The organism is Candidatus Schekmanbacteria bacterium RIFCSPLOWO2_02_FULL_38_14 (assembly GCA_001790855.1).
Lineage (GTDB): Bacteria > Schekmanbacteria > GWA2-38-11 > GWA2-38-11 > GWA2-38-11 > 2-02-FULL-38-14-A.
In genome coordinates, this window is record MGDH01000021.1 from 7,260 (window position 1) to 64,930 (window position 57,671).

Sequence of the window (57,671 nt, forward strand, 5' to 3'; positions counted from 1 at the left end):
TATCTTCTTCTCTGAACCAAAGGCTCATGTTAGTTTGCCTAAAAATATATATAAAAATTTATCAGAAAGTTAGAAGCTTGACAACTTAAATGTTTGTTTTTTAGGAAAGGATAAAAAAAACCGCACCCGGAAGGGTGCGGTTTCATGATTAACTAATGAGGAATTAAGCTATAAAATTACTTGCTGGATTTCTTTCTAAATAATGACATCCCTATAAGGGCAGTTCCTAAAAGCAGCAGAGTTGAAGGTTCTGGGACTGGATTCTCATTAGTGCTTTCAATGAAGTCCATAGTCATATCAGCAGAAGCCCCCCCCATAATTAAAAGGCTGATAGCCCCAACATTGGCAAAGTCAGCTGCCGAGGTACCTCCCGTAGTAAAACTGGAAAACAGGGCATTTAAAGTTAGTGGAATAGCATGTGGGGTACGGGTAAATGTGAAATAAGACCATTGGGTAGCACTTGTATAAACGCTTAGTGTTATTGGACTGGAATATAAATCATCATCATAGAGTACTCGCATGGCTATGTTATCATTAGCTCCGCTTTCCGTAAGGTCTGCCCCTCCAAGGCCTGTATAATCTATAGCTGGAAGTCCATCACCACCATCCCATACAATCTGGGCGGAGCCGGTAGTCGCTGAATCAAGATTAAATTTCAGGCTGAATGATGAAGGAGGGACATTAGATGTTAATGAACCGGCGACACCACTACTTACTGTCAATTCCATATCCCGCTCGCCTCCAATACCCCCACTTACACTTGAGCTAGTATAACCAGGACTTGGTAGTGAAAGTGTCTGAGATGTGGTAAACGAATCTATAAGAAGTGCCTGTGTATTGTTGGCAAGTATCACAGTAAATGCTGCTAAAAATATAATAACCTTTAGATATTTCATCACAAACTCCTTAGTTTAAAAAATTAAAATTACTCTAAACATCTTTAATTTTTGTTAATGCAATTTTTATGCCATTCTAAAATAGCATTCTATTTTTTCTTCTAACCCATTGTAATAATTTATAAAAATTCTTTTTGATACTTGTATTCGGTTAAAGTTATTTTTTCTTTTTTAAGTAAAAAATGTTCAAAAACCCGACGTTTTTTCTATAAAAATCTAACTCATTGAAATATAAGTCTAAAAAGTGTTCAAAATCCCGACACTTCTAAGAATGACTTATCAGAATAGGACAGGTTGTTGAATAGTTATACAATTGCCCTTAATCCCAGAACATTCTCTGCAATAATAAGCTTTTGAATCTGCGAGGTTCCTTCATAAATTGTAGCTACTCTTGCATCACGGTAATACCTTTCAACAGGGAAATCATCACAATAACCGTATCCGCCGTGAATCTGGATGGCATCGTGGGAAGCCCTGACTGCTGCTTCTGTGCAGAAGTATTTTGCGATTGAGGTCTCAACAGTATTTCTGATTTTTTTATTCTTCAAATCTCCAGCCCTGTAAACAAGAAGCCGACCTGCATCCCTGTCAACCGCCATCTTTGCAATCATATCCTGAACAAGCTGGAACTCCCCGATTGGCTTGCCGAATGCTTTTCTTTCTCTTGCATAGGTTGTGCAGGCATCGATGCAACCCTGAATTATTCCAACACACCCTGCTGCAACGCTGTACCTGCCGTTATCAAGGCAAGCCATTGCAATTTTAAATCCCTCTCCTACTTCTCCAAAAAGGCAGTTTTCAGGGATTTCAACGTCTTCAAGAAAAAGGGCTGCGGTATTGCTTGCCCTGAGTCCCATTTTCCCTGTGATTTCGTTTGATGAGAAACCCCTGGTTTTTGTATCAACGATGAATGCGGCAATCCCTTTATGTTTTTTGGCTTTGTCTGTTTGTGCAAAAAGAATGGCTATGTCTGCTATTCCGCCATTTGAAATCCACATCTTGCTGCCATTCAAAATCCATTTTCCGTTTTTATACCTTGCTGTTGTTGTTTGTTTTGAAGCATCACTTCCTGCGTCAGGTTCAGTCAGGGCAAAGCAGCCTATAATTTCTCCTTTACAAAGAGCGGGGATATATTTTTTCTTCTGCTCTTCAGTTCCCCATTCAAGTATACCAAGCTCAATCAGGGAGATTTGAACAGATATTGTAGTCCTTATTGACGAGTCAACCCTGCCTATCTCCTCGCTCATTACTGCATAGCTGATATAATCAAAACCGCTTCCTCCGTATTCCTGCGGCACAGGTCCTCCGAGAAATCCAAGAGAAGCCATCTTTTTTAAAATATCCTCAGGGAAATGGCAATTCCTGTCATTTTCTTTTGCGTGGGGAGCTATTTCTTCATCAGCAAACTTTTTAGCCATCTTCCTTATCATTAACTGTTCTTCAGTGAAATCGAAGTTCATAAAAAATCCCTCCTTTAATGAACAGCTGAAGTAATGTCAAATTCTAAAACTCAAAGTTCAAATAACTAAAAATTTTGATATTTGAGTTTTGACATTCATTTGACATTTTGATTTTGACCTTTGCATTTTATTCAATATAACATATATATCTAAATAAATAATACCAAACATTTTGCACTTCCGCCAGCCTTTATGAATTCAGAAAGATTGGTTTCAAATACCCTGTATTTTAATTTCAGCAGCTTGTTCTTCAAGCCATCACAGCCGGAGTTTAAAACAACATCCCTTCCTATGCATATTGCATTACACCCAAATTTTAATGCCTCGGTTTTTTTTACGGCTATGCTTTTCTTGATATAATTTTTAATTATTTTCCTTCCAAACAAGTCAAATGCATATGGATAATATGCTATCTCACCATTGGAGAGAGGAAGAAAACAGGTGTCCAAGTGATAGAATTTCTGGTTTACCAACTCAAGCGAAAGGATTCTTTTATTTATAATTTTTGAGATTCTTGTATGTGCATTTATGTCAGACCTTATAATATACCCTGCATAAAAATTTTCTCCGCATAGAAGAAGGTCTCCCTCTCCTTCAAAATTCGTTTCTTCAGGCAGTTCCTCTATCCTGTAACCGTTTTTCTTGAACCATTTTTCAAAAAACCCTGACTCCCCCTTCCTCTGTTTGAATCTGAAATTGCTTTTTATGAATGTATTGTTGAATACAAATCCGGCATTTGCAGTAAATACCATGTCAGGGTAATTTTTCTGAGGTTCAATTAATTTTATTTCAATGCCTATTTTCCTATTGATAAGGTTATATAAATCTTCCCATTGCTTCCTTGAGAGTTTCTTGTCAGAATCTTTTTTAACATCCATCCACGGATTAATTTCATACCTGATGCCGTAATAGTCAGGAGGGCACATTAATATAGATTTCTTTATCATTGTTTATATTGTGGCTTTTGTGAAATGTAGAAACAGGTCTTCAGACCTGTTAAAAAAAACAGATTTACAGAAATGTTATTGCGAGGAGCTATTTCGCGACGAAGCAATCTCTGCTTAGGGTTATAAGTTTTAAGTAGTAAGTTTTAATTGAGATTGCTTCGCTTCGCTCGCAATGACAGACATGAAATTGTCGGTCATCCTGTGAAGGTCTGTTTCTACAAATTATTTTTTTCAGGAAATTTATAATCTCCTGTTTAACAGCGTTTCTATATCTGGAACAGGTAATTAGTTAACTCCCTTAAAAAAAGTTCTGCATCGGTTACAAGACCAATAGCCTGAAAACTCCCCCTGTCAGCAAGCTTTGTTACCATTTCGGGATTTATGTCAACACATACTGTAGTAACAGATGAAGGAAGAATATTGCCTATTGCTATGGAGTGAAGCATTGATGCAATCATTATTGAAAGAGAAACATCTTTTATTTTGTTGCGCATCAGCGCCTGTGCTTCATTTGTATCTGTAATTACTTCAGGCAAAGGCCCATCATCTCGGATTGAACCTGCAAGAACGAAATCGACACCATTTTTTATGCAGGAATACAGGATTCCTTCCCGCAGTATTCCCTTCTCAACAGCTTTTTTTATTCCACCAGCTTTTCTTATGGTGTTTATTGTCCTGAGATGATGTTCATGACCTCTTTTGGTCTGAACGCCCTCTTTTAAAGAGACACCAAGGGATGTCCCGAACAGCGAGGCTTCAATATCGTGGGTTGCAAACCCGTTTCCGGAAAACAGGATGTCAATAAACCCTTCATTAATTAAGATTTCTAAATATTTTCTTGCTCCGGTATGGATAATTGCAGGTCCGCAGACAAAAAGGATTTTTCCTTTCCTCTTGCTTTTTATCTCTTTCATATTCTCTGCTATGTTTTTAATGATAAGCCATTTTGATTTCTCAGGAGATATTGAACTGCCCATAAACTCAAAGACACCCTTATGCTTGATTCTTTTTCCTGGGTCAACCCTTACTCCATCATGACCTAAAACTATTTTATCTCCTCTTTTTACTTCATTCATTTTTATACAATATGCCTTCTTAAAGTCATTTGTGACTGCGATACCGCTGTCCATGCAGATATTTTCTACCTGAAGCCATTTCCCTTTAATATAAATTTCTGCTGGAAGATTGGTGGTTATGTGAAAGTTATCAGGAAAGATTCCATCATTTTCTGTTTCTTTTAATTTGACCTCTGTCTGCCTGACCGGAGCAGCGCCGAGCTTAAGGATTCTTGACATTATGTTTTCAATGATTGGTTTTGATGGGGCTGTTACTTTTATTCTGGCGTAACTCGGGTCTTTTTTTGTCCTTCCTATTTTTATTTCCTCTGATTCGTAGTTTCCGCCGTGGTCCAGAATTTCATCAAAAATTTTGGGAAGGGTTAATGAATCAATGATGTGTCCTTTTATTTCAATAAGCTCTGAAAACTTTTTCATAAATTTTAAAAAATATGTTTGACGTTTGAATTAAATGCGAATTTTTTGTAAAGACAAGCTAAACAGTCTGACCGAGAATGGTCATTGCGAGGAGCAAAGCGGTTGCGAGGCAAAGCCGAAGCAAACCCGGAGCAGATTCCTTCGCTTCGCTCGGAACAAGCTCCGCAATCTGACCCGAAGGGTCATTACGAGAGCCGATTTATCGGCTCGTGGTAATCTCATTAGATTGCTTCGCTTAAGCTCGCAACGACTTCGTCGGATTGCCACGCTCCCTTCGGTCGCTCGCAATGACAAAAGGGAATTCTCAGTCAGCCTGTTAAGCTGCGTTAGCAAAAAGTTAAAATATATTTAATTATATATTAGTTATTGAAATTATAAAAGAGAAATATTTTGTTGTGAAGTTTTTTCATTGACGAAAAATATTGCCTGTGATAGCTGATTAAAAATAGTTTGAATGGAGGGAAAAGAGAGTTGATTGACGGAGTAAAAGTAAAAAAATTAAAGGTCATTCCTGATGAAAGAGGCAGGCTGATGGAAATTCTGCGCTGCGATGATGAATGTTTTATAAAGTTTGGACAGGTGTATATGACCACAGCATATCCAAACGTGGTAAAGGCATGGCATTATCATAAAAATCAGGCGGATAATTTTGTTGTTGTAAAAGGGATGATGAAACTGGTTTTATTCGACCAGAGAAGTGATTCTCCAACCCATAAAGAGATAAACGAATTTTTCATTGGTGAACATAACCCAATGCTTGTACAGATTCCAAATTTGGTTGTTCACGGGTTTAAATGCATAGGGGAAACTGAAGCGCTTGTTCTCAACTGCCCTACAGAAAAATATGATTATAAAAATCCTGATGAGCACAGGATTGATCCATACAATAATGATATTCCTTATAACTGGAATGTTAAGGAAGGGTAAGGACGGGAATCAGTTATGCTTGATTTTTTAAAACCAATAGAGGAAGACCTTGAGTTTGTTGAAAGAGAGACATATGAAAGACTCAAAAACAATGTTTCTCTGATTTCAAACATAGGCATGCATATCGCAAAAAGCGGTGGCAAGAGGTTGAGGCCCGCACTCGTGCTCCTTTCAGCAAAACTATGCGGTTACACAGGAGAAAGGAGTATTGATATAGCTTGTGTGGTTGAATTTATCCATACTGCAACCCTTCTTCATGATGATGTGGTGGATGAAGCAGATATAAGAAGAGGGAGCCCTTCTGCGAATTCTAAATGGGGAAGCGAGGCAAGCATACTTGTTGGAGACTATCTATTTTCCAAGGCATTTTCGCTTCTGGTCAGGAGTTCAGACTTAAGAATAATGGAGTCGCTTTCAGGGGCTTCAATAAAAATGGCAGAGGGAGAGGTTCTGCAGTTATCAAAACGCCATGATATAAACATCTCCAAGGAATGCTACATTGATATAATAACACGAAAGACAGCAGAATTGATTTCTTCCTGCTGTGAGGTTGGCGCTATTATTGCAAAAGCCAAAACAGAGGAAGAAGAGGCACTGGCATCTTACGGGAGAAATATTGGCATAGCTTTTCAGCTTGTTGATGATACTCTGGACTTTATAGCAAAAAGGGAGAAGCTCGGGAAGCCCCTTGGCAATGATTTGAAAGAGGGGAAGATCACAATGCCTCTTTTGAAGGTGGTAGAAAGCGAGTCAGAAGAAAATATAGAGAAAATAAAAAAGATTTTATCCCATTCAGGTTTAAATGGAAATGGCGTTGTGTTTATATTGGACCTTGTAAAAAAGCATAACGGAATTGAATATGCGCTTGACATGGCGGCAGATTACAGCCGGAAAGCAAAAGAAAACCTTGCAATATTTCCATTCTCAAAAGAAAAAGGGCTTTTACTTGAACTGGCTGATTATATAGTAAAAAGGGACCACTAAGGATTATTTCTGGTAAAGTGCTAATTGTCTAACAATCTCTTTAATATGATTTAAGCCATTCATAAAATTACATTGAAAATTTCAAATATCAAATTCCAAACAAATTTAAATTAACAAAATTCAAAGTTTGAAACAATTTGGAGCATTCAAGTAGTGAAAATCCCCCCATCCCCCCTTTGACAAAGGGGGGTTAGGGGGGATTTAGATGACTCAATGGAATTGTCGGACAGCCTGCAAACTGCGTGGAGATTTAATTTAAATATTATTTAAAATTTATTATTATTATGAATACTATTCAGATTAAGGCAGTGGTTGACTCGAAAAATATTGTTTTTCTTCACTGGATAATAGAGTCATATGATGGTATTGCAATAATGAGTATTATGGACTCAAAGCAGGGATTGGTTGAATTTCATATTTCACCGGATTTAACTGAAACATTCAAAAAGCTCATAACCTCGCTTGATTTTAAGGTGGAAATGCTGGAATCATCTGGATAAAAGAATTCAATGTTTAAGTGGCACATTGAATATTCTCAATAAAAAAGGCATTTGCAAAAGGACCCTATAGAAAAATAATAAGGAGATTGCTGAAAAATGATGTCAGAAATATTTTCTAAAATAGACTGCGGAAGAGTTTTAAGAGAAGCACTTTTAGGTGGCGGAGAATTTGCTGATGTCTTTCTGGAAATGAAACAGACAACTTCTATAATCATGGAAGATAATAAGATAGAAGAAGTTCTGACAGGATTTGAGCAGGGCGCCGGAATACGTGTTATTTCTGACTTTAAGACATTTTATGCTTACACAAATAATTTGACTGAAAAAGACCTTTTTCAGGTTGCTTCAGCTCTTAAGCAGGCAGTAAGTTCCGGGAAAAGCGATATTGTAGTTGATTTAAGCAGATCGGTTGTAAATGGCATGGGAGAAATAGAAAAACATCCTGAATCAATAACCACAGACAGAAAAGTAGAGATTGTGAAAAACGCAAACGAATGGATTCCGAAAGGCGAGAAAAGAATCCGTCAGGCAAAGATAGTATATGGTGATTCAATTCAGCAAATGGGAATAGCAAATTCTGAAGGGATGGCTGTAACTGATGAACGGGTAAATACAATCTTTCTTGTCCAGATTGTTGCTGGCAAAGACGGGATAATTCAGACAGGGTATGAGCCTGCAGGAGGGAGCATAGGCTTTGAGCTTTTTGATTCTGTATCAACAAAAGATATTGCGAGAAAAGCCCTCGAAAGGGCTTTTATGATGCTTGAAGCTCAAAAGGCACCCGGAGGGGAGATGCCTGTGGTTATTTCAAGTGAAGCCGGTGGAACAATGGTTCATGAGGCAGTCGGACATGGGCTTGAGGGTGATTTCAACCATGAAAGGATTTCAGTCTATTCGGGTAAAACCGGTTCTCTGATAGCCTCTCCACTTGTGACAGTTGTGGATGATTCAACAATTCCTAAAAAAAGGGGCTCTTTCAGGTTTGACGATGAGGGTGTTAGGGCGCAGAGGACAATGCTGATTGAGAACGGAGTTTTGAAAAATTTTTTATACGACAGGTTAACAGCCATGAAGGATGGAAAGACTTCTACAGGGAATGGCAGGAGACAATCCTTCCGCTATAAACCCATACCGCGGATGACCAATACCCTTATTGTTCCTGGCAGGCACAATCCAGAAGAGATAATTTCCAGTACTGAAAACGGTTTGTTTGTCAGAAAAATGGGTGGTGGACAGGTAAACCCCACAAATGGGGAATTCGTCTTTGAGGTTAGCGAGGGATATTTGATTGAAAACGGCAGAGTTACTAACCCGGTTAGAGGAGCTACTCTGGCAGGCAATGGCCCCCAGGTGCTCAGGGACATAGATATGGTTGGCAATGACCTCGGGTTTGCTATAGGCACCTGTGGCAAGGATGGACAGGGAGCTCCTGTCGCAGATGCCCAGCCTACACTTAGGATAAAGAAACTTGTAGTAGGGGGTGAAGGAAAGCCTCCGTGGAAAAGCTAAAAATGCACAACCTACGCATTGCCCGCAGTTTGCTGCAGGGAGCTTCAAATTCTAAAACCACAAACAAATTATTATTTATTTTCAGACAAGAAACAATCTTTATCCCTCCTCCAATATCCTTGACAAAGAGCCTGCGAATCACTTAAAATTTAATATTCAGAAGGCGAAAGTATAAATTTGAAGCCCTTAGAAGTAAGAAATTAAATTCCAAATCCGAAATCATAAGCTATATTAAACGAGAAAACTCAAAGATAAAATGATAGGAGTAAGATGGCAAGGTTTGGAGAACTCTTAATCGAAGCAGGTCTGATTAACAATGAACAGTTGGAAGAGGCATTAAAGAGCCAGAAAGAGCTTGGCGGAAGACTGGGTTCCATATTAGTTAAAAGGGGGCTGATTTCTGAGGATACTGTTACCTCTTTCCTGAGCCAGCAGTACGGAGTTCCGTCAATCAACCTTGATGATTTTGAAATAGACCCTGCAATCTGTAAGCTCATACCTGTGAAAACTGCATTGAAATATGAAGTAATCCCAATAAGCAGAGTTGGTTCAACGCTCACTGTTGCAATGGTTGACCCGTCAAATGTTTTTGCAATAGATGATATCAAGTTTATGACAGGATACAATGTGGAACCAGTAGTTGCTCCTGAGACTGCAATTAAGGAGGCAATAAAGCGCTATTATCACGTTGGCGTTGGAGTTGATAAGGGCAAGGATGAGCCTGAATCTGCACAGCTTGATGCAAAGGATTATGAGATAGAAGATAGTGATGCAATGGATGGGCTTGAAGGAATCGATGAAGGTCCTGTAGTAGATGTTGATGATTTTGACCAGCTGGTTTCAGGGGCAGTGGATACAGTGGAAGTTGTTCAGGAGCAGGAAGATGAAAATGCTTTAAAAGATGTAGATGCCCCAGTAGTAAAGCTGGTTAATGGCATTCTCATAAAAGCCATTAAAATGAAGGTTTCAGATGTCCACATAGAACCATATGAAAAGGTTTTCAGGGTCCGCTACAGAATGGATGGAGTATTGCATAAGGCAATGGGTTTACCATTGAGGATAAAGAATGCCATTACATCAAGAATTAAGATAATGGCTAGGCTTGATATTTCTGAGAGGAGATTGCCGCAGGATGGAAGAATAAAACTTAAGCTTGGAAAAAACAAGGAGATGGATTTTCGTGTTTCGGTGCTGCCAACTCTTTTTGGCGAGAAAGTAGTTTTAAGGCTTCTTGACCAGTCAAATCTGCAGCTTGATATGACAAAGCTTGGTTTTGACAAGGAGCCCCTCAGTGAGTTTCAGGAGGCAATTCACCTTCCCTACGGAATGGTTTTGGTTACAGGTCCGACAGGTAGCGGCAAAACAACAACCCTTTATTCAGCAATAAGTGAATTGAATAAAGTCAGTGAGAATATAATGACTGCAGAAGACCCGGTAGAATTTAACCTTCCAGGAGTAAATCAGGTGCAAATGCACGAGGATATAGGGCTTAACTTTGCTGCTGCCCTTCGTTCCTTTCTGCGCCAGGACCCGGACATAATTCTGGTTGGAGAGATTAGGGACTATGAAACAGCAGAGATAGGAATTAAGGCTTCTCTTACAGGGCATCTTGTCTTAAGTACTCTTCATACAAACAGCGCTCCAGAGACAATTAACAGACTCCTCAATATGGGGGTTGAGCCATTTCTGGTAGCTTCTTCAGTAAATATGATTATAGCCCAGAGACTTGCAAGGAAGGTATGCGCAGGATGCAAGGAACCTGTGGATATAAAAAAAGAAGCACTTGTCGGACTGCAATTTAAAGAGGAAGATTGGGAAAAGGGTTTTACTGTTTATAAAGGCAAAGGGTGTTCTATATGCGGTGGGACCGGTTATAAGGGAAGAGTTGCGCTTTATGAAGTTATGTCGCTTAAAAGGGAAATTCGCGAATTAATCCTTCAGGGCTCCCAGACCCCGGAGATAAAAGCACAAGCAATAAAACTTGGAATGCAGTCACTCCGGAGGAGCGGTTTGAAAAAGATTATGGAAGGAACTACAACTCCGGAAGAGATTGTAAGGGTAACAATGCCAGATTAAAAAAACTAACATATAAGGAGGACTCCAATGCCTGCTTTTGAATATGTTGGAAAAACTCTTAACAGAGAAGTTAGAAAAGGTGAAGTAGATGCTGCAAGCATAGAAGCTGCCAGAGGACTTCTGAGGGCACAGAAGATAATTGTTACTTCGATTAAAAAGAAATCACAGGGTTTAAAATTTCCAAAAAAAGAGGGTAAAGCAAAGGAAAAGGATATACTTATATTTACAAGGCAGTTTTCAACAATGATAGATGCAGGATTGCCTCTTGTTCAATGCCTTGGAATACTTGCTGCGCAATCTGACAAAGAGATATTAAAAACAACACTGACTAAAATAAAAGAAGATGTTGAAACAGGATCAACATTTTCTGAATCTTTAAGAAAGCATCCGAAAGTTTTTGATGATCTTTATGCAAACATGGTTGAGGCTGGAGAGACAGGAGGTATTCTTGATACAGTACTCAACCGTCTTGCCGCTTATATTGAGAAGGCATCAGCCTTAAAGGCAAAAGTCAAAAAGGCAGCGGTTTATCCAATTGCAATACTTTCAGTTGCAGTTGTAGTTGTTGCAGCTCTTTTGATATTTGTTATCCCGACCTTTGCAAAAATGTTTTCAGATTTTGGCGGGACTCTTCCTGTTCCAACACAGATGGTAATCAATATGAGCCACTTTGCTGCAAGCTGGAAGGGATTAGTCGTAGTTGCTGTAGTAGTTGGAATAATATTTGCTATCAGAGCTTACGGAAAGACTTCTGCGGGGAGAAAAAACATAGATAAGCTCGTGTTAAAGTTACCGATTTTTGGAGACATCATACGAAAGTCAGCAGTTGCAAAATTCACAAGAACGCTTGGGACATTAATCACAAGCGGAGTCCCTATTCTTGAGGGACTTGATATCGTAGCGAGAACGGCAGGGAATGTAACGATTGCAGATGCAATAATGATGACCCGTATAAGCATTGCAGAAGGTAAGACAATATCCGAGCCATTGGAGAAGACAAAGGTGTTTCCCCCGATGGTTGTGCAGATGATATCGGTTGGAGAAGCAACAGGTTCCCTTGATGCAATGCTTGGAAAAATAGCTGACTTTTATGAGATAGAGGTTGATAATGCAGTTGATGCGCTGACCTCTCTTATGGAACCAGCCCTGATGGTTGTTCTTGGAGGTGTTGTCGGGTTTATATTAATAGCCATGTATTTGCCTATCTTCACCCTTGCAACATCAATTTCATGATTTAGAAGAGCAAGCAGGGAGAGAAATTCAAATTATAAATACCATGGCAGAAATTAACTTCAGTTCGCTCAATCCTTCAGGAATCAAATGGCTCATGACTGCCAGGGTGATTGTTGTCACAGCCCTGCTCGGAACCACTATACTTGTAGAAGCCCAGCATGGTGGTTCTTATATTTCGCCCTATCTTTCTATCCTTTATTTTTTAATAATCGTTACATATTTTCTTACAATTCTTTATTCCCTGCTGCTGAACAGGATAAAAGCCCTTACTCTTTTTGCGTACATCCAGATATTTGGTGATTTGCTTTTTGACAGTACTTTAATCTATATTACAGGTGGGGTCGGGAGTCCTTTCATATTTCTCTATTTTCTGTCAATTATTGCATCGAGCGTAATTTTATTCAGGCAGGGAAGTTTGATTACTGCATCCCTGTCCTGTCTTCTTTTCAGCGCGCTGGCGATTTTTCAGTATAATGATATTCTTCTTCTTCCAATACCAACAATACTTTTAGATATTTCTACCATTTCCCTTTCCCTTAACGCCTTATTTTTTAAAGTTTTTTTAAATATAGCTGCCTTTTATCTGGTTGCATTTTTCAGCAGCAGGGTATCTGAAAGCTTGAGGAGTACACACGAAGAACTTGAGGAGAAAAAAGGGATAGTAAAAGAACTGCAGAACCTTAATGAAAATATATTGCAAAGCCTGACAAACGGTCTCATAACCACAGATTTAAGCGGCATTATTATTTCATTCAACAAGGCTTCTGAGGAGATAACCGGATGGAGAAGAGGGGAAGTGGTTGGAAAATGCTGGGACAACTTTTTTCCACAGTTTCCTGCAAGGGAATTGCTTTTAAAAGTCAAAGTATCTCAGGGGAATTCTTTTACATATGAGATAGAATTTTTAAAGAATCAGAACATGAAATATCTCGGGTTTACAGTTTCACTTCTTAAAGATGAAGGAGGAAATATTACAGGGTTAATTGGCAATTTCAGAGACCTTACTGACATCAGAAAGATGGAAGAGTACCTGAAGCGGATTGACAGGCTTGCTGCCATAGGTGAGGTTGCGGCAGGAATGGCTCACGAAATAAGAAATCCGATGGCATCCATAAGCGGTTCCGTTCAGGTATTGAAGGAAAAGGTAGGGGATAATGGCATAACAGGAAGGCTTATGGATATTGTAATAAAGGAATCTGAGAGGCTTGACGGAATAATTAATAATTTTCTTCAGTATGCAAGACCAAAACCTATACAGTTTGTTTTCTGCAATATTAATTACATCTTGAACAGTGTAGTTACACTTCTTAAGAACAACCCAAAATACGGTTCAAACCTAAATATATCAATCAACTGTGAAACTGAAAACCTTTCTCTGATGGCTGACTCAAAACAGTTGGAGCAGGTTTTCTGGAACCTGGCAATAAATGCGATGGAAGCAATGCCAAACGGAGGAGACTTAAGGATATTGGTTTCAAGAGACAGGAGGAAAAATCATTTTTCAGAAAACTCAAAAAACGATATCCCATATATAAAATTTCTTTTTTCTGATACAGGTGTTGGAATAAGCCATAACAACAGGGCTAAACTGTTTTCTCCATTTTATACCACAAAAGAGGGAGGGACGGGGCTTGGGCTTGCAATTGTTTACAGAATAGTAGAAGAGCATCACGGGATAATAGAAGTTGAAAGCGAACCTGAAAAAGGGTCAAGGTTTATTATTTATCTTCCTGAAAAACAGATGTTATAGGATTCAAGGGTTAGAGAAGTCGATTTTGAAAGTAAGCTTGTATATAAAAGAGGAAACCTAATGGCAAGAATTTTATTGGTTGATGATGAGAAAAACCTGCTTGAGTTTTTAAACATAATGCTTACTCAGGAAGGCTATAATGTTACAGTAGCATACGGAGGCAGGGAGGCAATTGATATTCTTCATAAAAATGAATTTGATGTTGTTATAACTGATATCAAAATGCCAAGGGTCAACGGTCTTGAGGTGCTGAAATTTATAAAAGAAAATTCTCCTGATACAATAGTCATAATGATTACTGCCTTTGCATCTCATGAAACTGCTGTTGAAGCCATGAAAGCAGGCGCCTATGATTACATCACAAAACCTTTTAATAATGACCAGATAAAATTAGTAATAAAAAAAGCAGTTGAAAAAAGGTTGCTCGTTAGAGAGAACCTCTATCTTAAGAGAAAACTGGGGAAAGAAGCCGATTCCCGCGACATCATCGGGAAATCAGAGAAGATAAAGGAAGTTTTTGACCTTGTTGAAAAAGTTGCAAAAACTAATAGCACAGTGCTTATCTACGGAGAAAGCGGAACAGGAAAAGAGCTTGTGGCAAGAGCCATTCATCAAAATAGCAACCGCACTGATAAGCCCTTTGAGACAATCAACTGCGGAGCGCTTCTTGATACATTGCTTGAGAGTGAGCTTTTCGGGCATGAAAAGGGCGCTTTTACAGATGCTGTAAATCTCAAGGAAGGGCTTTTTGAAGTTGCTGACGGAGGGACATTGTTTCTTGATGAGATTGCTGAGACATCTCCCTCAACTCAGGTTAAGCTTCTCAGGGTTCTTCAGGAAATGGAATTAAAGCGAGTTGGAGGAACAAAGACAATAAAGGTTGATGTGAGAATAATAGTAGCTACAAATAAGAACCTGAGAGACAGGGTAATAAACGGTTCTTTCAGGGAAGACCTTTTTTACAGGATTAATGTATTCCCGATTTTTATGCCTCCGTTAAGGGAAAGAACAGAGGATATTGATAACCTTGCGGAGTTTTTTGTTGACAGGTTCTGCCTTAAACTCGGAAGAAAACCTCCCCAGATTCTTCCTCAGACAATGGAGGGTTTAAAGTCTTATGCCTGGCCCGGGAATGTGAGAGAACTTGAGAATGTTATTGAGAGAGTAATGATTCTCTGTACCGGCAACAGGGTTTTTCCCAAGGATTTGCCGGAGGAGATTTTAAAAGGTGAAAAAGAAATTATTTCTAAAGTCAAGAGACAGGAAGAGGAATTAAAGATTCCTGAGATTGCATCTGAAGGAATAGATTTTGAAAAAGTTGTTGGAAATATAGAAAAAAATCTGCTCATGGAGGCTTTAAAAAAAACTGATGGAAGAAAAACAAAGGCAGCAGAACTTTTAAAAATAAGTTTCCGTTCTTTCAGGTATCTTCTGGATAAATATAATTTGGGATGAAGAAATAAGGGGCGGCTTTAGTCGCTCCTATCTGCAGATTACAACTTATCGCTTATAACTTTTTATTCCTCTTCCTCATATCTTTTCTTTAAATCATTAATGACATTTGAATCAGCAAGCGTTGTGGTATCTCCAAGGGTTCGTCCCTCAGCAATATCACGGAGAAGCCTTCGCATTATTTTTCCGCTTCTTGTTTTTGGAAGTTCAGGGGAGAAGAAAAGGTCGTCAGGTCTTGCAAGGGCTCCAATCTTTTTCACAACATGCTCCTTGAGCTCATCAATAAGTTCTTTTGACTGTGTTACACCTTCTTTGAGTGTCACAAAAACTGCCAATGCCTGCCCCTTCAATTCGTGGCTTTTCCCTATGGCAGCAGCCTCAGCCACTGATTTGTGGTCAACAAGGGCACTTTCAACTTCCATTGTGCCTATTCTGTGGCCTGCAACATTTATTACATCATCAACCCTTCCCATTATCCAGAAATATCCATCCTTATCTTTTTTTGCGCCATCTCCTGTAAAATAAATGTCCTTGTATTTGCTCCAGTACTGCTGGACATACCGGTCAGGGTCACCGTATATTGTTCTCAGCATTGAGGGCCAGGGTTTTTTCAAAACTAGAAATCCTCCTGCATTCGAAGGCACCTCAATTCCCTTCTCATCAAGAACTGCAGCCTCAATCCCCGGGAATGGTATTGTTGCAGAACCAGGCTTTGTTGCCACTACTCCTGGGATAGGGGTTATCATAATCATACCTGTTTCAGTCTGCCACCATGTATCAACAATCGGGCATTTTTCATTTCCTATGTTTTTCTGATACCACATCCAGGCTTCAGGGTTTATTGGTTCCCCAACTGTTCCAAGAAGTCTTAATGATAAAAGGTTTCTCTTTTTGGGCCATTCCTCACCCCATTTCATAAATGTCCTGATTGCCGTAGGTGCTGTGTAGAAAACAGTAACTCCGTATTTTTCAATAATTTGCCAGAATCTGTCTTTTTCAGGATAATCCGGGGCACCTTCATACATTACTGTTGTCTGCCCGTTTGCAAGCGGTCCGTAAACAATGTAGCTGTGACCTGTTACCCAACCAATGTCAGCAGTGCACCAGAAAACATCTTCTTTCTTTAAATCAAAAACCCATTTTGTTGTAATATAAACACCTGTCAGGTATCCTCCGGTTGTGTGGACAATCCCTTTTGGCTTTCCAGTGGTTCCACTTGTATAGAGGATATAAAGCATATCCTCGCTGTCCATTTCTTCAGGCTTGCAGTAAAGCTCTGCTTCTTCCATCAAATCATTCCACCAGTGGTCTCTTCCATCCTTCATATGAGCCCCGGATTCCTCTCCGACTCTTTTCACAACTATTACATTTTCGATTGATGGTGTACTCTTCAGGGCTTCATCAACATTTCTCTTGAGGGGAAGAATATTTCCTCTTCTGTAACTTCCATCAGAAGTTATGAGGAGTTTTGACTGTGAATCGTTGATTCTGTCTTTCAGGGACTCAGCGCTGAATCCACCGAAAACAACGCTGTGAGGCGCGCCGATTCTTGTGCAGGCAAGCATTGCTATCGGGAGTTCAGGAATCATTGGCATGTAAATAGTTATCCTGTCTCCCTTTTTAACCCCAAGTTTTTTCAGCACATTGGCAAACTTGTTGACTTCCCTGTAGAGGTCCCAGTAGGTCAGAACCTTTTCATCGCCGGGTTCTCCCTCCCATATTATTGCCGCCTTTGTTTTTTTGGGAGTGTTGATATGGCGGTCAAGACAATTGTATGAGACATTGATTTTTCCGTTAACAAACCACTTTGCCCACGGAGGATTCCACTCAAGGATTTTATCCCATTTTTTAAACCAGTGAAGTTCTCCTGCTATCTTTTCCCAAAATGCCTCAGAGTTTTTCCCTTCTTCGTAGACTTTCTTTTTTGCAATAGCATTCTTCTTGAATTCCTTTGAAGGTTTAAATTTTCTGGTTTCAACAAGAAGAGCTTCTATTGGTTTTTGACTCATACAGTCCTCCTTTAAAATAAAATATTAAATATTAAAAATAAAAATGTTGTATGATTTTCACTCGCCATAGATTATGAGGGTTTTTTGTTTGTAGAGTTCAAAAAGAGGGGTTCCAATATTAAGAATGCGTATATCCATATGATAAACTTGTGTCATTCCTGCTTCCTTCATGACTTCATTAATTTTGTCCATATCCCACTCTGCTGTTATTCCAAGACCGCTAAATGGTTCACGAAATCTATGTATTTTAATCTGGCATTTTTTAGAGCCAACCGGTGTGTTGTTATAATTTGTATCATAGGGGATGGTTACGTACTTAAAGATTCTCCCTCCGTTATTAAAAAAGAATCCGCATCCATTCAATAACAATGTGACTAATAATAAAAAGAATAAAAAGTAATATTTTCTAGTCGCCATATACTATTGTTGTTCTTATTGCAAACAGACCGCTTAAAAATACTAAATCTTTATAATCAGCATGCCTTATTATTTTAAGACCGCCGTTGTCTGCAGCAGCTTTTGAACCAGCGTTGCCAAAGGCGAAGAACCATAAAATTACATAGGCGGAAGCTTTTCCCTGTTTTGTTCCAAGCTCTGTCTTGCTGAAATCTATATCAAGCGGTTGCTGAACGTAGTAAAAACATCCCGAAAGAATGAAAGTTAAAAGGCTTAGAAAGATTACTGCATTAAACAAATTTTTTTTCATTAAATTACCTTTCTCTTTTAAAATGAAACTTGCAAATACTTTATTTCTTTTGATGAAAAGTCAAGAAAAAATTTTTATATAATGTTTGACTATGCAGGGGAAACGGCATAAATTAGAAAAAGAAAAAATAAATATTTATAAATGGCAAGTAAAATATTTTTTTAATTGTTTGTTTAAATTTTTTAAGGAGGTTGTTGCATGGAAAAAACCAGAGAAGAGATTGAAAAGGAGATAACAAATTTTCTTGACGGAGGAGGATACTGCGCGCTTGGGACGTGCAAGGATAATATTCCAAGGGTTACACCTGTTTCTTTTGAAAGCGAGGGTATGAATTTGTGGATAGTTGGAGACCCGGGCGGGAAAATTGAAAATATCAAGGCAAACCCGATGGTTTCAGCCGGTGTTTATTCAAGGATTGAAGATGACAAGGATAATATAAGCCTTCAGATATTCGGGAAAGCAGAACTTGTTACATACGACTCGAATCAGAATGAGTTTATGGACAGGGCAAAGAAAAGGGGAATGATTGATAGGCTTGAATCAAGGAGAAATAAGCAGACAGGACTTGTATATTCTCCGTTCCTTAAAAAAGAGCTTCCAATGGAGGATATTCTGAGAAGGATTGCATTCATAAAAATTATTCCTGACGAGGTTGTATATCTTCATATTAAAACTCAGGGAGGAGGAACGTACAAGGCGAAATGGAAAAGGCAGTAAGAGAGTAAGGGTTTAGAAATGGGAATTAATTATTAGCATCTTTTTGAAAAAGAAATTGGAACTTCCTGCGGCAAGCTTCAGGAAATTTTCGAAAAGTAGGGGCGTTAAATTTAACGCCCCTACTTAACGCAGGCTACCTGTCCCTGCCTGCGGTAGGCAGGTGCCGACAGGCAGGAAGTCTGCGGCTACCTGCAAGGAATTTGGATAATCAAAAATGGAAGAGCATAGAATGAGAAGACCAAGTCTCGGAGGGGACCCCGGTGCATGGAAGGGGAAGGAAGTTTCACAATATGACACGATGCAGAACATTGTCATTCCTAAAAAGGATGAAATGCTTGATGTGATTGTGTCTATGATTCCTTTTAAAAGCGACAAACCCCTTAAGATAATGGAAATAGGCTCAGGACTTGGCGCGCTTACCCAGAGATTGTTGGGCAAATATCCTAAGGCAGGTTTTTTATGTCTTGATGGTTCAGAGGAGATGATTAGAAATGGAGGAGAACGGCTCAGGAATTTTCAGGAAAGGATCAGATTCCAGCTGATAAATTTTAACAACCCAAAATGGATAAATGGGATTGAAGGGAAACTTGATCTTGTTTGTTCCTCACTCACGCTTCACTACCTTGCAACAAGGAGAAGAAAGGAATTTTTCAAAGAGGTTTCCGGAATCTTGAAGAAGAATGGTATGTTAATATATTCCTGCGCTGTAAGGGCTAATTCTCCGTTTGTTCAGAAAATTTTTGTAAAAGTTCACAGGCAATACTTGCTGGATAAAATTTTTGAAGTCATGGGTATGAGACTGACTGATAAGGAATTGGATGAAAAATTTAAAAAGAGAAGAGATAAGATGGGAATTAACCCAATGACTCCTGAAAACCATCTTGAATACATGAGAAAAGCTAAATTTTCAAAGGCAGAATTTATCTGGAAGCACAGGCATTATGCGATTTTTATGGGAGTGAAATAATTAACTAATAACTTATAACCAGCGACTAATAACAAAAATTAAAAATGGGGTAGCCGCAGGCTTCCTGCCTGTCGGCACCTGCCTGCCGCAGGCAGGGACAGGTAGCCTGCGTTTTTTAGCATGAAAAAATTTGGGAAAAACAAAATGAGAGGTTCATTTCGTTAACAATTGATTAGTAGGTCAGGCGTCTCGCCTGACTATTTTCTTTCGCTGAAATGACATAAAGAAACATATAACATCATATTCACGGTTGAAGCAGAACCTTCAGCGAATTCCTGCTGTTTGCAAGCCTGAATCCTTCTTCCCATTCACTTAAAGGGAGAATATCAGAGATAATTGGTTTAAGGTTGAGTTTTCCTGTTTCAAGAAGCCTTAAAGTCTTAATCCACGCAATAGTCGGGTCGCCCCTGCAGCCAAGCAGGTCTATCTGCTTCACCATTATTTTTTTTGAGGCATCAATTTCTACAGCATGATATCCTGCTCCTGCCAAGACCACCCTGCCGCAGGTTTTTACTATATCAAGAGCCTGATTGACTGCTTTCCCAGAGCCTGCAATCTCTACAACAACATCAAATCCTTCAAAATTTGTTATATCCTTTGTTCTCTGAAAAAGGTCTTCCTCGTCTACATTTATGGTAAAATCTGCTCCGAGAGTTTTTGCAATCTCAAGCCTTTTTTCATCAGCCTTAAGTCCTGTTACTACAACTGGCCAGGCACCTGACAGTTTTGCAATCTGCAACAAGCACAGACCTATTGGTCCCGGTCCAAGTATTGCCACTGATTCGCCTGTCTTAACCTTTGCTCTCAGTTCAAGGGCGTTTATTGCTATTGCGAGAGGCTGACAGAGGGCTGCTTCTTCGAATGAGGTTTTATCAGGAATCTTGTGAACATTCTTTGCAGGAAGCGGAAGATATTTTGAAAATGCTCCCTGATAGAGCATAAAAGAACTGGCAAATTTGCAGAGGTTATTTCTTCCGCTTAAGCAGAGCGGGCAGATGCCGCAGGAATCAATTGAGACTTCTGCAACGACTCTGTCTCCCTTGTTGATTCCGCTTGCCTTTTCTCCTGCTTCAATTACAACTCCGGAGAGTTCGTGCCCAAGCCCAACCTGTTTTACATTTAATATACTTTTTGGAAATCCGTCTCTCCATATGTTCAACTCAGTTCCACAGATTCCGCAGAGTTTCACTTCAACTATGACATCTTCAGGCGAATAGACGGTCTTTCCAATTACAGGCTCTGGAATTTCTTCAAGCAAAAAGCTTGAGTCTTCTATATGGCAAACAAGTGATTGCATATCAAATCCCTATTTTTTAAAATACTGTATTTGGTGAGTGAGCTAATGTCAATTGTCAAAGCATAGGGCATTAAAAAATCCAAATGACAAAGCCCAAAGTTCAAATGAAATCCAAATCCCAAATGACTAAAACTTTTGGTATTTGGGTTTAAGAATTTGAACTTAAAAGCTTTTTGAAGTAACGTTTGGCTAAGATGTTTTCCTGATTCTGCACAAAAGTGATTTGAGGCTTGGGAATCCTGAAACAGGATCTCTTGCGTCAATATCAGTGAGAAGGTTAACATTTGCTTCTTTCCAGCCATGCGTGATGTGAGCAACACCCTTTTTAATTTTTTCAGTTAGCCTGACTCTGATTTTTATACTCCCCCTTAGAGATTCAACCAAAACAGTTTCACCGTCAGAAACATTTAACTTGCCGGCAGTTTCAGAATTAATCTCTACAAATGGTTCAGGATAAAGTTCAAGAAGTTCGGGGATATTTCTCATTTGAGAGTGTGTAAGGGATGGAATCCTTCCGCCTGAGGTAAGTATTATTGGATAATCTTTTGCAATGTCAGGACTGCTTACTGGTGATTCAAAGGGTTCTGTGTATGCTGGAATTGAATTATAGCCTGTTGCTTTTAAGATTTCAGATGAAAGCTCAATCTTTCCTGTTTTTGTAGGAAACCCTTTTTCTCTGATTATTCCGGGGATTGCCTGTGCAGACTTAAAACCGAATGGATTTTCATCAATCTGTCTGTAATTCAGATTTAGAGGTTTTAATAGAAAATTTATAGCATTTTCTTCATCATCCCATAAATCCTCGGTATTAAGGTTAAGCCGTTTTATTAATTCATGATAAAACTTCCAGTCGGGAAGGCTTTCTCCGACCTGAATGAATTTGAGTTGAAGTGTTGGAGGATTGTTTGTGTTGAGTTCAACCCTTTCAAGAAAGCTTGAGGCAGGAAGAACTATGTGAGCGCATTTTGCAGTATTTGTCATAAAGGTATCCATAACTACAAGGAATTCAAGTCCTCTCAGGAATTCTTCTGTTTTTTTGGAGTCAGGCCAGGTCATTGCAGGGTTTGCTCCGCTGAAAATCATGGCCCTTAACGGATACGGACTTTTTGTTTTTAAAACCTCTGGCATTACCATTGCCTGAGCCTGCCTGAAGAATTGCGTAAAGAGCGGATGTTCCTTTGTTCCAAATGGTTTTTTCTCCCCTGTAGGCTGGACGGGTCTTGGCTGGGCTGTCTGAGGGAAGTTTGAGAATATGTTTCCTCCTGCGACATCAAGGTTGCCGGTTACAGCAAGAAGGCAAACAACAGCCCTTACATTCTGGATGCTGTTTGTGTGCTGTTCAAGGGCGCTTCCCTGGTCAATTGATGCAGGGGATATATTTGCAAAATATCTTGCAACTCTGATAATCTCTTCAGGAGGAATAGTTGTTATTTTAGAAACTTTTTCTGGTGTATAGATAGAGGCTTCTTTTTTAAGTTCTTCAAAACCGCTCGTGTATTTTTCAACATATTTTTTGTTGTAAAGCTCTTCAGCAATAATCACATTAAGCATACACATTGCAAGTGCGCCATCTGTTCCGGGTCTTGGCTGCAGAAAAATATCAGCAAGCCTTGCTGATTGTGTCTGTCGTGGGTCAATAACAATGATTTTGCATCCGCGGTTTTTTGCGTTAAAGAGTTTAATCCTTGTACGGACACTGCTTGCAACAGGGTTTGTTCCCCAAAGGATTATACACTTTGTGTTCTCATAATCAGGAGATGCCCATCCGCCATATGTGAGAATGTTAGCCTGGACTTTTGATATGTTGCACAAGGAGCCAGTGCAACAAAGATTATTTGTGCCATAGAGGTTACAGAAGAACTTCATATGGTACATGGCAAGACCCTGAAAGGTTATTGGGTCGCCAAAATAGACTGCAAGGCTTTCAGGACCTGATTCATCCTTTATTTTTTTCAGATTGCCACAAATAATATCCAGTGCTTCATCCCATAAGATTTTTTTAAAATTTGAACCGTCTCGTTTAAGTGGTGAGGTAAGTCTGTCAGGTGAAAGGGCAATTTCTCTGGAATATATTCCTTTTACACAAAGTTCACCTTTTGTAAAAGGGTGTTCAGGAGCGCCTTTTACCTTTTTTATTTTTCCATCCTCCATTTCAACAAGCATGCCACAGCTATCAAAGCAGAGGTTACAGATTGTAGAAAAAGTTCCGTTTTTTGTTTTTTTCATAGGATATCCTTAAGAAGTATTGGTTGGCTTTGTACATGCCCAATGAGAACTCAAAACATTGAAACTCATTACGCAGGCTAAAGCCTGCGGCTACTAAATACTCTTCACTATCCACGGATGATTACCTATATTGCCTTTTTCAAAAGCTTCTGCATTACGTCTTTTCTAAGGGTTGGCATGTTTTTAACCCGGACTGCTATTACAGACGGACCATTTTCTCTCAGAGCTTTGAAAAGAATATCTTCAAGCTCATTTTCATTTCTTATTAAAAATCCCTTTGCTCCAAAACCTTCTGCAAGTTTTAAAAAGTCGATTGGTTTCCAGTCAACTGCAGTGCTTTTTCCCTGAAGCATATTTTTTTCAAGTTCTTTTATTGAGCCGTAACCATCATTAACCATTATAATCTGGTATAGATTTTTAAGGCTGTAATCCGTACAGGAGGCTATTTCCTGACAGTTAAAAAGAAAGGCACCATCACCAGAAAGGCTTATAATTTTTTTCTGCGGGTTTGCAACTGCTGCTCCAATTCCTGCAGGAAATGCAAAACCAAGGCATCCAAAAGAACGGATGCAGGCAAAGGAATAGGGTTTCAGGATTTTTGGAAAAAGATATGTGGATGGAATCCATACAGAATCAGAAAGGAATATGAAATCCTTTCCTCTTAAAATTTCAGAAAGTTTTTTGAATAGCGCCGGTGGTGAGATTAATCCGTTGTCAGATTTTGATGCTTGCTCATAATAATTTCTATAGTCAATCAGGGCTGAGCTGAATTTTTCCATTATCCTGTTTTTTTTGGGGACAATCTTTTTCTTGTCAATTTCTTTCAAAAGCTCAGCAAGAAACTCCCTACAGTCAGACTTAATGTTCAGGGTAACTTTGTATTTGCTCTTTTTTTCAGGGCTGGCATCAACCCTCACTATTGTCTTGGGAAGGTTAAGGGTTTCCATTTTTGTATTAACAGGATTAAGCCTTGCACCAATTACTAAGGCTAAATCGGCTTCAGTGAGGTATTCAAATGAAAAATCAAAACTTGGCGAGGCAATTGAAAGAGGATGGCTTTCAGGTATTGCGCCCTTGCCGCCCAAAGTTGTCATTACAGGTATCTGAAGTTTTTCTGCAAGTTTCTGAAGTTCAGAGGTTGCCTCTGCTCTTAAAACCCCGCTTCCTGCAAATATTATTGGGCTTTTCGATTTTTCAAGAAGCTCTGCTACTTTCCTGAGTTTCACCTTATCAACTTTTGGTTTCCGGTTTCTAACTACTGGCTTCTGGCTTATGTTTCCTGCTTTTATTTCTTCTTTCAGCAGGTGTGCTGGAATATTTATATATACTGGTCCCGGTTTTCCATCCTTTGAATACAAAATTGCCTTTTGTATTGCCGGGATAACTTCAACCGCCTTTTGAGGGTTTAAAATGAGCTTTGTAACAGGTTTCAGCATAGTGAATGAATCAAGCTCGTGAAAGGCTTCGCTTCCGAGATTTTTTCTTGGGTGGTCTGCTGTTATGATTACCATTGGTACTGACTGGTAATAGGCTTCAGCAATTGCTGAGACAAGATTTGTAACTCCCGGACCGGGCATTACCATTACCACGCCGGGTTTATTTGTTGTCAGCGCATAGCCCATTGCAGCAAAACCTGCACCTTGTTCATGGCGAAGAAGAATATGTTTGATAGATGAACTGTTGTTTATGATTGCGCCGTAAACAGGAATAATTTGAGAACCGGGGAGCCCGAAGATTGTATCAATTTTTTCAGAGATAAGAGTATTGACTATAGCTTCGGAGATGTTCATTGATGATGCCTTTCTGTTTTGGAATAGTAGATGGTATAAATAGAAATATTAAATCTAAAATTTATATAGTATTGTTACAATTAATATTGTTTATGTATATTCATTTTATTAAAAAATCAACATCAAAAATCCCTTTACAAGTATTAAAATAAAAGCTAATTAAAAAAAATATTATGAAATTGATAAATCAATAAGGAGTTTTGAAATGAAAAATGGAAAAGTAGGAATAGTCCTTGCTGCGCACGGCGACGTGCCATTTGATTATATTGAAGAGAACAGGGAGTTTTTCGAGGGTGTTGAGGAGCATATGTATCATCTGTCAGATATTGTAAAGGACATTCCAAGGACAAAAGAAACTGACCCATACAAATTTGAAGCTGAGGATTTGATAGATATAATAAAACAAAAAACTGGATATCAGGTTGTTGAAGCAGGATATATGAATTTCTGTTCTCCTACAATTGAAGACTGCATAAAGAGAATGATTGCCAATGGTGCAAAGAAAATAGTTGTGGTTCCAAAATTTTTAGACAAAAACGGTCATTCACTCCGCGATCTACCAAAAATTATAAGTAAAATGAAAGAGGAACATCATGGTGTTGAAATAGTTTATACTACTCCGGAACTTGACAGAGAGATTCAGGAAAAAGTTGCAGAATTGATTATTAAAAGACTAAAAAATGTAATTTGAAAATAAGAAAGATTTTCTATTCCCTTGCCAGCAAGTTATAAAGCATTGTTTGGTTTTAAAATAAACAAAAAGAGTTAGCTGATTGCTGAACATAACCAATAGCGCCCAAGAAGATATAGTGGAAAAAGAGAAATTTAAAAAAACTTACATCATATTTTTATTATCCTTTTTATTTTTCTAAGATTAGACTATTTAACTATTTCTATGGAAGAAACGGATTATGGACTGTCGTTAGAGGAAAGATGGAATGGAACTATAACTCTTGAGATAATGAATGGTCTTAAAATGCCATCCCAAAAAGACTGTTTGAAAAACCTGTTTCTGATGGCCCTAAAAAAGGAGAAGTTGCAGTTCTTGAGCCAATTCTCGAAGAATACTACATACTCAGAGGATAGGATAAAAACGGATTACCAACTCAGGACAAGCTTAAGGAGCTTGGGATAAAATGAGGAAACTATGAATTTTCATAATAGGGAAGAAAATTTAATAAAGTCAATTTCTGTTTTACTCCTTACTTTTGTGGTATATAGAAATGCGTGGTTGTGTGATGACGCTTATATAACTTTCAGAACGGTTTATAACTTTGTAAATGGATATGGATTAACCTGGAATATAGCTGAAAGGGTACAGGTCTATACTAACCCGCTATGGATGTTCCTTATTTCAGGTTTTTACTTTATAACAAATGAAATTTATTATACAAGTATAATTCTTTCTATAACAATTACCTTTGTAACCGCATTTCTGATTGCATTCAAAATAGCTCCGACCACAAGTACTGCTGTAGTCAGTCTTATTACTTTAACCTTTTCAAAAGCATTTATAGATTACTCAACTTCAGGGCTTGAAAACCCACTGACATTTTTTCTTTTATCTTTATATCTCTTTGTCTATTTTAAGCATGAAATCAGCTGCAAAGTAATTTTTTTCCTATCTCTCATAGCTGCTTTTGGAGTCCTTGACAGAATTGATACAGTTCTCTTATTTATACCATCACTCGCATATGCACTTATTAAGTTAAAAAAAAAGAAAGGAATACTTGCATCACTTGCCGGGCTTATTCCCTTCATTTTGTGGGAATGTTTCTCTCTTCTTTATTATGGTTTTTTAATACCAAACACTGCTTATGCCAAGCTGAATACCGGCATTAACTGGCAACTTCTCGGGAAACAGGGACTTTTTTATATTGCAAACTCTCTTAAAATTGATCCATTAACGGTTACAGTGATTATTTTTTCTATAATAGTCACAATCCTGTCAAAAGACAGAAAGGTCATTTCAGCAACAGCAGGTGTCATCCTTTATCTTCTATATGTAATTAGAGTCGGTGGGGATTTTATGAGTAGCAGGTTTCTGGTAGCTCCTTTTTTATTTTCAGTTATTATTCTTTCCCAAAGTCGTTTAATTATAAACAAATTAATCTGGCTACCTACTCTGATTTCAGTGCTTCTAATAGGTTTCCTGTCTCCATACCCTCCTATTCTAAACACAGCATCCTACGGAAAAGATAAAAACCTTTCTGATATCAGAGATAGACATGGAGTTACAGATGAACGTGCTTTTTATTATCAAAACACCGGACTTTTAACAGATAGTCCCCACAAAAGAGCCAGACAATGGTGGAAGTTAAAGAATACTCCGGTTCTGACTTCCGCATCTGATAAAAACGGAGGACAAGAAATGAACCAAAAAGTTGAAAAAAGATGGTTAATCGGAATGCATGGTTTTTACGGTGGACCAGAAGTATATATAGTTGATATGTTCTGCCTTGCAGACCCTCTTAGGGCAAGGCTTCCTTCAAGAAAAGATAAACCATGGATGATCGGCCATTTCGAGCGCATAATACCGGATGGATACCTTGAATCACTGGCTTGCGGACAAAATAAAATTAAAGACAAAAAACTTGCTGCCTACTATGATAAACTTTGTATAATTACTCGTGGTAAGCTTTTCAGCATTAACAGACTTATAGAGATATGGAAAATGAATACTGGCTACTATGATAATTATTTAAGCTTATACGAACGGTAGAAAAGACAATTCATTTGGAGTTACCTGCTAGTTCAGATTTCCCCGGTTTGAAACAATCATAATTATTTTAGAAATATACCATAATTGTATAATCTTGTTCTTAAAAGTTTTTAACCGGAAATCTTTTGAGTTATAGAATAAATACTGTACAAAGTTTCCAATTGAAATAATCAATCAATACTATTTTTTTAGGTATGTATATGAATCCTGGTCGTATTCTGAAACCAGTAACTGGCCAAAATACGTTTGGATTATCAGAAACTCTTCTTTGCCTTTTATAATATTTCTCAATTATTTCTGAGTACCAAGGTGTTTCTCTGTCAATGACTATAGCGCTAAATTTTTTCTCTTGTATAGCATGAATTATCTCATCTCCCAATCTAATTTTTGCTTGGCCTTTGCTCATAAACCAAACATCATCAATTGGCGTTAGGTGTGCATAACTTTTTTTGCCAGCCAAAGTTGAGAAATGTCCATGTTGTAGTATAGAAATATCTCCTTTTATAAAAAAATAATTGACATATAAACCATATCTACATATATCGTTATCACTTTAGAAATAAGTATAAAAGTAAATATTAAGATTTCTCATGAAAAGAGTACTCAATCGCCATATCAAAATTGCGTTAATCTTGGTCGCTTCCTGGTTTGGATCGTGTCTCTGCTTCGAGACAGGGGGAAAGTATCTCATCAAGAGCGCCTACTGCAAAACCTTTCCTATAAGCGGCTTGAAACAAATCTTTTCCGGCCTCAACATGCATTCACAAGTGGACTATATTACATACGCAGATCAGTTGTTTTTCCAATATTCAAAGTGGGTCCTTTTTCTTTCTTTGACAATTGTGCTCGTTTCATTCATAGTTTACATGGCAATTTTCTTTGGTATTTTCAAAGAACTGACCCTTTCTATCTGTACGACAATACTGTTTCTCCTCTTGTTGGAGGTCTTTTTCCGCTTGTTTAGCATCAGTGGATATCACCTGCCAAGAACAAGACAATGGTCACATGCATTACTCTCTAAATCTGAACGACTTCCCTGCGTTTCGATACAGTTCAAACCGTATTCCACATTTCGTTTCCAATATGACAACAATCCCCGAGGATACTTCGATAAGGATAATGGCATTACTTACCGTTTGAATAATTACGGCTTTCGTGACCACGACTATAATCAGGAAAAACCTGAAGGAGTCAAACGTATCATAGTACTAGGCGACTCGTTCGCTTTTGGAGAAGGGGTCAGGCAGGAACATACCTTTTGCAACCGGCTTGAGCAGTTGTTGTCTAAAGTAGGCTTCTCAGTTGAGGTATTAAACTTCTCAGTAAGTGGTTGGGGTACGCGTGCCGAAATTTGTTATCTCAAGAATATGGCTATGAAGTTCTCTCCGGATCTTATTCTCGTAGCATATGTCCTTAACGATGCTGACTACGCAGGAAAGTTGGATGTATGGGAAGAATTCATACGGCAGTACGAAAAAAGCTCCCTTCGGTTTTCATATCTTTTCAGCTACACCTACGCCAAGACAGCTCAACGGCTATATGTAAAAAGCTATGTCGAAAATATGACGAATTTTTCAATAAAAGAGACATACAAATGGACGTTTTCATTTAGGCAACTCGACCAAGGCAAGAAGCTTGCAGACTCTCACGGAGTTCAATTTGCTGTGATAATTTTGCCGTTTATGTACGATCTAACACATAGTCATCCCTTTCTTCCGATTCACCACATGATTGAGGAACACTGTAAGCAAAGCAATATACCTGTGTATGACCTCCTCCCTGTTTTCATAGGTCATGACTACGTGCAGTTGTGGGTTCATTCAAGCGATCCACATCCAAATGAGAAAGGCCACAAAATCATTGCTAAAGCACTCGCTGATTTTGTGATCACCAAAAAGCTGTTAGAAAGTCCTAAGAATGATTGAAAGGATAATCCTAACAATTCGCTTAAGTTGACCAAAAACGGAGCAACGAAGTTGGTTACTGAATAACAGTGCTTGGTGTCTGTTTGTCCCTTGCTTAACAGACAATAGAAAATTCTCATTTACAAAAGTTAAGGTAGGTTCAATAATCTAACGCAACACTTTGGTATCATAGAGGGTAGCCAAAGGAGGCGTTTAGATTATGAGAATAAAATCGTATAAGCGGCTTAGCGCGGAAGAACGGGAAGAAATCAGTCGTTGTTTGGCAAACGGGGAATCGTTTCAAGATATTGCGAGGCTGCTCGGCAGGGCCGTTTCGACGATAACGTGGGAAGTGTGTAGCGCAGGGGCAAATCGTTGGACATACCGTGCAGGATCTGCTCAACGGCAGGCCGAGAAAAGTATTAAACTGGGAAACACCGTTTGAAGTATTGGGAAGAAGTGTTGCGTTAAAATCTTGAATCCAAGTAAGTTAGAAAATGGCATGAACTCCTGTAATAATAAGATTTACTGCAAAGAAAAGAATAAGAGAAAAACTAAACCCTATTATCGAAATAATAGCACTCCTTGTTCCCACCCATCCATAATTAAGACGTAAATGGAGAAAGGTTGCATAAATAAGCCATGTAAGCAGCATGCCTGTATCTTTTGAGGACCAATCCCAGTATGTTCCATATAAATAATAAGACCAATATGCTCCTGAAAACATCCCTATAGTCCAAAAAGAAAATCCAAACGCAATCACCTTATAATTTACTAAATCTAATTCCTTAACATTTGGTAAACGAGATAAAAAAGATTCTTCCTCTTTTCCTTCCTTCTTCTCTACCCTTATCTTAAACAAAGATATAATACTTATAGTGAAAGCAATAGTAAAGGCAGCATATCCCAAAAAACATGTTATCGCATGGGCATACAACCAATAGCTCTGTAGTTGTGGGATTATCGGTTTGATCTCATCTGATAAAAAAGTGCTATAAACAAGGGCTATTATGGATAAAGGAATAACAAAGGCTCCTAAAACTTTATATTTATATATATATTCAACACCTATATATATAAGTACAACGAGCCATGAGAACAAAATAATAGCCTCAAAAAGACTAGTTAAAGGAATGTGTCCGAAACCTAAATCATATGATTCTTTCCATCTCAATACAATCCCGACTGTATGGCAGAGGAATGTCGAAACAATTATTCTTGTTGCAAATTTGCCTAAATTTTCCTTATTCAGAAAAAGATAAAATATGTAGGTAAGGGTTGCAGCAACATAGAGTATAAGAGAGATTTCAAAAAACCTTGTGCTTAACATGTTAAACTCCTTTTTAAATCTGATACTAACTCCTTCATTTCTATCTCAAAAGAAATTTTATTTTTGCTTGTTGTTCCACCCACACTCACGCCTTGAGAGTCAAGTTTTACCCATACCCTTTTATGTGGAACAAAGAATGCTATGAAAATTCCTATTGTCATAATCCCAAACCCTATCCAAATCAAACCAATACCAGGAGCATAGACTGCTCTAATATTTGCTGCAGGACTCTTATCCGCTAAGGCTATTAATCTAAATTTATACTCACTTTTCTCAAAGGGATGCAAATCAGTATTATTTTTAAAAAGCCATGTAGTATAGACTTTCTCTCCATCTATAATCTCAAGTTGCACAGCCGGCTTATTTGGTTTTTCAGAACGAAAAACCACTTCTTTCCCACGCAACACAAAATCAGGAATAATCCTCTTTAACCTTGCTTTGACGCCCTTTGAAACTTGAAATTCTTCACCCACGTTGAGAATAAAGCGTTTTATCTCATTCTCGCTTCGGTACTTAGATAAAACATCGATAACTGCATTATTACTTTCCATATTCCCTATTGTACCAGCACATCTTGTGCCAAAACGGGCTTGTAAAAAAGTAATACCATTATAAGTTAAAGCTTCATTAGCTTTTATTGTCTTGGATAATACTTTCTTTCCTTCTTTAATTACTGATAATTCGGTATACACTTCCTCAAGGGTTGCATTATCGTAATATGTAATATAATTTTTTTCGCATTTGATAGCGAATCCAAATGGGTTATATTTGTAATTAATTATGTCCTTCAAGCCATAGCTTAGTTTACCTTCTGAAAGCTGACAAACTCCTTTGAATCCCCATTCAGAATTTATTATAGCACCCAATAATATAAGAAAAACACTTATATGGGTTATCAATACTCCGAGTCTTCCCAATTTCCCTTTTTCAAAGAGGAGAAATATTTCCTCACCATCCATTATCTTTTTAAGAGAATAGAACTTATTTTTTAAATTGTAAATCAACTTATCCTTCAATTCATAAATAGAACAATTGACTTCAAAATTTTTCAGATAATTCATTCTGATATCTGTCTCAACAAATTTAATTTTAGGTTCTATAAAATATTTCAAAATTGGAGGAAGAATCTTAATGGTACAAAGGAAGAGATTTATGGAGAAAAAAAATAGTAAAGTTGTAAATACCTTAGAATGATATATATCAGTTAATCCAAACCTATTTAAGATTTTATATGCTTTCTCCCCATAGGATAAGACCTCATTCATTGAGCGAGGTTCTGGGATAAGATGAAAAAATTTTAAGAAAATAACACTTTTGCTAAGGTTTAAAATGATTTTATCATAATTTTCACTACCTTCTTGTTGGACAATTAGTCCAACCATAGAAAACAAGATTAGAATAGCAAATATATATATAGCAAACTTAACAGAACCTAAAAAATTTATTGTTTTTCCCAAAAGCCCATATTTTTGTTTTTTCTTCATTACATAATTTCTATATAAAGTGTTTATAAAATCAGTAAATTACTACCGACCTTGTCGGCGGTTTTAGAGATAAATAAATAGTATATTACATTTGAAATAATCCCACATTCAACCTCGAAGTGCAACAAATAAGGAAGCGACCTCAATTGGTATTTTAAACCCCAGGCATTTCCTGGGGCGGTTGTTTATCAGCGACTCTATCTGAGATATCTGCTCTTCACTGATATTACTGCAATCAGTACCTTTAGGCAAGTACCATCTTATCAGACCGTTTATATGCTCATTTGTACCACGCTCCCATGATGCATACGGATGGGCAAAGAAACACTTAATCAAGGCTTGATGTTATTTCCTGATGTTGGGCATTTTCTGTCCCATTATCCATAGTGAGCGTTCTTCTTCCTTTTGAAGGGAATACCTCTAAGCGTCTAACAACTGCATCCTTTGTTTCTATTGCGCCCTTACGGTCTAACTTGGTAAGCATAAGCAGATGGCTCTTCCTCTCTGTAAGGCTGTTTAATGCTGCCAAACTCTTCCTGGATACAAAAGACTGTCGCCTTCCCAGTGTCCAAACTCCTGACGTGCCTCTACTGACTTTGGCCTCTCGTCTACCTGTCTGCGTGCGGACACGCACAGGCAGGTAAGTATTTCTTGTATTCCGGAGAAGAGTTCCGCTCTAACTCCCGTGAGATAGTGCTCTTGTCCCTGCCGGGGGCTTTAGCTATCTCACTAACTTTCTTCCCTTCCCAGAGCATCTGGGTGATTTGATCTCTCTCGGCCAGGTTTAAATGAACATAGTTTTTTCCCATAACCACTTAGTATAGCATCCTTTCTGCTTTCCCAAGTGGTGCACTTCATTGTTGAACCGGCGAATATAAAATTGTTTCTGATGACAAAATATACCTTAGTAACTTAGATGCATATTTTAATATATTTGATTTCATTTCCCTGTAAGAACTAATTACTTATCTTTTTAGCAATGTTCATTTTTTAAACCCAATCGCGAAATAAATAGCGATTGTTCTGGCTTGATAAGACAAACCAACATTACCAGTCCAACAACTCGATGATAACTAAATGGAAAAACATCAAATGTCGGTAAAACATAAATTAAAAACATACTTGTTCCAACCTGCCATGGTTTATCTCGCCCCATTATACTGATACTCCAAATGGCGATTGGCAAACTTATAATATAATGATGTTCCCACACCATTGGAGACAGAAGAAGCATAATACCAATACCATCTAAAACATGACCACAGATTCTATAAAAATCAGCCTTGTCATTAATTGACAACTTATCTTGATTCACTATACCATGAAACATCCTTTCTCGGAGAATAAAGCGAATTCCAAACCAGACAATTACAAAAAATGATTCTATGAATACCATAATCTGCGCTACTAATTGTTTTGATGTATATTTAAGATTAAGTTTCAGAAAATAGGAGATAAGAGAGACTATATTGTACGAAAAACTATGAAGGCTATTATTTCTGAATGAAGCATCTTTAGGAAAAGAAGAAGTAAAAAAAACAAGAAAATCACTCCATAATTGCCAATTCTGTCCCCAACGGGTTTGAATTAGTAAGATGAAGCAGGCTCCAATAATAGTCCATAATAGAACAATCCGTTTTTTTGCAAAAAATAATACTATTCCAATAAGTAATGGATAAAGTTTGATATGGGTTCCTATCGCTAAAGCTAATCCACTAACAATTGGATATTCTGGCAAACATAAGACAGCTATTAGTATTGATGTTAGGACATATAGATTTACTTGGTTAAAGCTTAAAGTTCTAATAAGAGAATTATTAAAAAGGAATAGCGTGGTAACTATAATGAGGGATTGTAAGCTTGTTAAATTTACTTTACATGCAAAACGATAGCAAAGAAAATAAGATAAAATCACAAGAAAAAACTGCATGCACTGGAATAAATAAAAAACAAATTGCCAGGATGTGTATTCTAACTTCTGATGATTTAAATTTAAAAATAATATTCCCGAACGAAATAGTTTGAAGGTTAATGCCATGATTTGGGCAGTGAAAGGAGGATAAAAGTAATTTGTGTTTTCGTAAAGATTGCTTTTAGCGATTACAGCCTTTGCTGCTTGTTCGTAGCGTTCATAATCCCGAGATTTATTCGAGTGTTCGACAACTTGGATAAGAAAGAAGAAACACACTAAAACAGGGAGAACAATCTCTATTGCTTTTTCAAGTGATAGGACAGGTTGTTTTCTTAATTTTGTATATACAATAACCAGTGTTACAAGAGAACAGGAAAATCCAAACAGTTCAAAAATTCCGTAGTCAAATCCATAGGTAAATCCTATAATTGGTCTAAAGAACTTCCTGAGCACAAGTGGTAAGATTACTGCAAAGCCTACTAAGAACCCATAGTAGAATACATTAATGATATAGCTTTTGTAATCACTTTTTGTTGAACGCAGGTTATGTTCCATTATTTAAGTCCATTATTTTTAATACCCCAACAACAAGCATCATCCTATGCTTGGAGTGCTGCTATTTGCATGTATCTTTTGGAGGATTTTATCATTAAATGTATATTAGAGTTTTAAATAACCTGTTTAATTTCTTCATCCGCTTCTCTTTGAATGAGAGGTTTAATGTCTGATGGTAATTTATTTATAATATAATTAAATGATTCAGGATCGCCACCAAATCTCAGAGCTATCTGAGATCCTACCCCTTCATAACAAAACGCTCTATAATGAGGCGGAATTATTTTTAAAAAATCTGAACAATTTTTGAAATTGAAGCCATATTTCTCGGCAACTGATCGGCCAAGACCTTTGTAAAAACCGTCCTTGTTGAATCCAGCAATGCTATCTGAGATTTCTTTTATCATATGAACAAGTTGCTGATTTGTAAAACCAACAGATATAACATAATCTTCATAAAAAAAGATTGATTCACCAAGACCTTCGCAAAGAAATACTTTAGAACTTTCAGGAAAAAGTTTTACTAATTTATTAAACTTGGTGATATCGTAATCTGAAAACTTGAAAAGCAGATATCCTATCCCTTTGCAAACACCGGGTTTTTCATATTCTTTCAAACCATTTACAGTAGCAATAACTTCTTCAATATTTTTACTCTTTTTCAAGATATATCCTCCCATCAATGGATAGAATAATTTCTTGTGTTTTATATCAATAGCATCTACAATTTTAATTATATCTATATTAATTCCTGCTTCTTTTTCTAAAACCTTAGCCATGCCGAGAAAAGCATAGGATTGAATGTTTGGAGGAAGTTTATTTTCTATTCTATAGATTGATGGCTTCCATTGGTTATATACAGAGTTAGAACTGATTGAATAACCAATTCCTTCATAATAATAAGATCTATCTATTGGTTCAATTTTGCTTAATTTTTTTTGTAATATTTCGTGTTTTTCAAAATGCTTTTTAAAAATAAGACCTCTTCCACCGATTTCCCTGCCTAATGCATAATAATAGTAGTGTTTATAATCCTGATCTATTTTTTCTGCTGACTCTTTATATTTATTTAGATCATTTCTAAATCTTTTTTGAACCGATAGTCCCTGGGCTTCATAAGAAAAACCTTCAAGACTGAAAAAATTGAATTTCCCAAACTTTGAAACAGATATATTGCTGAAAAAACCTAATGTTATTAATGAGACGAGGGTTCCGTAGCCGAGAATTTTAATTATTATTTTTTTATCATCAGTTAATCGTGAAAGAAAAAGAGCAATTACTATGAAAAAAATATAGTAAAGAGGAGTTATATATCTATGCGAGTCATAAATACTTGGCTCGAAATTAAATGGTAAAGTTTCTTTAGAAGAAAGCAAATACATTAATGAAAAAAATATAAAATTTGCCACAAAGAAAATATCCTTCGATATTTCATTAGGATAGATTTTAATTTTTTTTAATAGACTCAAATATTTTATATTTTTTATAATTAGAAAGAGAAAAGATAGAAATAATATTAGGGAACAAAAAACGCGAATTATTATATTGAGGTATGGTGTCTTAATATAGGAAAAATAAAACAAAAAAGGAATATCATAAAACAAATATTTAAGTAGCTTTGTTTGTAAAGTATGCTGCCCCGCTACGCCGGTAGCTCTTAATTTAATAATGTCTAACCCCCTAAAAGAGTGAGTTGAATTGTAATATATCAAAGGAGTTAATCCTGACACAAGGGACACACAAAATATTATGAAATGCTTTTTTAAAAAAAATATTTTATCAAATAAGAACCAGAAAAAAATACATGTCAGTAAGGAATATATATATATATAAGCAAAAAATATAGAAAAAGCTGATATCGCTCCCAAAATAACTAACCAAATATAGGTTTTGTTTTTTTCTTCAGAGGATTCTTTTTGTTCATGGAAAAAAATCTCAAAAAAAATAAATGTAGTGACAATGGAGAAGAAAATTGATTCGCAGTGATTTCCTCTGGTTACTACGGATGAACCTGCATAATGAGGTGGAGGAAAAATAAAAAGGAGGGAAGCAAAACTTGCTGTTTTAAGACCAAAATGTTTATTCAAAAAAACAAAAACTAATATTAAGCTTCCCAAAGATAGTGTAAGAGCAACAAGTTTTAGCGCACCATACGAACTTCCAAAGACTAAGAAAAAAGGGACTGCAAAAATTCCAGAGATTAAAGTTCCTCCTGCGTATGGGTCCTGCAAATAATCAAATAGAGGCATTTTTAGTCCCATTAAAATCTCTCTTGCAACAGTACCGATATATAATTCATCATTAGTAATTCTAAAAGGATAAGAGTAGATTAATTGGAGTCTAGTCATAAGAAAAAGAATAGAGAATATAGAAAGTAAAATTTTATCCCTTGTCTTATGGTTTATTTTCGGACTATAAAAGTTCATAAATATTTCTTATAGTTAACTCATAACATTAACTTATTTGAAGTTAAATAATAAAATAAATAGATAAATGCAGTAAACTACCATCGACCTTGTAGGGGGCTTTAATCATACGGCAAGACTTCGGACATTTTCCTTAGTCTTGTCTAAGAACTAACTAAAACAATTTTTATCCCTTTGCAAGCAAACCATAAAGCATTCCTTTCTTTAAAGTAATCGCCCCATCAGGACATACTTCCTGACAGCAGTAACAGCGTATACAGGGATTGTAGTCAATTACTGCACCATTTCTACCAAGCGTTATGGCATTTGCAGGGCAGTTTTCAACGCAGGTATTGCACTTCGTGCATTTTTTAGGTTTCACAACAGGCTTTGCAGTTGTTCTGCTTCTGAATGTTTTTATTATAAACCTGAAAAGAGGGCTTGTTGAGACATCTGATTCAAGCACCCGAAAGTCTTTTATCAGGAATTTTTCTACCTTTTCACCGAGGATTTCAATATTTTCAGGATTTGCAATTCCTCTTCCCTGTTCTTCTGCAAGCTTGCAGGTGGTGAGGGAATAGGGACTTCTGCTGACAATCTGGCATGCAACAGAGTCAACTGCAACTCCATCAACTCCGGCAATTATTGCTCCTATTTTTCTTGGATTTCCGCTTCCTGGTCCATTGCCGTCCATACCAACAACTCCATCCATTATGTTTATGACAATTCTTGGTTTTATTAGTGTGTAGAGGTCAACAATCATCTGGCTGAATTCCTGCCTGTGAGGTACACGCATATGAAGCTGACCTTTTAACAACCCTGGGATACATCCAAAAAGGTTTTTAAGGCTTCCTGTAAGAAGTGCAAGACCGTGGGTTTTTAATTTTGGCAGGTTTATAATTACATCAACTTTTGACAATTCTCCTGTAATGGTGAATTTTTTAAAAGCGTGTGCATCAGGATTTGTTACATCTATCCGCGAAGAGTTGAAATGAAGAATCTGAATTCCTGTTTCATCAGCTACCTGTTTTATTCCGGCAGTAGTTAAAATTTTTATATATTTTTCGTAATTATTATTTCCTTCAGATGCGGGGCTATCGCCAATTATGGAGGTTGCGCCTGCCTCTTTCACCAGATTTATCATTCCCCTGACAATGGTTGGATGAGTTGTTACGGCTTTTTCGGGCTCTTTCCCTGAGAGAAGGTTTATTTTGAGAAGTACTTTCTGTCCGGGTTTGATGAATTTATTGATTCCGTCAAGAAGGTCAAAAGCCTTTTTTAATGAAGCGTCAACAAGGCTCTGATCATATTCCCTACACTCTACCAATGCTACAGAAGTTTTCATTTCTATTCACCACTTTTTTTATTAATAACTTTTTTCAGGGCTGTCAAGAATTTACGGTTTTCTTCAGGAGTTCCAACTGTTACCCTAAGACAGTTGTTCAACGATTGATTCCCTGTAAAACATCTTACAGCGATATCCTCTTTTATCAGTTTGTTATAGACCGTGGAATTATCGTTTTTTGTTTTAAAAAGAATAAAGTTTGCATCTGATGGATATGGCAGAATACCGTTATTTTTTTTCATTTCCATAAAGAGAAAGTCTCTTTCTGCTATTGTTGTTCTGATCTGTTTGTTTAAAAGGGAGAAATTATCGAGAAATATTTTTGCTGCTGCCTGAGTAAAACTGTTTAAGTTATAGGGGAGTCTTACTTTTTCAAGAGTCTCTATCACATCTCTGTTTGCCAGAGCCATTCCTATTCTCAAACTGCTCATTCCTATTTTTGAAAGAGTTTTGAGAATAATCAGGTTTTTATATTTTTTTATATGCGAGAGAAAACTTCTGTCAGAAAAATCAGAATAAGCCTCATCAATCACAACAATTGAGCTGGAGTCTTTAAGTATTTCAAATATAGCTTTGCCTGAAAAACATTTCCCTGTTGGGTTATTTGGATAACTTAGAAATATAATTTTGGTGCCTTTAGCGGACAGTTTCTTCTTAAAAGCCCTGATATCAATATCAAATTCTTTTGTTAATGGAATTTCAACAGGTTTTTGTCCATGGCTTATTGAAATTATTTTATACATTGCAAATGTTGGAACCGGGAAGAGCACTTTCCCTCCGGAGTTTCCGAAGGCTGAAATTATATATGATATAATCTCATCTGAGCCGTTGCCAAGAAGGATAGAATTAACAGGGGTATTTAATTTTTTCGAAATGGCTTTTTTCAGCTCTGCAGCTGAAGGGTCAGGATATCTGTTAAAAGAGAGAAAAGAAGCTTCTTTAATCACCAGTTTCCTGATTTTTGACGGAACAGGAAAAGGGCTTTCGTTAGCATCCAATCTTATTCTGCAGTTTGGAACAGAGGCTTGATAGGCTTTTAAGTTTTTAAGCTCGGGCTTTATGAATTTTTGAAGGTTGAATCTGATAATATTTTTCCCTGTTACGCTTTTCTAAATTCTGTTATAATTCTTATTTTTATTAAAAACATGCAGTTTGTCAAATAAATTGTTATTAACCCGAAGAATCTGAACTGTTTTTTCTTTTTATCTTGTTTTGAAGGAATCAATCTGATAAATCTATTATTTAATCAATGAAATTGCTTCAGGAGAAAGAGATTTATGGAGATAATAAAGGCTTTTATTGAGATGGTTCTGCATCTTGACAAGCATCTTTTTGATTTAGTCAGTCAATATGGAACATGGACTTATGCAATTTTGTTCTTAATTATTTTTTGTGAAACAGGACTTGTGGTAACACCACTTCTTCCTGGAGATTCGCTTCTCTTTGCCGCAGGCGCAATAGCCGCACTCGGAGCACTCAGATGCGATGTTCTTTTTATAATTCTCAGCATTGCGGCAATAGCAGGAGATACCGTGAATTACTGGATTGGGCATTTAATTGGTCCAAGCGTTTTTCATAAGGAGAACTCTCGTATTTTTAAAAAAGAGTATCTTGAAAAAACCCATAATTTTTATGAAAAGTACGGTAGCAAGACCATAATATTGGCAAGGTTTGTTCCGATTGTCCGTACCTTTGCACCTTTTGTTGCCGGTATTGGAAGCATGACTTACGGGCGTTTCATCAATTACAATATCATTGGAGGAGTTGCCTGGATTGCAGTTTTTATCTTTGGTGGTTATTATTTTGGAAATATTCCTATCATAAAAAGAAATTTTACGATTGTAATTCTGGCAATCATAGTTATTTCAATTATGCCTGGAGTGATTGAATATTTGCGCCACAGATACAGATCATCAAAAGTTCCAAATTAAAACAATCCCAGAATTTTTGATGAGCATACCATTGAAAAATAAAATATTTTTTCTCAAAGATGATGGAAGGGTCTCTCAAATCTTAGAAGATACAGTTAGTCTTGCTGAAGATTTAGGTGTGGATTCTCTTACTTTCCAGCATTCCATGTTCAGCAATGAAGAGGTGAGAAAAGAATATGTCGATGGTGTTGAAGCTGACAGGGTTAACCAGATAAATATCCTCGGTTTCACTTATAAGGGTGGAATAAATACAGATTCCATGATTAGACAGATTAGGAACATTCAAAAAAGGAAGTTAAAAATACCCGTAGGTTTTTACCCGAGCATAAAAGTAGATGAAATCAAGTTCTGTTATAATGATTTTAATTATGAGTTCAGAGACAGATGTTTATCAGCATGGAGGAAAGCTGTTATTACTCCAAAAGGGGATATAGGTCCCTGTGTCAACCATCTATTAGACAATATAGGAAATAAGAGCTTTAATGAAATTTGGAACAGCAAGAGATATAAAGGATTCAGAAAGGAACTGAAAACAAGGGGATTGATGCCATCTTGTCTTAGATGCTGCCTCAGGGAATATTAAAAAATCATAATTTAGGAATCATAAATTAGTATTAATGGTGAAAAATGAAGCAAGATTTGAAAGTTAATATAAATTATCAGATCTTCAGTTTAGTTGTTGCTGTTGTGGCTCTTATCATTTTCATTAAAATCTCTTTCCTGCCAATTGATTCATTTTTATTGAGAAGAACAAACGAGGTTATTTTTTTAACAGGGATTTTTTTTATTTCAGTCTTTTTGTCAACAATTTTAAGGTATCAGTTGAGAAAAGCTACAAGGTTTTTAATGGAGATTAGTTATCTGAAGTATATATGTATGATAGGCTTTCTTGTTTTCCTTATTTCATCATTCTTTTCAGTCTTTGTTCTTCAAGGAATTCCCCACATTCAGGATGAAACAGTCTATCTTTTTCAGGCAAAAGTGTTTGCAATGGGAAAACTATATGCTATTCCCAACAAACTTGGAGAGTTCTTCGATTATGAGTTTATAATAAACGAAGGAGGAAAATGGTATGGAAAATATTTTTTTGGCTTCCCTCTATTGCTTTCTCTTGGTGTAATTTTAGGCTATCCATTGATAATAAATCCATTAATTGGAGGCATTTCAATAATTTTTATATCCCTTTTCGGGAGAGAATTTTTAGGAAAAGAAACAGAAAGATTTTTGCCATTACTTTGCCTTTTATCTCCTTTCTATCTTTTTATGTGTGCAACACATCTTTCTCATCCGAGCGCACTGCTATTCTCAAGTATTTTTATAATCTATTTTTTAGAATCAATTAAAAAACATTCGTGGAAATACTCTTTTCTTTCAGGAGCAGCCTTAGGATTTAACTTTAACATAAGACCTTATGATTCTGTCTTGATAGCGGCACCGTTTTTTATCTACGGAATTTATCATTTAATGAAAAAAGAAATAAAATTGAAACAGGTTGTTTTTTTTATTGCATCTTTTCTTTTTTTCTTCATGCTTTTTTTGCTTTATAATTTTACTCTGACAGGAGATGCTTTTCAGACTCCGTTCAATAAATATTGCCCTACTGACCGTCTCGGGTTTGGCAAGGAAATCGGACTTCCATATTTAAAGGAGTACGGGCATACTTTTTGGGATGGTCTTGATAATACAAGAAAAAATTTAAAGCTTATTAGCGAGGGGTTGCTTGGCTGGCCGATTTTAACATTCTTTTTAATAATTGTTCCTTTTCTGTTCAAGTCTAAAAACAAGTGGGACTGGATATCTCTCTCGTCCTTTTCTGCAGTAGTATTCGGGTATATTTTCTATTATTTTGATGGAATCGCTTTTGGAGCAAGGTATTATTTTATAACATTACCAATGCTTCTTGTTCTTACAATCAGAGGGATAACCTTTATTGATGAGCCAATCAAAAAACTGACCCAGAAATATTTTAAATTATCACCTTTTTCTGCTGAAAATGTATTGCCAATCATTATCTTTTTTTTAATTTCAAGAAACATAATTTTTTATATTCCAGAAAGAATTGCTGAGTACGGAAACAGATACTGGAATATAGATAAGGTATTAGAACAAGAAGTAAAAAAGAGCAGTATCCATAATGCGGTAATATTTATAAAATCAGGAAATTTCAGAAAAGGGGAAGCTGCACCAAATTACTATGGAGCAGGTTTCATGTTGAATTCTCCGCAGCTTGATACTGATATAATTTATGCAAGAGATTTGGGTGATGAAAAGAATGAAAAATTAATGAGAGAGTTCAGTAAAAGAAAATATTTCAGATTTATATATGGTAAATCATTAATAACTTCTGAAAGAAATTATATTGTAAACTTATCACCTGTCATTTATGAATTGCCAAAACCAGAGATTGGTTCAAAAAACCTTTTTGAATATTTCCCTTAACGTTTAATTATTTCCTGATATAAACTGTGGCATAAGTTCTGAGTAATTAGAAAGAAGGTAATCTATTTTATTGTTAAAGTTTACTGCAACATTAAAAAAGCTTGTTGAGCTTTCTTCAGTGATTCTAAAACTCAGAAAGAGTATTCCTTCCTTATATAAAAAAGCAATACTCATCAAAAACAGGAAACTTAACAATACCAATGTTGTAAGGGTTAACAGCTCTTTTTTCAGTGAAAGAATATTTTTATAGACTGAAAAGAGATAGTAGACAAATGAAAGATAAATCAGGAAAACAAAAAATGGAAACCATAGCTTACTATAAGTTCCAAGTGGAGAATATTTCCAGTTCCATTCTTCAGGACCAGTGAGCAAAGGAGAAAAGTTATATGAAATAAGCAGTAGTAAAATTAATGTTAAAGAGGAAGAAAAAAAACAGGAAAAACCGTTCACCTTTTATTTTATCTGAATTTTTTTCCATGAAATATCCTGTAAGTTTTTATCAGGTAGACTGTGTTCCTGTCAATGATTTAGACTCAGATATTGTTCTGTCATGATATTTTTGTTTGAACTAAAAAAGAATATCTGATATTAATATTTTCTGTTGAATATGTTTATCAGAAATTTAAACTTGAAACTGAATATTGTTATTAAGGAGGTTTTTAAATGCAAAAATTTCACAAATTCTGTTTAAAAATATTTATTGTATTTATAATTTTTTATCTTCAGGGTTGTAGCAAAGGTTGCAGAAGCGGAGAAGATAACAAACTTAAAGAAGTTGGAAAACTAATCCAAAAAAGCGAACTAAAAGAGGCTTCTAAAATTTTATATGAGATAATAAAAAATAACCCTAAAAGTGACAAGGCTTATGAAATGAGAATAAAACTCTATTCTCAGCTTAAAAGAGATGGAGATCTCCTTGATGATTATGACAAAATTGCAGAAATAAGAGGGGCTGAGCAGCTCCCTCTGCTGAAAGAAATCTGCCTTGGTTTTATAAGGACTTCTTTTGATAATGATGACGTAGATGTTAAAATAGATACTGTTAAAGCTGTTACAGATTTAAATGAGAGTTTTTTTATTCCTGATTTGCAAAAATTGATTGGTGATGAAGATTATGATGTAAGGGATGAAGCAGCATCAGCATTAAAGAAGTTTAATGTATTACCCTCTCAAGCCAGATTGAATGAAATGTTTAACAGCAGCAATGAATGGAACAGGAAATATGCTGTAAAGGTATGGGGTGAAGACAAAAATGTTTCCTCTATACCTGAATTTAAAAAAGCACTTTATGATAGTGATATTACTGTCAAAATTGAAGCAATTAAAGCCTTGGGGAAAAAGGGTGATAAATCTGCGATATTGGAGTTGAAACGGTTATTAAATGCAGATGAACCTGAAATAAAACTTTATGCTGCTGAAGGTTTGGTTAAGCTTGGGGAAGTTTCTGCATATAAAGAATTATTTGGAGCTTTGGATGAAGATGATTATGATATAAGAATTCTGGCAATAAAAATTCTTGGAGAAACAGGAGGGGTAGATGTTACAAAAAGACTTAGAAGCGTTTTGGAAGAAGATGATGAAATCGTGAGAAAAGAGGCTATAGACACCATAGCAAAGCTAGGGGACAAAAAGGTTATTCCTGCGCTTCTTAAATTTACAAAAGATGATGATTATGATGTCAGAATATCAGCATTTCTTGCTTTGTATAAACTTGGGGAACCATCTGTTGTTGAAAGGCTTAAAAATGGTTTGAATAATGATGATTTTGAAATCAGGAGCTCTGCTGTTTCGGTTATTGGAGAAATAGGGAGTAAAGCAATAACGCTGGATGAGCTGATTAAAATCAGACAACTTTTACAGGATAATGATCCTGAGGTCAGAATCGCAGCAGTACATTCCTTAGGACTGATAGGGAGTAAGGAAGATGTTAAGGAATTCAGAAAGGCTTTAAAGGATGAGGATGACGAGGTGAAGCTTGAGGCAGTTATTGCCTTAGGTAAGATTGGAGATGGTCAGGTTATAAAGGAGTTAAGGGATATATTGAGGAAAAAGATAATGAGCCCTGACTTCAAAATCCAGACAGCTCTTGCCTTAGGGAAAATAATTAAAGCCGCAGGAATTCATTAATTTTAGCACTGTCAACTTAACTGGGTCTGATTTTTCTTTGAGAAAAAGCTAACCAGTGTAAGTTGTCAATATTAACATCAGCAAATTCTATAGGAGCCTTACCGTTCCTATGAGATTCTCTGTAACATTGTTATCCCTTACAAAAAAAGGGATTATGGAAACGGGCAGTTAAAAGATCAAAGTATCTTTCTAATGAGTTTATAACTCTTTTATGGTAAGGGGCTTTAAATAGGTTTCTGGGTAATAAGAGTTTCTTGATTTCCTTTTATTTACCAATTATTTTTTCAGGTTGTTTAAAAACAAGATAAAATTAAAATCAACACTAAAGGATAAGACTGCATTAACTGATGTTTTTTATTTCACAGCCACTGGCGTTCAACTGAACTCACTTTAGTCTGCGAAGAGGTTTCTTATGAAAATTGCTTTTTTTGACTGTTTTTCCGGCATAAGCGGAGACATGGCTGTAGGGGCCCTTATAGATTTAGGGCTTGATTTTGAATATTTAAAAAAGGAATTAAGGAAATTACAGATTACAGATTACAGATTACAGATTACAAAAGTAAGAAGAAGTGGCATAAGGGGAATAAAGTTTAATGTTGATGTCAATCTTCATAAACAGCATCACAGGGATTTAGAAGAGATAAATGGAATCATAAATAAAAGCAAATTAAATGATGAAGTAAAAAGTTTAAGCAAAGCCATCTTTTATAAAATTGCAAAGGCTGAAGCAAAAGTCCACGGAGTAAAAGTCAAGAATGTACATTTTCATGAGATAGGCGCAGTTGATTCAATAATTGATATTGTAGCTTTTTCAATTGGATTAAATTATTTAAAAATTGATAAGGTCATAAGCTCTCCCATAAATGTTGGGGAAGGGTTTGTTAAAACAGAACACGGACTTCTCCCTATGCCAGCCCCTGCAACTGCTGAAATTTTAAAAGGCATACCATTTTACAGCAATGGTACAAAAATGGAGTTAGCAACTCCAACAGGCGCAGCCATTATTGCAACAGTCGCTGAGGGCTTTATGAACTTACCAGCAATTATGGCAGAAAAAATCGGATACGGAGCAGGCTCAAGAGAAATCAACGGGACTCCAAACCTTTTAAGAATATTTCTTGCTCAGGAAAACAGGAGAAACTCTTCCGGCTATGACAACGATATGATAACTGTCATTGAAACAAACATTGACGACCTCCCCTCTCAGGTCTATGAAGAGTTAATGGAAAATGTTCTTGAAGCCGGAGCCCTTGACATATTCCTGACTCCTATCATAATGAAAAAAAACAGACCTGCAGTTAAAGTCTCAATTCTTACAGAAAAGGAAAAGGCATTAAGAGTCTGCGATATCTTATTTAAAGAGACCAGCACGTTTGGAATCAGGACTTATGAAGCCTTCAGATATAAACTTGAAAGAGAAGGGAAAAAAATAAAGACAAGCCTTGGCAATGTTGAAATCAAATCAGGGAAAATCGGTGGAAAAATATTTAAGGTAGCACCTGAATATGAAAACATTAAAAAGATTTCAAGAGACAAGGGAATACCTCTCCTGAAAGTATTGAAAAAAGTTGAGGCAGAAATTAATAAAAGATTCAAGCTGTAAGCTGTTTAAAAATTTGTGGTTTGAGAATCGGACTATTTCGGGTTTGGTGGCATAATTTCATTAAGCTTCTTCTTTGCTCCTGCATTTTTACTGTCAATCTCAAGGGATTTCTTCCATTCAGAAATTGCCATCTCTTTCTGATTAAGCTTTATGTATATATCACCCATATGTTCTCTTATTGTCGGGTCATTAGGAGAGAATTTTATGGCTTCAAGAATCTTTTCTCTTGCAAGTTTAATTTCACCTTTTTTAAAATATGCCCACCCCAGGCTGTCAAGAAAGAACCCATTTTCAGGCTCAATTTCAAGTGCTTTTTTAACAAGTTCTACTGCTTCATCAAGGTTAATACCTTTATCAGCAAAAAGATAACCAAGATAGTTATAAGCATTTGCATGTTTGTTGTCTGTTTTTATAGCCTCTCTCAATTCTTTTACAGTATTATCCGTATCACCAAGTTTGTCATAGGCTGTAGCCAGATTAAAGTAATAATCAGCATTTCCGGGATCAAGCTCGATGGCTTTTTTAAAAGAATCAACAGCCTTATCATATTTCTCGCTCTTGTAGAGAGCAAGTCCTTTATAAAAATAAAGTCTTGAATTCTGTGGTTCTATTTCCAAAGCCTTATCAATTGGCTCTATTGATTTTTCATTAAGATTCATACTTTGGTAAATAAAGCTCTGATGCACTCTTGCAACCACTGAGTATGGGTCAATTTCCAAAAGATTATTAGTCTCTTCCATAGCTTTATCATATTGTTTAAGATCTTCAAGCGTCATAATCACATAAACAATTGTCTGCATATCTTTTGAATTATATTTTAAAAATTCCCTGAAAGAAGTCAGAGCATTTTCAAACTCTTTTTTTTCAAAATAAATTACTCCTATCTGGTAATGACTGGACGGGTCATTTGGATATATTTTTTTCAGATTGAGGAACTGTCCTAATGCCTCATCAAACATATTCTGCTCTATATACAGCTCTGCAAGGTTTTTAATTCCTGCATCATTTTCCGGATTAAGCTCAATAAACTTCTTGAAAAACTCCTCAGCTTCCTCAAATTTTTTTTTCTCACTATAAAGATTCGCAAGATTATAAAGAGCTGAATCCATCTGAGGGTTTATTTCAATTGCTTTTTTAAAGGCTTCTACTGCATCGTCGTATCTGTCCAGATTAGCATAAGCCTGACCCAAATAAAAATAACCTATTAGTATACCGGAATTCACAGAAATTAACCTTTTATATATTCTAACAGATTCTTCGAAATCTTTTTTACCGTTATATATTGAACCCAAAAGCAGATAGGCTTCAATAGTTGATGGCTCAATTTCTATAATTTTTCTGTAAGCCTCTTCTGCCTTTGAAATATTGCCCGATTTTCCGAAAATCTCACCAATGATATAGTATATTTGCGGAAACTGAGGATTTAATTTCATTGCTTCGTTTGCGTGCTTCTCAGCTTCTTTAAAATTTCCTGTATTGTAGTATAATGCGGCAAGATTGGCGTGCAGGTACGAAGAAGAGGAATCAGCTTCTGTTGCCTTTAATGCTTCGTCAATAGCCTCAATTAAATCTCCTTTAAACCTGCTGGTTTCAGATAAAAGAAAATGGTAGATTGCCTGTGACTTAGTTTCAGTTGCTTTCTTAGAAAAGTAAGAATCCGGTTCTCCGACGGAATCAACCCCGCCTTCAGCATTTTTAAAAACAAAAGCAAGATTAAAAAGTGCAGTAATAAGAATAAATATTATAAGTTTTTTCAATATTTTCCCCTGTTTGAAATTTGTTATACTGATTTCTCAGCAGGCTTATTTACAAATATTTTAATTAATATAATACTAATCTCATATAAAATATACAATGGAATTGCAAGGGTACATTGAGTAAACATATCAGGGGTTGGTGTTACAACCGCTGCAATTAGAAAACTTATCAAAAGCGCGTACTTTCTGTTTTTAGTAAGAATTGCCAGAGATATTATTCCCATTTTAGCCATCAAAAGTAAAAACACCGGAAGCTCAAAGCATATCCCCAGCCCAAAAAGCAACCAGGAAATGAGAGAAAGGGCATCATTTATTGTTATCATTGGAATCAGCCCCTCTGCAAATTTTAGCAGGAAACTGAAACTAATTGGAAGAAGAACAAAATACCCGAAAGATGCTCCGCCTATGAAGAAAAAAATGGAAAGCAGCAAAAAAACAAGCGAATATTTTTTTTCATTCTTGTAAAGCCCCGGAGAAACAAATCTCCAGAGCTGAAATAATATTAACGGCGAAACAATGAATACCCCGACAATAAGAGCTACTTTTAAATAGACCATAAAAGGTTGTACCGGATTGGTAAAAACAAGCTGTTGCTGGCTTTTTGGCAATATTATTAGAAGAGGCTTCATCAGAAGGAAGAAAAGTTCTCTGGAGTAAATATAGCAGATTATAAACCCGGCAAAAACCGCGATAGCGCATGTAATAATTCTTTTTCTGAGCTCTTCAAGATGCTCAAAAAAGGTCATCTCTTTGTCATTGCTTTTCTTAGGACTTTTTTTCTCCGTTTCCAACCTTTTCCTCTAAATCAATATTTACCGAACTCTTCATATCTTCGTATTCATCCTTTAAAAGTTTTTTCTCTTCCTTGAACATCTCTTCATTAACCGTTTCCTTTACATCTTCAACGGCTCGTTTAAATTCAGCAAGAGTCTTCCCAATGGCTTTAGCAACATCAGGCAGCCTTTTGGGCCCAATAAGCACTAAAGCCAGCACAACTATCACCAGCATTTCCTGAAAACCGATTCCAAACATAGCTTTTACCTTAATTGCTCATATCTCTTCAGGGAAAAATTACGTTAAATTCATAAGATTGTCAATTCAAAAGCTCTTTCTGTTTAAAAACATAAATATCAAATTTTTGAATAAAAATATATAGATGTTTCTTTATTTCAAATTTCATATTTAACTTTTGGTTCAAATGTGTTAAAAAAATCTAAGATTTAAGTCTCTTTTAATATTATGAAAAACAAATGGAATTTTAATAACCTTATAAATTCTTCTATTGCCAGAAGAATTATCATTATCCTGATTGTTGCCGGATTGATAGGGATAGGAATTAATGCTGGCTACAGGGCAACAAAAAATACTGATTTCAACGACTACTATGATGCTGCAAAAGCATTCCGCAGCGGAAAATGGATTTTTGAAATAAGGGGATATAAGTATCCGCAGTTCTTTGCAATAATATTTTCCGCCTTTACATTCATTCCTCCATTCCCGTCAGCCATAATCTGGTATGTTCTGAACATATTTTTTTTAGCTTGGTCTGTTATTCTGAGTGTAAAAATTGTCAACAATGATTACAAAAGAAAAAAAAATATCCTTTATGTAATCCCTTTGCTTATCACATCTTTATTCTGGATAGACAATCTTATGCTCGGACAGGTTAACATCTTAATCCTCCTTCTTGTCTGTACAACCTTCTATCTCTTTAAAATCAGGAAAGACTGCCTTGCAGGCATTTTTCTTGCTTGCAGCATTTCAATCAAAATAACCCCGGCACTTTTCATTCTCTACTTCATTTACAAGAAACAATATAAAATAATTGCCGGAGTTGTTCTCGGGTTAATTATATTTCTTATAATATTCCCTTCCCTTTTTCTTGGATTTGAGAAAAATACGGCAGAGCTTAAAGGATGGAGCAAAAAAATGTTAATTCCTTTTATTTCTGAAGGAAAAGTGAAACAGAGATTTAACAACCAGTCACTCCCGGCTGCGCTTAACCGTTTTTTAAGGAAAGTAAATGCAGGGAAAACTAGCAATCCAATATATGTAAATTTCGTGGATTTGGAAAAAGGAGTTGTAACCAAAACAGTTTTACTCTTTTACTGTCTGATTATGTTAGCTTTAATTGCAGTATGCAGGATAAACCTTTCAGACAGGGATAATCCGCTTTTACCTTTTGAATTTTCCTCTGTCCTTATGGCTACGCTTTTCATCTCAGCAACCTCATGGACATTCCATTTCTCTATTCTTCTTTTTCCTTATACTGCAGGAATAAATTATCTTTTGAAAACTGAAAAGACAGAGACGCCATACAAGATAATGCTTGGTTCGATTATAATATCTGCGATTTTTTATTTTCTCACGATTTCAGACTTAATGAGGGCATTAAGCTGCATCCTTGCAGGGACTCTGGTTTTCTGGATTGGAACAATAGCAGTAATGTATCTGAATCTGCATAAATCCATTAAAACATAGAAAGCAGAAAATCATTTCTTTTCATTGGATGAAACAACTTCAAAGAAAAGCCTTTCATTTTTCTCAACCCATACATTGAAATTAAATTTTTTCATTAAGGAATTACAGGCTGCTTCGCCAAGTTTTTTAGCTCCATCCCTGTCTTTAAGAGTCCTTATAATCGCTACAGCCATTGCTTCTGAATCCATTTCAGAAATAAGCATTCCTGTAATTCCATCTTCAATTATCTCAGGTATTATTCCCACTTTTGTTGCGATAATAGGTTTCTTCATTGCCATAAACTCATAACACGCGCGGCTTGACCCCTCTGACCCTTTGGAAGAAATAACTGCAACATCAAAGGAAGCAACAATTTCTGGAATGTCATCCCTGAAACCGGTAAAAATTATACTCTCTTTGATACCAAGCTTTTCAATTATAGATTGGAGATGGGTTAAAAAATTCCTGTCTCTAAAATCTCCTGCAAAGATAAATTTAGCATCAGGAAACTCCTTTTTTATTGCTGGAACAGCATTGAGCACGAATCTGTGCCCCTTTATAGGAGTTATCCTTCCAACAACACCTATAACAGGAGAACTCTCAGATATTCTAAACTCTCTTCTTATTTTTTCACCTGACAACCTGTAATCAAAAAGCCCTGTATCCGCGCCTGTATAAATAACCTCTAATTTTTTTTCATTGAACCTGTTATTGCTGATAAGATTATCTCTTATATGGTTTGCCACACAGATAATCTTATCAGTCTTATAATTATAAAGCCATTTGTTGAAAATATGGTTTTTTACCGCAACATTGACATGCCTTGTTCTCATGAGAGGTATTTTTTTTCTTGAAATTGAAAGAGCTAAAGCTGCAAGCCAGTGGTCATGGCCTCTGTGTGAATGGACAATATCAATCTTCTGGTTTCTGAAAATTGCAACAAGCCTTGAAATATCCTCAAAATTATCTCTTATATTAAAATGACCATTCATATTCAGAGGTATATTTGGCAAACCTGCCTCGTCAGCCTTTTTGCTCAGCTCCCATCCACGCCTTGTAATGAGAAAAACTTTATGACCTCTCTGGATAAGTCTGCTGGAAAGGTTAAACACATGAGCTGCTTCACCTATCCATCTGCGGCTGCTGATGATTTCTAATATGCTAAGACTTTTCAATGATACCTCTTAGAATGTAATTCAAGGGTTCAAGGGTTGTTCCGGAACACTTTCAACAATTAAATAAAGCTATTTCCAAATTATTCCCTTGTCAACAAAATACAAAGATGGTAAAAAAATAAGACTTTGTTTTAAAAAGGGATTTATGAATTTGTTATTTAGAAATCTTATTTGTATTTTAGAAAGTAATTTCAATTACCTTTCACAGATGCTTTTTAAAAATGATAATTCTCACTTTCTGTATCAGGACGGTATGAGAATTTTCTGGACAGATGAAATCTCATCTGAAACAGCAAGATCAATAAATTCTATATTAGATTTAAGCCTCAGTGAAAATGGCTCGCTTGTAAAATCAAGCAGGTCAAGGACTGTAATTACTGTTTCTCTCCCCCAAAAAAATTCTGAAAGCAAAAAGATTTTTATAAAAAAATATGTAGTCAAGAACAGACTGAAAGGATTTGTGAACCTCTTTGCCCCATCAAAAGCCTGGAGAGAGATGTATCTGATGCGCAAGATGGTTGAGTCAGGAATTCCAAGCACAAAACCGCTTATAGTTGCTGAAAAAAGATATAATTCAATGCTTAAGGAAAGCTATCTCATTACTGAAGAAGTTCCAAACTCCCAGAACTTCCTATCCTTTATTAAACAGAATTTCTCGGAGAAAGAAAAAAGAGAACCCCTGCTGAAACTGGCAAACTTTATCTCCTGGATTCATAATAAAGGGTTTTTCCATTCTGACTTAACGCTTAAAAACATTTTAGTTTCTGCCACAAATGGAAATGATGAAAATCTTTTAATAATGGATTTAGACAATGCTATTTTTACAAAAGGGAATATCTCTATATGGAACAGGGCTAAAAACCTTTTTCAACTGTCAAGGCTTATGAGCAGTGAAAACTCTTTTACAGAAGAGGACAGAAAATTTTTTGTTGATAGTTATTGCAGAATTTCAAATTCCCTTCCAGTTAAAAAAATTCTAAAAAAAATAGAAATGGTAAAATTATATTCAAGTTTGAAGGATAGTTACAGAAAATTTGAAAAAATGTTATCAAGAAAATCAAATAGTTAGCTTTAAGACTATTATTTCCTTTGACATTTTGAGTTTGATATTTAAACTATTAAAGTTATTTAAGCAATCAAAGGAGGTGTTTCGGGTGGCACAAAGATGCGATATCTGTGGGAAGGGACCAATGTATGGCCACAACATAAGCCATGCCCACAATGTTTCAAATAGAAGATTTAATCCAAATCTTCAAAACCGTAAGGTCCTCATTAATGGAACTAAAAAGACCATAAAAGTCTGTACAAGATGTATCCGTTCAGGTGCAGTTGTTGCAGCTTAGATATATTTAGTGTTTAAAGATTCTGAGGGGAAGGCTAAAAACCCCAGACGCAAAGTTCAAAGCTAAAACTCAAAATTAAAAACTTTAAACTTTAGTTTTGAATTTTTCTTTTGGGGTTTTTAACTGGCTCAAATTCTTGTTTCCTCAGAAACTGAACCATATTATTTTTGAATCACTATACATTTTCAAGCCTCTATTATGGTTTCTGAAAACGAAAAGGAGATAAGGGAAAGAGTACAGGAAATCCTGGCACAGGAAGAAAAAAGAAAAAAAATCATTAAAATAGTTCCTGTTCTGTTTCTATATGCAATCGGGATAATAACTGTGGTTGCAATTCTTGGTATATTTATTAACCTGATAAAAACCAAGGAAAAACCTGAAGAAATAAAAAAATCGCACATTACAGAAACCATAAAACCAGACACTGAACAGTTCAACACTGTTTTCAAATCAAAATTTCTTAAAAAAACAGAACAAGCAGAATTCATTGATTCATGGTCACTTAATAAAGAAAGAAATAAACTCACAATAAAAGTCAATAAAAAGTGGTATCAGATGAAGGACCATACCAAGATAAAAGCTTTAAAGATTTTCAGAGAAGAATTTTTAAAAATATATTCAGAATCAAACCTGTCAGAAAAAACTGATAAATCTCCCGAGATTAATGTAATTAATTTTAATGGCAATACCATAGCCGTTTGTGATGAAAATGGAACTTCTTTAAGAAAACCTTAGAATCAAGAATTTTTCTTTATTTTAAATTTTAAATAAGAGGAGGTTTTAATGGAAGAATTCTTTGCCTTTGCCGGATTTGTTATAGCAATTTTTTGGGGATTAAGGGTTAAATTATTCCGTGATAAAGAAAAACGTATCAGTGATGCTCTATATCTTGTTGGAATGATAATACTAATTTTTGGCGCAAGCGCCAGCCTGTCTTTGTTTTTTGAGACTTATGCTAAATATTCAAAGACCTCTTATTATCTGAAACAGAACCCTGACTCCATAATAAGCTATTTTGACTTTATCCAGTGGCGGTATGCAAAAGTTATATTTGTTGCAGGATTTGTCGGGAGTATTGTGTGCGGGTTTTTCTTTATAGCTTTAACAAAACTAATTGGTTCCCTTGATGAAATAAGCAAGTCTCTTAAAGAAAACATCCGGAAAACAGACTGAGCTTTTATCTAATAGCTTTTCTCCCACCAGATTACAGCACCCTGTTTATTAACCACAGTTTTGAACCCGTAAGGCGTTTTAAATAGTTTCTTTTTTAAAAAAGATTTTAACTTTTTATCATAATCCCTGCCTTTGATATTCAGATATTCTTTCCAGAAATCAACAGCCTCATCAAGGCTCTTAAAAGGCTGGTCCATATTGTAACTAATTATCTTTATGTTTGCATAAACACCAAGATGATGAAGACTGTCATAAATCTGGAGGTAATCATTTTTTTCAGGAAATATTTTTCTGAAAATAAGAGGGTACAGCTCTTTAAAATAAAATTTATCTTTTTTGGAATCCACTCCATGAATTAAAAAAACAAGTCTCGGTTTGATTTTGTCCAAATCTTCAAGGAATAGTTTCATATCCTTTAAAACCTTTGGAACATTTGCCAGAAATAATATGCTGTGAACTGATAACTTCGTTTTCCCCCATAGAGCATTTACAAAATTTATATTCTTTAACCCTTTTTTCAAAGCCTCTCTTCTCATAATATTCATCATTGGTTTTGATGGTTCTAAAGCTGTAACTTTTTTTACCCTTTCTGCAAGAGGAATTGTCAGTGCTCCACAACCAGCGCCTATATCAAGAACAGAGTCGCTATTCCTGACTAAAGGCATTACTGCTGCCATTACCATCTCTGAAAAATCACTTTCCCGAAGAGCCCTGAAATACCATTTCGCCTTTTTCTGATTCCAGTCAGTAAATATTTCAGGGGCGTATGGCTTAATAGGTTTCTTGTTGATTGAGCATCCAAGCGCTTTTTCAATAACATTCCTTGTAGCCGGATTGAGACTGAAAGCATCAAGCTTCTCAGGAGATACAAATCGTGCCTCAACAATATCAGAAGAAGCTTTCAGCTTTCCGCCAAGACATTTACCGCAATAATCAATTAAAACGTAGTGATACCTTACTCGATTATCCAAATCAGAGGAAATCCTTTCCAGAAGCTCAACAGGCTCTTCAACAAAAATATCAAGCCCCGTCTCTTCCTTTATTTCTCTTGCTGCTGCTACCTTAAGCGATTCGCCGACATTTACTGCCCCACCCGGGATACTCCATTCCCCTCGGCTTGGATTCTTTCCCCTTTTCACAAGAAGGACTTTCCCATCCTTTACTACTACTACTCCAACGCCAACTACAGGCTGTGATGGATATTCTCTCTTTATTCTTTTGGTCATAATTTCTCTCGATTGCAGGCAAAGAAAAATATAAAATATAAGTTCAAATATCAAAGTCCAAATGTCAAATCAAGTTCAAAACTTTGAGCTTTGATATTTGACATTAGTTTATCTGCCAACTATAGTTTAATCTATTGAAAGTTATGGCAGCAGAATTTTTTATTTTGACTTCTAATTTGTCATTTTGAATTTTGATAGAATCCATGACCCCTCAACCCCTTGAACCCTTTTAATACTTTTTTGAGAGAAAGGAAGAAGATGGATGAATTGCAGAAAGTAGCCATAGAAGCAGCTTTAAAGGCAGGAAAAATATTGAGGGATAATGTTGATAAGAAATTTTCTATTGACTACAAGTCAGAAAAAAATCTTGTTACTGCGATAGACACTGCTGCAGAGAAAGCGATACTTGGGATAATTAATGAAAAGTTTCCATCACACAGTATTTTGACTGAAGAAAATGGTGAGGAAACCAGAGACTCAAATTTTAAATGGATAATAGACCCCCTTGACGGTACTACCAATTACGCTCATGGATTCAGAATGTTCTGTGTTTCAATCGGCATAGAAAAAAATGGAGAAGTGATTTTTGGAGTTGTTTATGACCCTATAGCAGATGAGTTATTTACAGGGATTAAAAACTCAGGAGCTTTTTTAAACAACAAAAGAATCTTTGTTTCAAAGATAAAATCTCTATCTGACAGCCTGCTTGCAACAGGCTTTCCTTATGACATAGAGAAAAACCCAAAAAACAACCTTAACCACTTCAGCAGATTTTCCTTTAATGCACAGGCAATAAGAAGGGCAGGCTCAGCAGCCCTTGACCTGTGCTATGTTGCCTGCGGAAGATTTGATGGTTTCTGGGAATCAGGCTTAAACCCGTGGGATGTAGCGGCAGGAGGGCTCATAGTAAGTGAAGCCAGAGGCATGGTGAGTGATTTTTCAGGAAAGGATTTCAGCATCTACAGAAGAGAAACCCTTGCAAGCAATGGAAAGATTCATCAGCAGATGATGAAAACACTCTCCAAAAAGTAAAAACATATATTTACGTATGTTAGTTATAAATTAAAATTAACAGGTCTAAACCTGTTGCTACAGAAAATTAGTTAGTAAAATTTCTTGATGTTTTAGAAACTCTTTATTATTATAATTAAATTTTAACTTTTTGGAAAGAAGATATTATCTTGAAAAGAAACGTTCCCAATTGGCTTGTAAAACGTGGCTTTGATATTTCCCAGCTACACGATGTAAAAACCCTGCTGAGAAAAAAAGGGCTACATACTGTCTGTGAAGAAGCAAGATGCCCGAACATCGGAGAGTGTTTTAAAAAGCCAACGGCAACCTTTATGATAATGGGAAACACCTGCACAAGAAGTTGCAGGTTTTGCGCGGTAACACAGGGGAATCCCGAGCCGCTGGAAAAGAGTGAACCCTCAAGAATTGCAGAGGCAGTAATGGAATTAAAACTTAGACATGTTGTTGTAACCTCTGTAACAAGGGATGATATCAGCGACGGAGGAGCATCCCATTTTGCAGAAACAGTTAAGGAGATTAGAAAACTCAATAAGGATATTGCAATTGAAGTTCTGATACCTGATTTCAAAGGTTCATCTGAGAGTCTTTCAAAGGTATGCAAATCAGAGCCTGATATAATCAACCACAACCTTGAAACAGTACCGCGCCTTTACAGGGATATAAGGCCTGAAGCAGATTATTTGCGCTCACTTGATCTGATTAAAAAAGTTAAAGACTTGTTTTCAGGAGCATTGACAAAATCAGGAATTATGGTTGGCCTTGGAGAAACAAAAAAAGAAGTAGTTTCTGTTTTAGAGGACTTAAGAAAT

At 36.3% G+C, this 57,671-nt stretch carries 53 protein-coding genes (1 of these 53 only partly in view); 28 read left to right on the plus strand and 25 right to left on the minus strand.

From position 1 onward, the window contains the following. Window positions 1–176: 176 nt before the first annotated feature. The 4 genes from A3H37_09650 to A3H37_09665 form a co-directional block, all read right to left on the minus strand. Entirely contained in the window at window positions 177–896 is a 720-nt protein-coding gene (locus A3H37_09650; GenBank protein ID OGL49863.1) for a hypothetical protein, read from the minus strand. Window positions 897–1,201: 305 nt separating this feature from the next. After that, complete coding sequence (locus A3H37_09655; GenBank protein ID OGL49864.1) at window positions 1,202–2,356, minus strand: acyl-CoA dehydrogenase; 1,155 nt, start codon at window positions 2,354–2,356, stop codon at window positions 1,202–1,204. Between the two features lie 149 nt (window positions 2,357–2,505). Further along, entirely contained in the window at window positions 2,506–3,303 is a 798-nt protein-coding gene (locus A3H37_09660) for a hypothetical protein (protein OGL49865.1), read from the minus strand. A 266-nt stretch (window positions 3,304–3,569) separates the two neighbouring features. After that, entirely contained in the window at window positions 3,570–4,796 is a 1,227-nt protein-coding gene (locus A3H37_09665) for a TIGR00300 family protein (protein ID OGL49866.1), read from the minus strand. A 471-nt stretch (window positions 4,797–5,267) separates the two neighbouring features. Between A3H37_09665 and A3H37_09670 the strand changes: the two genes are divergently transcribed. The 8 genes from A3H37_09670 to A3H37_09705 all read left to right on the plus strand — a co-directional run bounded on the left by A3H37_09670 (window position 5,268) and on the right by A3H37_09705 (window position 15,230). Then, window positions 5,268–5,723, plus strand: a complete 456-nt coding sequence (locus tag A3H37_09670; GenBank protein OGL49867.1) for a dTDP-4-dehydrorhamnose 3,5-epimerase — start codon at window positions 5,268–5,270, stop codon at window positions 5,721–5,723. Window positions 5,724–5,738: 15 nt separating this feature from the next. Then, window positions 5,739–6,707 carry an octaprenyl diphosphate synthase gene (locus tag A3H37_09675; GenBank protein OGL49868.1) on the plus strand — a complete coding sequence of 323 codons (969 nt, stop codon included), beginning with the start codon at window positions 5,739–5,741 and terminating at the stop codon, window positions 6,705–6,707. A 284-nt stretch (window positions 6,708–6,991) separates the two neighbouring features. Next, on the plus strand, window positions 6,992–7,207 hold the full coding sequence (locus A3H37_09680; protein ID OGL49869.1) for a hypothetical protein: 216 nt from the start codon (window positions 6,992–6,994) through the stop codon (window positions 7,205–7,207). Between the two features lie 99 nt (window positions 7,208–7,306). Then, window positions 7,307–8,716 (plus strand): peptidase C69, encoded by a 1,410-nt coding sequence (locus A3H37_09685; GenBank protein OGL49930.1) that lies wholly within the window; start codon window positions 7,307–7,309, stop codon window positions 8,714–8,716. A gap of 270 nt (window positions 8,717–8,986) precedes the next feature. Beyond that, complete coding sequence (locus tag A3H37_09690; protein OGL49870.1) at window positions 8,987–10,792, plus strand: type IV-A pilus assembly ATPase PilB; 1,806 nt, start codon at window positions 8,987–8,989, stop codon at window positions 10,790–10,792. 27 nt (window positions 10,793–10,819) lie between these two features. Beyond that, a complete protein-coding gene (locus A3H37_09695; protein OGL49871.1) occupies window positions 10,820–12,025 on the plus strand; it encodes a pilus assembly protein PilC in 1,206 nt (401 codons plus the stop codon). A gap of 43 nt (window positions 12,026–12,068) precedes the next feature. After that, the gene (locus A3H37_09700) at window positions 12,069–13,775 is read left to right on the plus strand and encodes a hypothetical protein (protein ID OGL49872.1); all 1,707 of its coding nucleotides are present in this window, start codon (window positions 12,069–12,071) and stop codon (window positions 13,773–13,775) included. Between the two features lie 60 nt (window positions 13,776–13,835). Then, window positions 13,836–15,230 (plus strand): Fis family transcriptional regulator, encoded by a 1,395-nt coding sequence (locus tag A3H37_09705; protein OGL49873.1) that lies wholly within the window; start codon window positions 13,836–13,838, stop codon window positions 15,228–15,230. A gap of 62 nt (window positions 15,231–15,292) precedes the next feature. On the opposite strand, the gene A3H37_09710 is transcribed toward A3H37_09705, so the two are convergent. Genes A3H37_09710 through A3H37_09720 form a run of 3 tightly spaced genes read right to left on the minus strand, consistent with a single transcriptional unit; the run spans window position 15,293 to window position 17,942 of the window. Further along, complete coding sequence (locus A3H37_09710) at window positions 15,293–17,236, minus strand: acetate--CoA ligase (GenBank protein OGL49874.1); 1,944 nt, start codon at window positions 17,234–17,236, stop codon at window positions 15,293–15,295. Between the two features lie 57 nt (window positions 17,237–17,293). Next, window positions 17,294–17,605 (minus strand): hypothetical protein, encoded by a 312-nt coding sequence (locus A3H37_09715; protein ID OGL49875.1) that lies wholly within the window; start codon window positions 17,603–17,605, stop codon window positions 17,294–17,296. Window positions 17,606–17,642: 37 nt separating this feature from the next. Further along, on the minus strand, window positions 17,643–17,942 hold the full coding sequence (locus A3H37_09720; GenBank protein OGL49876.1) for a hypothetical protein: 300 nt from the start codon (window positions 17,940–17,942) through the stop codon (window positions 17,643–17,645). Window positions 17,943–18,140: 198 nt separating this feature from the next. On the opposite strand from A3H37_09720, the gene A3H37_09725 reads away from it, so the two are divergent. After that, on the plus strand, window positions 18,141–18,659 hold the full coding sequence (locus A3H37_09725; GenBank protein ID OGL49877.1) for a hypothetical protein: 519 nt from the start codon (window positions 18,141–18,143) through the stop codon (window positions 18,657–18,659). Window positions 18,660–18,888: 229 nt separating this feature from the next. After that, window positions 18,889–19,626 (plus strand): hypothetical protein, encoded by a 738-nt coding sequence (locus A3H37_09730; GenBank protein ID OGL49878.1) that lies wholly within the window; start codon window positions 18,889–18,891, stop codon window positions 19,624–19,626. Window positions 19,627–19,870: 244 nt separating this feature from the next. Here A3H37_09730 and A3H37_09735 read toward each other — a convergent pair whose 3' ends face one another. The 3 genes from A3H37_09735 to A3H37_09745 form a co-directional block, all read right to left on the minus strand. Further along, complete coding sequence (locus A3H37_09735; GenBank protein ID OGL49879.1) at window positions 19,871–20,923, minus strand: hypothetical protein; 1,053 nt, start codon at window positions 20,921–20,923, stop codon at window positions 19,871–19,873. Between the two features lie 189 nt (window positions 20,924–21,112). Beyond that, window positions 21,113–23,149 (minus strand): hypothetical protein, encoded by a 2,037-nt coding sequence (locus tag A3H37_09740; protein ID OGL49880.1) that lies wholly within the window; start codon window positions 23,147–23,149, stop codon window positions 21,113–21,115. A gap of 125 nt (window positions 23,150–23,274) precedes the next feature. After that, window positions 23,275–24,939 carry a hypothetical protein gene (locus A3H37_09745; GenBank protein OGL49881.1) on the minus strand — a complete coding sequence of 555 codons (1,665 nt, stop codon included), beginning with the start codon at window positions 24,937–24,939 and terminating at the stop codon, window positions 23,275–23,277. Between the two features lie 205 nt (window positions 24,940–25,144). On the opposite strand from A3H37_09745, the gene A3H37_09750 reads away from it, so the two are divergent. The 3 genes from A3H37_09750 (at window position 25,145) to A3H37_09760 (ending at window position 27,661) form a co-directional block, all read left to right on the plus strand. Then, window positions 25,145–25,630 carry a hypothetical protein gene (locus tag A3H37_09750; GenBank protein OGL49882.1) on the plus strand — a complete coding sequence of 162 codons (486 nt, stop codon included), beginning with the start codon at window positions 25,145–25,147 and terminating at the stop codon, window positions 25,628–25,630. Window positions 25,631–25,834: 204 nt separating this feature from the next. Continuing rightward, window positions 25,835–26,074: a hypothetical protein gene (locus A3H37_09755; protein ID OGL49883.1), complete on the plus strand. Its 240-nt coding sequence runs from the start codon at window positions 25,835–25,837 to the stop codon at window positions 26,072–26,074. 12 nt (window positions 26,075–26,086) lie between these two features. After that, on the plus strand, window positions 26,087–27,661 hold the full coding sequence (locus tag A3H37_09760; protein OGL49884.1) for a hypothetical protein: 1,575 nt from the start codon (window positions 26,087–26,089) through the stop codon (window positions 27,659–27,661). A gap of 130 nt (window positions 27,662–27,791) precedes the next feature. Here the strand turns inward: A3H37_09760 and A3H37_09765 are convergent, their stop codons facing one another. After that, complete coding sequence (locus tag A3H37_09765) at window positions 27,792–28,121, minus strand: hypothetical protein (protein OGL49885.1); 330 nt, start codon at window positions 28,119–28,121, stop codon at window positions 27,792–27,794. A gap of 130 nt (window positions 28,122–28,251) precedes the next feature. On the opposite strand from A3H37_09765, the gene A3H37_09770 reads away from it, so the two are divergent. Then, on the plus strand, window positions 28,252–29,586 hold the full coding sequence (locus A3H37_09770; protein ID OGL49886.1) for a hypothetical protein: 1,335 nt from the start codon (window positions 28,252–28,254) through the stop codon (window positions 29,584–29,586). Window positions 29,587–29,785: 199 nt separating this feature from the next. Next, window positions 29,786–30,010 carry a hypothetical protein gene (locus A3H37_09775; protein OGL49887.1) on the plus strand — a complete coding sequence of 75 codons (225 nt, stop codon included), beginning with the start codon at window positions 29,786–29,788 and terminating at the stop codon, window positions 30,008–30,010. Window positions 30,011–30,055: 45 nt separating this feature from the next. On the opposite strand, the gene A3H37_09780 is transcribed toward A3H37_09775, so the two are convergent. The 9 genes from A3H37_09780 to A3H37_09820 form a co-directional block, all read right to left on the minus strand. Then, window positions 30,056–30,895, minus strand: coding sequence for a c-type cytochrome biogenesis protein CcsB (locus A3H37_09780; GenBank protein OGL49888.1), 840 nt, complete (start codon window positions 30,893–30,895; stop codon window positions 30,056–30,058). Next, window positions 30,889–32,379: a hypothetical protein gene (locus A3H37_09785; GenBank protein ID OGL49889.1), complete on the minus strand. Its 1,491-nt coding sequence runs from the start codon at window positions 32,377–32,379 to the stop codon at window positions 30,889–30,891. The genes A3H37_09780 and A3H37_09785 overlap by 7 nt, the downstream gene beginning before the upstream one ends. 108 nt (window positions 32,380–32,487) lie before the next feature. Next, complete coding sequence (locus A3H37_09790) at window positions 32,488–32,712, minus strand: transposase (GenBank protein ID OGL49931.1); 225 nt, start codon at window positions 32,710–32,712, stop codon at window positions 32,488–32,490. Then, window positions 32,708–32,908: a hypothetical protein gene (locus A3H37_09795; GenBank protein OGL49890.1), complete on the minus strand. Its 201-nt coding sequence runs from the start codon at window positions 32,906–32,908 to the stop codon at window positions 32,708–32,710. The genes A3H37_09790 and A3H37_09795 overlap by 5 nt, the downstream gene beginning before the upstream one ends. Window positions 32,909–32,987: 79 nt before the next feature. Next, window positions 32,988–33,188, minus strand: coding sequence for a hypothetical protein (locus A3H37_09800; protein OGL49891.1), 201 nt, complete (start codon window positions 33,186–33,188; stop codon window positions 32,988–32,990). Between the two features lie 164 nt (window positions 33,189–33,352). Continuing rightward, window positions 33,353–34,846 (minus strand): hypothetical protein, encoded by a 1,494-nt coding sequence (locus A3H37_09805; GenBank protein ID OGL49892.1) that lies wholly within the window; start codon window positions 34,844–34,846, stop codon window positions 33,353–33,355. Window positions 34,847–34,959: 113 nt separating this feature from the next. Beyond that, window positions 34,960–37,272, minus strand: a complete 2,313-nt coding sequence (locus tag A3H37_09810) for a hypothetical protein (GenBank protein ID OGL49893.1) — start codon at window positions 37,270–37,272, stop codon at window positions 34,960–34,962. Window positions 37,273–37,438: 166 nt separating this feature from the next. Then, window positions 37,439–38,596, minus strand: a complete 1,158-nt coding sequence (locus A3H37_09815; protein ID OGL49894.1) for a hypothetical protein — start codon at window positions 38,594–38,596, stop codon at window positions 37,439–37,441. Window positions 38,597–38,598: 2 nt separating this feature from the next. Continuing rightward, on the minus strand, window positions 38,599–39,657 hold the full coding sequence (locus A3H37_09820; GenBank protein OGL49895.1) for a histidinol-phosphate transaminase: 1,059 nt from the start codon (window positions 39,655–39,657) through the stop codon (window positions 38,599–38,601). Between the two features lie 216 nt (window positions 39,658–39,873). Here A3H37_09820 and A3H37_09825 point away from each other — a divergent pair, with 216 nt between their 5' ends. The 6 genes from A3H37_09825 (at window position 39,874) to A3H37_09850 (ending at window position 46,696) form a co-directional block, all read left to right on the plus strand. After that, window positions 39,874–40,527 carry a hypothetical protein gene (locus A3H37_09825; GenBank protein ID OGL49896.1) on the plus strand — a complete coding sequence of 218 codons (654 nt, stop codon included), beginning with the start codon at window positions 39,874–39,876 and terminating at the stop codon, window positions 40,525–40,527. Between the two features lie 31 nt (window positions 40,528–40,558). Continuing rightward, window positions 40,559–41,110, plus strand: a complete 552-nt coding sequence (locus tag A3H37_09830) for a hypothetical protein (protein OGL49897.1) — start codon at window positions 40,559–40,561, stop codon at window positions 41,108–41,110. Window positions 41,111–41,154: 44 nt separating this feature from the next. Beyond that, window positions 41,155–42,966, plus strand: coding sequence for a hypothetical protein (locus tag A3H37_09835; GenBank protein OGL49898.1), 1,812 nt, complete (start codon window positions 41,155–41,157; stop codon window positions 42,964–42,966). A 70-nt stretch (window positions 42,967–43,036) separates the two neighbouring features. Continuing rightward, window positions 43,037–43,216, plus strand: a complete 180-nt coding sequence (locus A3H37_09840) for a hypothetical protein (protein OGL49899.1) — start codon at window positions 43,037–43,039, stop codon at window positions 43,214–43,216. Window positions 43,217–43,629: 413 nt separating this feature from the next. Next, window positions 43,630–45,093 (plus strand): hypothetical protein, encoded by a 1,464-nt coding sequence (locus tag A3H37_09845; protein OGL49900.1) that lies wholly within the window; start codon window positions 43,630–43,632, stop codon window positions 45,091–45,093. A gap of 412 nt (window positions 45,094–45,505) precedes the next feature. Continuing rightward, the gene (locus A3H37_09850) at window positions 45,506–46,696 is read left to right on the plus strand and encodes a TIGR00299 family protein (protein ID OGL49901.1); all 1,191 of its coding nucleotides are present in this window, start codon (window positions 45,506–45,508) and stop codon (window positions 46,694–46,696) included. A 32-nt stretch (window positions 46,697–46,728) separates the two neighbouring features. Here A3H37_09850 and A3H37_09855 read toward each other — a convergent pair whose 3' ends face one another. The 3 genes from A3H37_09855 to A3H37_09865 are packed head-to-tail and all read right to left on the minus strand — an operon-like array spanning window position 46,729 to window position 49,485. Further along, on the minus strand, window positions 46,729–48,453 hold the full coding sequence (locus tag A3H37_09855; GenBank protein OGL49902.1) for a hypothetical protein: 1,725 nt from the start codon (window positions 48,451–48,453) through the stop codon (window positions 46,729–46,731). Window positions 48,454–48,476: 23 nt separating this feature from the next. After that, a complete protein-coding gene (locus A3H37_09860) occupies window positions 48,477–49,199 on the minus strand; it encodes a twin arginine-targeting protein translocase TatC (protein OGL49932.1) in 723 nt (240 codons plus the stop codon). 19 nt (window positions 49,200–49,218) lie between these two features. Next, complete coding sequence (locus A3H37_09865) at window positions 49,219–49,485, minus strand: twin arginine-targeting protein translocase TatB (protein ID OGL49903.1); 267 nt, start codon at window positions 49,483–49,485, stop codon at window positions 49,219–49,221. 207 nt (window positions 49,486–49,692) lie between these two features. On the opposite strand from A3H37_09865, the gene A3H37_09870 reads away from it, so the two are divergent. Next, the gene (locus A3H37_09870) at window positions 49,693–50,934 is read left to right on the plus strand and encodes a hypothetical protein (protein ID OGL49904.1); all 1,242 of its coding nucleotides are present in this window, start codon (window positions 49,693–49,695) and stop codon (window positions 50,932–50,934) included. An 11-nt stretch (window positions 50,935–50,945) separates the two neighbouring features. Here A3H37_09870 and A3H37_09875 read toward each other — a convergent pair whose 3' ends face one another. Then, the gene (locus tag A3H37_09875; protein OGL49905.1) at window positions 50,946–52,088 is read right to left on the minus strand and encodes a hypothetical protein; all 1,143 of its coding nucleotides are present in this window, start codon (window positions 52,086–52,088) and stop codon (window positions 50,946–50,948) included. 145 nt (window positions 52,089–52,233) lie between these two features. Here A3H37_09875 and A3H37_09880 point away from each other — a divergent pair, with 145 nt between their 5' ends. The 4 genes from A3H37_09880 to A3H37_09895 all read left to right on the plus strand — a co-directional run bounded on the left by A3H37_09880 (window position 52,234) and on the right by A3H37_09895 (window position 54,604). After that, complete coding sequence (locus A3H37_09880; protein OGL49906.1) at window positions 52,234–53,157, plus strand: hypothetical protein; 924 nt, start codon at window positions 52,234–52,236, stop codon at window positions 53,155–53,157. Window positions 53,158–53,242: 85 nt separating this feature from the next. After that, entirely contained in the window at window positions 53,243–53,431 is a 189-nt protein-coding gene (locus A3H37_09885) for a 50S ribosomal protein L28 (protein OGL49933.1), read from the plus strand. Between the two features lie 198 nt (window positions 53,432–53,629). Continuing rightward, entirely contained in the window at window positions 53,630–54,166 is a 537-nt protein-coding gene (locus A3H37_09890) for a hypothetical protein (GenBank protein ID OGL49907.1), read from the plus strand. 48 nt (window positions 54,167–54,214) lie between these two features. Beyond that, window positions 54,215–54,604, plus strand: coding sequence for a hypothetical protein (locus A3H37_09895; GenBank protein OGL49908.1), 390 nt, complete (start codon window positions 54,215–54,217; stop codon window positions 54,602–54,604). 8 nt (window positions 54,605–54,612) lie between these two features. On the opposite strand, the gene A3H37_09900 is transcribed toward A3H37_09895, so the two are convergent. Beyond that, window positions 54,613–55,830: a hypothetical protein gene (locus tag A3H37_09900; GenBank protein ID OGL49909.1), complete on the minus strand. Its 1,218-nt coding sequence runs from the start codon at window positions 55,828–55,830 to the stop codon at window positions 54,613–54,615. Window positions 55,831–56,088: 258 nt separating this feature from the next. Between A3H37_09900 and A3H37_09905 the strand changes: the two genes are divergently transcribed. Next, the gene (locus A3H37_09905) at window positions 56,089–56,862 is read left to right on the plus strand and encodes an inositol monophosphatase (GenBank protein ID OGL49910.1); all 774 of its coding nucleotides are present in this window, start codon (window positions 56,089–56,091) and stop codon (window positions 56,860–56,862) included. Window positions 56,863–57,011: 149 nt separating this feature from the next. After that, window positions 57,012–57,671, plus strand: partial view of a lipoyl synthase gene (locus tag A3H37_09910; GenBank protein ID OGL49911.1) — the 5' portion only. Its footprint extends 189 nt past the window's final position; the window shows 660 of its 849 coding nt (coding positions 1–660); it begins with the start codon at window positions 57,012–57,014; its stop codon lies beyond the right edge, outside the window.

What these genes read in the sequence shown, in the direction of transcription:
- A3H37_09650 (OGL49863.1), bottom strand. Translation starts at nt 896, where the DNA reads ATGAAATATCTAAAGGTTATTATATTTTTAGCAGCATTTACTGTGATA.
- A3H37_09655 (OGL49864.1), bottom strand. Translation starts at nt 2,356, where the DNA reads ATGAACTTCGATTTCACTGAAGAACAGTTAATGATAAGGAAGATGGCT.
- A3H37_09660 (OGL49865.1), bottom strand. Translation starts at nt 3,303, where the DNA reads ATGATAAAGAAATCTATATTAATGTGCCCTCCTGACTATTACGGCATC.
- A3H37_09665 (OGL49866.1), bottom strand. Translation starts at nt 4,796, where the DNA reads ATGAAAAAGTTTTCAGAGCTTATTGAAATAAAAGGACACATCATTGAT.
- A3H37_09675 (OGL49868.1), top strand. Translation starts at nt 5,739, where the DNA reads ATGCTTGATTTTTTAAAACCAATAGAGGAAGACCTTGAGTTTGTTGAA.
- A3H37_09680 (OGL49869.1), top strand. Translation starts at nt 6,992, where the DNA reads ATGAATACTATTCAGATTAAGGCAGTGGTTGACTCGAAAAATATTGTT.
- A3H37_09685 (OGL49930.1), top strand. Translation starts at nt 7,307, where the DNA reads ATGTCAGAAATATTTTCTAAAATAGACTGCGGAAGAGTTTTAAGAGAA.
- A3H37_09690 (OGL49870.1), top strand. Translation starts at nt 8,987, where the DNA reads ATGGCAAGGTTTGGAGAACTCTTAATCGAAGCAGGTCTGATTAACAAT.
- A3H37_09695 (OGL49871.1), top strand. Translation starts at nt 10,820, where the DNA reads ATGCCTGCTTTTGAATATGTTGGAAAAACTCTTAACAGAGAAGTTAGA.
- A3H37_09700 (OGL49872.1), top strand. Translation starts at nt 12,069, where the DNA reads ATGGCAGAAATTAACTTCAGTTCGCTCAATCCTTCAGGAATCAAATGG.
- A3H37_09705 (OGL49873.1), top strand. Translation starts at nt 13,836, where the DNA reads ATGGCAAGAATTTTATTGGTTGATGATGAGAAAAACCTGCTTGAGTTT.
- A3H37_09710 (OGL49874.1), bottom strand. Translation starts at nt 17,236, where the DNA reads ATGAGTCAAAAACCAATAGAAGCTCTTCTTGTTGAAACCAGAAAATTT.
- A3H37_09720 (OGL49876.1), bottom strand. Translation starts at nt 17,942, where the DNA reads ATGAAAAAAAATTTGTTTAATGCAGTAATCTTTCTAAGCCTTTTAACT.
- A3H37_09725 (OGL49877.1), top strand. Translation starts at nt 18,141, where the DNA reads ATGGAAAAAACCAGAGAAGAGATTGAAAAGGAGATAACAAATTTTCTT.
- A3H37_09730 (OGL49878.1), top strand. Translation starts at nt 18,889, where the DNA reads ATGAGAAGACCAAGTCTCGGAGGGGACCCCGGTGCATGGAAGGGGAAG.
- A3H37_09735 (OGL49879.1), bottom strand. Translation starts at nt 20,923, where the DNA reads ATGCAATCACTTGTTTGCCATATAGAAGACTCAAGCTTTTTGCTTGAA.
- A3H37_09740 (OGL49880.1), bottom strand. Translation starts at nt 23,149, where the DNA reads ATGAAAAAAACAAAAAACGGAACTTTTTCTACAATCTGTAACCTCTGC.
- A3H37_09745 (OGL49881.1), bottom strand. Translation starts at nt 24,939, where the DNA reads ATGAACATCTCCGAAGCTATAGTCAATACTCTTATCTCTGAAAAAATT.
- A3H37_09750 (OGL49882.1), top strand. Translation starts at nt 25,145, where the DNA reads ATGAAAAATGGAAAAGTAGGAATAGTCCTTGCTGCGCACGGCGACGTG.
- A3H37_09755 (OGL49883.1), top strand. Translation starts at nt 25,835, where the DNA reads ATGGAAGAAACGGATTATGGACTGTCGTTAGAGGAAAGATGGAATGGA.
- A3H37_09760 (OGL49884.1), top strand. Translation starts at nt 26,087, where the DNA reads ATGAATTTTCATAATAGGGAAGAAAATTTAATAAAGTCAATTTCTGTT.
- A3H37_09770 (OGL49886.1), top strand. Translation starts at nt 28,252, where the DNA reads ATGAAAAGAGTACTCAATCGCCATATCAAAATTGCGTTAATCTTGGTC.
- A3H37_09775 (OGL49887.1), top strand. Translation starts at nt 29,786, where the DNA reads ATGAGAATAAAATCGTATAAGCGGCTTAGCGCGGAAGAACGGGAAGAA.
- A3H37_09780 (OGL49888.1), bottom strand. Translation starts at nt 30,895, where the DNA reads ATGTTAAGCACAAGGTTTTTTGAAATCTCTCTTATACTCTATGTTGCT.
- A3H37_09785 (OGL49889.1), bottom strand. Translation starts at nt 32,379, where the DNA reads ATGAAGAAAAAACAAAAATATGGGCTTTTGGGAAAAACAATAAATTTT.
- A3H37_09800 (OGL49891.1), bottom strand. Translation starts at nt 33,188, where the DNA reads ATGGGAAAAAACTATGTTCATTTAAACCTGGCCGAGAGAGATCAAATC.
- A3H37_09805 (OGL49892.1), bottom strand. Translation starts at nt 34,846, where the DNA reads ATGGAACATAACCTGCGTTCAACAAAAAGTGATTACAAAAGCTATATC.
- A3H37_09810 (OGL49893.1), bottom strand. Translation starts at nt 37,272, where the DNA reads ATGAACTTTTATAGTCCGAAAATAAACCATAAGACAAGGGATAAAATT.
- A3H37_09815 (OGL49894.1), bottom strand. Translation starts at nt 38,596, where the DNA reads ATGAAAACTTCTGTAGCATTGGTAGAGTGTAGGGAATATGATCAGAGC.
- A3H37_09825 (OGL49896.1), top strand. Translation starts at nt 39,874, where the DNA reads ATGGAGATAATAAAGGCTTTTATTGAGATGGTTCTGCATCTTGACAAG.
- A3H37_09835 (OGL49898.1), top strand. Translation starts at nt 41,155, where the DNA reads ATGAAGCAAGATTTGAAAGTTAATATAAATTATCAGATCTTCAGTTTA.
- A3H37_09845 (OGL49900.1), top strand. Translation starts at nt 43,630, where the DNA reads ATGCAAAAATTTCACAAATTCTGTTTAAAAATATTTATTGTATTTATA.
- A3H37_09850 (OGL49901.1), top strand. Translation starts at nt 45,506, where the DNA reads ATGAAAATTGCTTTTTTTGACTGTTTTTCCGGCATAAGCGGAGACATG.
- A3H37_09860 (OGL49932.1), bottom strand. Translation starts at nt 49,199, where the DNA reads ATGACCTTTTTTGAGCATCTTGAAGAGCTCAGAAAAAGAATTATTACA.
- A3H37_09865 (OGL49903.1), bottom strand. Translation starts at nt 49,485, where the DNA reads ATGTTTGGAATCGGTTTTCAGGAAATGCTGGTGATAGTTGTGCTGGCT.
- A3H37_09870 (OGL49904.1), top strand. Translation starts at nt 49,693, where the DNA reads ATGAAAAACAAATGGAATTTTAATAACCTTATAAATTCTTCTATTGCC.
- A3H37_09880 (OGL49906.1), top strand. Translation starts at nt 52,234, where the DNA reads ATGAATTTGTTATTTAGAAATCTTATTTGTATTTTAGAAAGTAATTTC.
- A3H37_09890 (OGL49907.1), top strand. Translation starts at nt 53,630, where the DNA reads ATGGTTTCTGAAAACGAAAAGGAGATAAGGGAAAGAGTACAGGAAATC.
- A3H37_09895 (OGL49908.1), top strand. Translation starts at nt 54,215, where the DNA reads ATGGAAGAATTCTTTGCCTTTGCCGGATTTGTTATAGCAATTTTTTGG.
- A3H37_09900 (OGL49909.1), bottom strand. Translation starts at nt 55,830, where the DNA reads ATGACCAAAAGAATAAAGAGAGAATATCCATCACAGCCTGTAGTTGGC.
- A3H37_09905 (OGL49910.1), top strand. Translation starts at nt 56,089, where the DNA reads ATGGATGAATTGCAGAAAGTAGCCATAGAAGCAGCTTTAAAGGCAGGA.